The sequence below is a fragment of the Klebsiella sp. 141203 genome (assembly GCF_032601985.1).
Classification (GTDB): domain Bacteria; phylum Pseudomonadota; class Gammaproteobacteria; order Enterobacterales; family Enterobacteriaceae; genus Klebsiella; species Klebsiella aerogenes.
On record NZ_JAQIRL010000009.1, the window covers coordinates 1 to 56903 of the forward strand.

At 54.8% G+C, this 56903-nt stretch carries 54 protein-coding genes and 1 rRNA gene (1 of these 55 running past the window's edge); 26 read left to right on the forward strand and 29 right to left on the reverse strand.

Annotated features, from left to right (window positions below; translation table 11 throughout):
• A 5S ribosomal RNA gene (gene rrf, locus PGR29_RS25015) occupies positions 1 to 83 on the forward strand; the annotation flags it as partial.
• Between the two features lie 180 nt (positions 84 to 263).
• Here the strand turns inward: rrf and mobB are convergent.
• Both mobB and mobA read right to left on the reverse strand, forming a co-directional pair.
• The gene (mobB, locus tag PGR29_RS23380; RefSeq protein ID WP_271032444.1) at positions 264 to 770 is read right to left on the reverse strand and encodes a molybdopterin-guanine dinucleotide biosynthesis protein MobB; all 507 of its coding nucleotides are present in this window, start codon (positions 768 to 770) and stop codon (positions 264 to 266) included.
• A complete protein-coding gene (gene mobA / locus PGR29_RS23385; RefSeq protein WP_063414128.1) occupies positions 767 to 1348 on the reverse strand; it encodes a molybdenum cofactor guanylyltransferase MobA in 582 nt (193 codons plus the stop codon). Before mobA ends, mobB begins: the two co-directional genes overlap by 4 nt.
• A 71-nt stretch (positions 1349 to 1419) precedes the next feature.
• Here mobA and PGR29_RS23390 point away from each other — a divergent pair, with 71 nt between their 5' ends.
• The 3 genes from PGR29_RS23390 (at position 1420) to dsbA (ending at position 3401) form a co-directional block, all read left to right on the forward strand.
• Positions 1420 to 1689 carry a YihD family protein gene (locus tag PGR29_RS23390; protein WP_015368982.1) on the forward strand — a complete coding sequence of 90 codons (270 nt, stop codon included), beginning with the start codon at positions 1420 to 1422 and terminating at the stop codon, positions 1687 to 1689.
• A gap of 75 nt (positions 1690 to 1764) precedes the next feature.
• Entirely contained in the window at positions 1765 to 2751 is a 987-nt protein-coding gene (locus PGR29_RS23395; protein ID WP_316425447.1) for a serine/threonine protein kinase, read from the forward strand.
• Positions 2752 to 2777: 26 nt separating this feature from the next.
• The gene (dsbA, locus tag PGR29_RS23400) at positions 2778 to 3401 is read left to right on the forward strand and encodes a thiol:disulfide interchange protein DsbA (RefSeq protein ID WP_045395245.1); all 624 of its coding nucleotides are present in this window, start codon (positions 2778 to 2780) and stop codon (positions 3399 to 3401) included.
• 44 nt (positions 3402 to 3445) lie between these two features.
• On the opposite strand, the gene PGR29_RS23405 is transcribed toward dsbA, so the two are convergent.
• Complete coding sequence (locus PGR29_RS23405; RefSeq protein WP_316425448.1) at positions 3446 to 4348, reverse strand: acyltransferase; 903 nt, start codon at positions 4346 to 4348, stop codon at positions 3446 to 3448.
• Between the two features lie 396 nt (positions 4349 to 4744).
• Between PGR29_RS23405 and polA the strand changes: the two genes are divergently transcribed.
• On the forward strand, positions 4745 to 7525 hold the full coding sequence (polA, locus tag PGR29_RS23410) for a DNA polymerase I (protein ID WP_316425449.1): 2781 nt from the start codon (positions 4745 to 4747) through the stop codon (positions 7523 to 7525).
• A 347-nt stretch (positions 7526 to 7872) separates the two neighbouring features.
• Here polA and yihA read toward each other — a convergent pair whose 3' ends face one another.
• A complete protein-coding gene (yihA, locus tag PGR29_RS23415; protein ID WP_213794899.1) occupies positions 7873 to 8505 on the reverse strand; it encodes a ribosome biogenesis GTP-binding protein YihA/YsxC in 633 nt (210 codons plus the stop codon).
• A 581-nt stretch (positions 8506 to 9086) separates the two neighbouring features.
• Here yihA and yihI point away from each other — a divergent pair.
• Together yihI and hemN are read left to right on the forward strand one after the other, a co-directional pair.
• Positions 9087 to 9593, forward strand: coding sequence for a Der GTPase-activating protein YihI (gene yihI / locus PGR29_RS23420; protein WP_113374883.1), 507 nt, complete (start codon positions 9087 to 9089; stop codon positions 9591 to 9593).
• Positions 9594 to 9781: 188 nt separating this feature from the next.
• Positions 9782 to 11155 carry an oxygen-independent coproporphyrinogen III oxidase gene (hemN, locus tag PGR29_RS23425; RefSeq protein WP_087858754.1) on the forward strand — a complete coding sequence of 458 codons (1374 nt, stop codon included), beginning with the start codon at positions 9782 to 9784 and terminating at the stop codon, positions 11153 to 11155.
• A 54-nt stretch (positions 11156 to 11209) separates the two neighbouring features.
• On the opposite strand, the gene glnG is transcribed toward hemN, so the two are convergent.
• From glnG to glnA, 3 genes are all read right to left on the reverse strand, one after another.
• A complete protein-coding gene (gene glnG, locus PGR29_RS23430; protein WP_087858753.1) occupies positions 11210 to 12619 on the reverse strand; it encodes a nitrogen regulation protein NR(I) in 1410 nt (469 codons plus the stop codon).
• Positions 12620 to 12627: 8 nt separating this feature from the next.
• Positions 12628 to 13677 (reverse strand): nitrogen regulation protein NR(II), encoded by a 1050-nt coding sequence (gene glnL / locus PGR29_RS23435; RefSeq protein WP_015368972.1) that lies wholly within the window; start codon positions 13675 to 13677, stop codon positions 12628 to 12630.
• Between the two features lie 188 nt (positions 13678 to 13865).
• A complete protein-coding gene (gene glnA, locus PGR29_RS23440) occupies positions 13866 to 15275 on the reverse strand; it encodes a glutamate--ammonia ligase (RefSeq protein WP_015368971.1) in 1410 nt (469 codons plus the stop codon).
• Between the two features lie 376 nt (positions 15276 to 15651).
• Between glnA and typA the strand changes: the two genes are divergently transcribed.
• The 8 genes from typA to fabY all read left to right on the forward strand — a co-directional run bounded on the left by typA (position 15652) and on the right by fabY (position 23762).
• Entirely contained in the window at positions 15652 to 17475 is a 1824-nt protein-coding gene (typA, locus tag PGR29_RS23445) for a ribosome-dependent GTPase TypA (protein WP_015368970.1), read from the forward strand.
• 205 nt (positions 17476 to 17680) lie between these two features.
• On the forward strand, positions 17681 to 18391 hold the full coding sequence (locus PGR29_RS23450; protein WP_316425452.1) for a GntR family transcriptional regulator: 711 nt from the start codon (positions 17681 to 17683) through the stop codon (positions 18389 to 18391).
• Positions 18392 to 18398: 7 nt separating this feature from the next.
• Positions 18399 to 19379 (forward strand): sugar phosphate isomerase/epimerase family protein, encoded by a 981-nt coding sequence (locus tag PGR29_RS23455; protein ID WP_316425453.1) that lies wholly within the window; start codon positions 18399 to 18401, stop codon positions 19377 to 19379.
• A 97-nt stretch (positions 19380 to 19476) separates the two neighbouring features.
• Entirely contained in the window at positions 19477 to 20736 is a 1260-nt protein-coding gene (locus PGR29_RS23460) for an MFS transporter (RefSeq protein ID WP_316425454.1), read from the forward strand.
• A 152-nt stretch (positions 20737 to 20888) separates the two neighbouring features.
• Positions 20889 to 21488, forward strand: a complete 600-nt coding sequence (yihX, locus tag PGR29_RS23465; protein WP_316425455.1) for a glucose-1-phosphatase — start codon at positions 20889 to 20891, stop codon at positions 21486 to 21488.
• Positions 21482 to 22342 (forward strand): virulence factor BrkB family protein, encoded by an 861-nt coding sequence (locus PGR29_RS23470; protein ID WP_015368968.1) that lies wholly within the window; start codon positions 21482 to 21484, stop codon positions 22340 to 22342. Before yihX ends, PGR29_RS23470 begins: the two co-directional genes overlap by 7 nt.
• Positions 22339 to 22776 carry a D-aminoacyl-tRNA deacylase gene (gene dtd, locus PGR29_RS23475; RefSeq protein ID WP_015368967.1) on the forward strand — a complete coding sequence of 146 codons (438 nt, stop codon included), beginning with the start codon at positions 22339 to 22341 and terminating at the stop codon, positions 22774 to 22776. Before PGR29_RS23470 ends, dtd begins: the two co-directional genes overlap by 4 nt.
• A gap of 44 nt (positions 22777 to 22820) precedes the next feature.
• The gene (fabY, locus tag PGR29_RS23480; protein ID WP_015368966.1) at positions 22821 to 23762 is read left to right on the forward strand and encodes a fatty acid biosynthesis protein FabY; all 942 of its coding nucleotides are present in this window, start codon (positions 22821 to 22823) and stop codon (positions 23760 to 23762) included.
• 16 nt (positions 23763 to 23778) lie between these two features.
• Here fabY and PGR29_RS23485 read toward each other — a convergent pair whose 3' ends face one another.
• The 5 genes from PGR29_RS23485 to fdnG all read right to left on the reverse strand — a co-directional run bounded on the left by PGR29_RS23485 (position 23779) and on the right by fdnG (position 30469).
• Positions 23779 to 24696 carry an alpha/beta hydrolase gene (locus PGR29_RS23485; RefSeq protein ID WP_316425456.1) on the reverse strand — a complete coding sequence of 306 codons (918 nt, stop codon included), beginning with the start codon at positions 24694 to 24696 and terminating at the stop codon, positions 23779 to 23781.
• A gap of 249 nt (positions 24697 to 24945) precedes the next feature.
• Complete coding sequence (fdhE, locus tag PGR29_RS23490; protein ID WP_015368963.1) at positions 24946 to 25875, reverse strand: formate dehydrogenase accessory protein FdhE; 930 nt, start codon at positions 25873 to 25875, stop codon at positions 24946 to 24948.
• A 5-nt stretch (positions 25876 to 25880) separates the two neighbouring features.
• Entirely contained in the window at positions 25881 to 26507 is a 627-nt protein-coding gene (gene fdoI, locus PGR29_RS23495; RefSeq protein ID WP_015368962.1) for a formate dehydrogenase cytochrome b556 subunit, read from the reverse strand.
• A complete protein-coding gene (gene fdxH, locus PGR29_RS23500; protein WP_015368961.1) occupies positions 26504 to 27406 on the reverse strand; it encodes a formate dehydrogenase subunit beta in 903 nt (300 codons plus the stop codon). The genes fdoI and fdxH overlap by 4 nt, the downstream gene beginning before the upstream one ends.
• 12 nt (positions 27407 to 27418) lie before the next feature.
• Entirely contained in the window at positions 27419 to 30469 is a 3051-nt protein-coding gene (gene fdnG, locus PGR29_RS23505; protein ID WP_316425457.1) for a formate dehydrogenase-N subunit alpha, read from the reverse strand.
• 157 nt (positions 30470 to 30626) lie between these two features.
• On the opposite strand from fdnG, the gene fdhD reads away from it, so the two are divergent.
• On the forward strand, positions 30627 to 31463 hold the full coding sequence (gene fdhD / locus PGR29_RS23510) for a formate dehydrogenase accessory sulfurtransferase FdhD (protein ID WP_045395330.1): 837 nt from the start codon (positions 30627 to 30629) through the stop codon (positions 31461 to 31463).
• 128 nt (positions 31464 to 31591) lie between these two features.
• Positions 31592 to 31804: a YdgH/BhsA/McbA-like domain containing protein gene (locus PGR29_RS23515; protein ID WP_015368957.1), complete on the forward strand. Its 213-nt coding sequence runs from the start codon at positions 31592 to 31594 to the stop codon at positions 31802 to 31804.
• 44 nt (positions 31805 to 31848) lie between these two features.
• On the opposite strand, the gene PGR29_RS23520 is transcribed toward PGR29_RS23515, so the two are convergent.
• Positions 31849 to 32172, reverse strand: coding sequence for an AzlD domain-containing protein (locus PGR29_RS23520; protein ID WP_045395272.1), 324 nt, complete (start codon positions 32170 to 32172; stop codon positions 31849 to 31851).
• Positions 32172 to 32831, reverse strand: a complete 660-nt coding sequence (locus tag PGR29_RS23525; RefSeq protein WP_087858747.1) for an AzlC family ABC transporter permease — start codon at positions 32829 to 32831, stop codon at positions 32172 to 32174. The genes PGR29_RS23520 and PGR29_RS23525 overlap by 1 nt, the downstream gene beginning before the upstream one ends.
• Positions 32832 to 32931: 100 nt before the next feature.
• On the opposite strand from PGR29_RS23525, the gene PGR29_RS23530 reads away from it, so the two are divergent.
• Positions 32932 to 33480 carry a helix-turn-helix domain-containing protein gene (locus PGR29_RS23530; protein ID WP_087858746.1) on the forward strand — a complete coding sequence of 183 codons (549 nt, stop codon included), beginning with the start codon at positions 32932 to 32934 and terminating at the stop codon, positions 33478 to 33480.
• Positions 33481 to 33520: 40 nt separating this feature from the next.
• Here the strand turns inward: PGR29_RS23530 and rhaM are convergent, their stop codons facing one another.
• The 5 genes from rhaM to rhaB form a co-directional block, all read right to left on the reverse strand.
• The gene (rhaM, locus tag PGR29_RS23535; RefSeq protein WP_316425458.1) at positions 33521 to 33835 is read right to left on the reverse strand and encodes an L-rhamnose mutarotase; all 315 of its coding nucleotides are present in this window, start codon (positions 33833 to 33835) and stop codon (positions 33521 to 33523) included.
• Positions 33832 to 34980: a lactaldehyde reductase gene (gene fucO, locus PGR29_RS23540; RefSeq protein WP_087858744.1), complete on the reverse strand. Its 1149-nt coding sequence runs from the start codon at positions 34978 to 34980 to the stop codon at positions 33832 to 33834. The genes rhaM and fucO overlap by 4 nt, the downstream gene beginning before the upstream one ends.
• A 31-nt stretch (positions 34981 to 35011) precedes the next feature.
• Entirely contained in the window at positions 35012 to 35836 is an 825-nt protein-coding gene (gene rhaD, locus PGR29_RS23545; protein ID WP_113374891.1) for a rhamnulose-1-phosphate aldolase, read from the reverse strand.
• A gap of 80 nt (positions 35837 to 35916) precedes the next feature.
• Positions 35917 to 37176 (reverse strand): L-rhamnose isomerase, encoded by a 1260-nt coding sequence (gene rhaA, locus PGR29_RS23550; protein WP_113374892.1) that lies wholly within the window; start codon positions 37174 to 37176, stop codon positions 35917 to 35919.
• Positions 37173 to 38639 carry a rhamnulokinase gene (gene rhaB / locus PGR29_RS23555; protein WP_316425459.1) on the reverse strand — a complete coding sequence of 489 codons (1467 nt, stop codon included), beginning with the start codon at positions 38637 to 38639 and terminating at the stop codon, positions 37173 to 37175. The genes rhaA and rhaB overlap by 4 nt, the downstream gene beginning before the upstream one ends.
• 311 nt (positions 38640 to 38950) lie before the next feature.
• Between rhaB and rhaS the strand changes: the two genes are divergently transcribed.
• Together rhaS and rhaR are read left to right on the forward strand one after the other, a co-directional pair.
• On the forward strand, positions 38951 to 39787 hold the full coding sequence (gene rhaS, locus PGR29_RS23560; RefSeq protein WP_113374895.1) for an HTH-type transcriptional activator RhaS: 837 nt from the start codon (positions 38951 to 38953) through the stop codon (positions 39785 to 39787).
• Between the two features lie 72 nt (positions 39788 to 39859).
• Positions 39860 to 40708 (forward strand): HTH-type transcriptional activator RhaR, encoded by an 849-nt coding sequence (gene rhaR, locus PGR29_RS23565; protein ID WP_271032456.1) that lies wholly within the window; start codon positions 39860 to 39862, stop codon positions 40706 to 40708.
• An 8-nt stretch (positions 40709 to 40716) separates the two neighbouring features.
• On the opposite strand, the gene rhaT is transcribed toward rhaR, so the two are convergent.
• Positions 40717 to 41751 (reverse strand): L-rhamnose/proton symporter RhaT, encoded by a 1035-nt coding sequence (gene rhaT / locus PGR29_RS23570; RefSeq protein ID WP_316425461.1) that lies wholly within the window; start codon positions 41749 to 41751, stop codon positions 40717 to 40719.
• Positions 41752 to 42041: 290 nt separating this feature from the next.
• On the opposite strand from rhaT, the gene sodA reads away from it, so the two are divergent.
• Positions 42042 to 42662, forward strand: coding sequence for a superoxide dismutase [Mn] (gene sodA / locus PGR29_RS23575; RefSeq protein ID WP_015368940.1), 621 nt, complete (start codon positions 42042 to 42044; stop codon positions 42660 to 42662).
• A gap of 72 nt (positions 42663 to 42734) precedes the next feature.
• On the forward strand, positions 42735 to 43409 hold the full coding sequence (gene yiiM, locus PGR29_RS23580; protein WP_316425463.1) for a 6-hydroxyaminopurine reductase: 675 nt from the start codon (positions 42735 to 42737) through the stop codon (positions 43407 to 43409).
• Positions 43410 to 43471: 62 nt separating this feature from the next.
• Here the strand turns inward: yiiM and cpxA are convergent, their stop codons facing one another.
• Both cpxA and cpxR read right to left on the reverse strand, forming a co-directional pair.
• On the reverse strand, positions 43472 to 44845 hold the full coding sequence (cpxA, locus tag PGR29_RS23585; protein ID WP_015368938.1) for an envelope stress sensor histidine kinase CpxA: 1374 nt from the start codon (positions 44843 to 44845) through the stop codon (positions 43472 to 43474).
• Positions 44842 to 45540 carry an envelope stress response regulator transcription factor CpxR gene (cpxR, locus tag PGR29_RS23590; protein WP_015368937.1) on the reverse strand — a complete coding sequence of 233 codons (699 nt, stop codon included), beginning with the start codon at positions 45538 to 45540 and terminating at the stop codon, positions 44842 to 44844. The genes cpxA and cpxR overlap by 4 nt, the downstream gene beginning before the upstream one ends.
• Before the next feature lie 149 nt (positions 45541 to 45689).
• On the opposite strand from cpxR, the gene cpxP reads away from it, so the two are divergent.
• From cpxP to pfkA, 3 genes are all read left to right on the forward strand, one after another.
• Complete coding sequence (gene cpxP, locus PGR29_RS23595) at positions 45690 to 46193, forward strand: cell-envelope stress modulator CpxP (RefSeq protein WP_015368936.1); 504 nt, start codon at positions 45690 to 45692, stop codon at positions 46191 to 46193.
• 158 nt (positions 46194 to 46351) lie between these two features.
• Entirely contained in the window at positions 46352 to 47248 is an 897-nt protein-coding gene (gene fieF, locus PGR29_RS23600) for a CDF family cation-efflux transporter FieF (protein WP_015368935.1), read from the forward strand.
• Positions 47249 to 47451: 203 nt separating this feature from the next.
• Positions 47452 to 48414, forward strand: a complete 963-nt coding sequence (pfkA, locus tag PGR29_RS23605; RefSeq protein WP_015368934.1) for a 6-phosphofructokinase — start codon at positions 47452 to 47454, stop codon at positions 48412 to 48414.
• A gap of 67 nt (positions 48415 to 48481) precedes the next feature.
• On the opposite strand, the gene rraA is transcribed toward pfkA, so the two are convergent.
• The 7 genes from rraA to priA all read right to left on the reverse strand — a co-directional run bounded on the left by rraA (position 48482) and on the right by priA (position 56455).
• Positions 48482 to 48967 carry a ribonuclease E activity regulator RraA gene (gene rraA / locus PGR29_RS23610; RefSeq protein ID WP_015703948.1) on the reverse strand — a complete coding sequence of 162 codons (486 nt, stop codon included), beginning with the start codon at positions 48965 to 48967 and terminating at the stop codon, positions 48482 to 48484.
• Positions 48968 to 49059: 92 nt separating this feature from the next.
• Complete coding sequence (gene menA, locus PGR29_RS23615; RefSeq protein WP_087858760.1) at positions 49060 to 49986, reverse strand: 1,4-dihydroxy-2-naphthoate polyprenyltransferase; 927 nt, start codon at positions 49984 to 49986, stop codon at positions 49060 to 49062.
• A gap of 67 nt (positions 49987 to 50053) precedes the next feature.
• A complete protein-coding gene (hslU, locus tag PGR29_RS23620) occupies positions 50054 to 51388 on the reverse strand; it encodes an HslU--HslV peptidase ATPase subunit (protein WP_045395296.1) in 1335 nt (444 codons plus the stop codon).
• A gap of 9 nt (positions 51389 to 51397) precedes the next feature.
• Positions 51398 to 51928: an ATP-dependent protease subunit HslV gene (gene hslV, locus PGR29_RS23625; RefSeq protein WP_015368930.1), complete on the reverse strand. Its 531-nt coding sequence runs from the start codon at positions 51926 to 51928 to the stop codon at positions 51398 to 51400.
• 91 nt (positions 51929 to 52019) lie between these two features.
• On the reverse strand, positions 52020 to 52988 hold the full coding sequence (gene ftsN / locus PGR29_RS23630) for a cell division protein FtsN (RefSeq protein ID WP_113374899.1): 969 nt from the start codon (positions 52986 to 52988) through the stop codon (positions 52020 to 52022).
• A gap of 93 nt (positions 52989 to 53081) precedes the next feature.
• Positions 53082 to 54110, reverse strand: coding sequence for a DNA-binding transcriptional regulator CytR (gene cytR / locus PGR29_RS23635; RefSeq protein WP_015368928.1), 1029 nt, complete (start codon positions 54108 to 54110; stop codon positions 53082 to 53084).
• Positions 54111 to 54259: 149 nt separating this feature from the next.
• A complete protein-coding gene (gene priA / locus PGR29_RS23640) occupies positions 54260 to 56455 on the reverse strand; it encodes a primosomal protein N' (protein WP_087858737.1) in 2196 nt (731 codons plus the stop codon).
• A gap of 260 nt (positions 56456 to 56715) precedes the next feature.
• On the opposite strand from priA, the gene rpmE reads away from it, so the two are divergent.
• Positions 56716 to 56903, forward strand: partial view of a 50S ribosomal protein L31 gene (gene rpmE / locus PGR29_RS23645; protein WP_087858736.1) — the 5' portion only. The gene runs 25 nt beyond the window's last position; the window shows 188 of its 213 coding nt (coding positions 1–188); the start codon lies at positions 56716 to 56718; the stop codon falls past the right edge of the window.

Genomic DNA, 56903 nt, shown 5'->3' on the forward strand with positions numbered 1-56903 from the left:
CCCATGCCGAACTCAGAAGTGAAACGCCGTAGCGCCGATGGTAGTGTGGGGTCTCCCCATGTGAGAGTAGGGAACTGCCAGGCATCAAATAAAACAAAAGGCTCAGTCGGAAGACTGGGCCTTTTGTTTTTGTGTTTTGCGGCCAGACGCGCCGCCATTCCCCCGGTGGCGCTGCGCTTACCGGGGCTACAGACCGCGTAGCAACCCGTAGCCCGGGAAAGGCGCCTCGCACCGCCTCCGGGAAAATCCCACCTATATCACCGCTATTGCCTCTCTAACCAACTCTCAATAAACGTCGCGATCTGTGGAATATTATTTAAATCCAACAGCGGAAGTGACGTCGCGATGGGCACATCGCTGGCCACTGCTATCGTATGTTCATCAATCACTAACTCTTCTACACGATGTCCGCTGTTTTGCCGGAAAAGCAGGATCTTCGGTACAGGTTCATGCTTAAAACCCTCCACCAAAACGAAATCCAACTTTTCCGGATCCATTCTGCTTACCAGCCATTGAAGATCTAATTCGGGTTTATCAGGGGTTTCTGTCATCAGCGCCCAACGCTGCGCGCTTGCGACAATAGTTTGCGAAGCGCCAGCTTTGCGCAATTCGTAACTATCCTTGCCTGGCTTATCGACATCCATATCATGATGAGTGTGCTTAATCAGTCCCGGGCGTAATCCTTTGGCGCAGAGTTCAGGGATCAGGCGTTTTAATAGTGTTGTTTTCCCGGTACCGCTCCATGCGGCGATCGCCAGTAAGGGGATCATGATGGCTCCTGCATCTGCTGCAACTCATCCAACGTATTCACATTGATGAATGCTGATTTCACATCGCTGAAATTCACCGGGCGCCCACCCACCTGGCGCATAAAGACCATCACCCGGCGTTCTCCATGAGCAAGATAAGTCTCCAGTTCCGGTATGATTTGACGATGAACTAATGCAACGGCGGGATGATCGCGCTCGCCATCGTGTGCCCAAACCACCGGTGACGAGGCTTTCTGTTGTACAAAACGCTCGACCAGAAAAGAGGGGATGAACGGCGTGTCGCAGGGGCAAAAAACAAACCAGGGGCTATCTACCTGCTGCATAACGGCAAGCATTCCGGCCAGTGGACCTGGGTAATCATTCTGCGTATCGCGATATACCGGATATCCGCTGGCATGCCAGCGCTCAAGATGACGGTTAGCGCTAATCACTAACCTTGCTACCTGCGGCTCTAATGTATCCGCAACGTGACGCCAGAGAGGACGACCATTCAGCAGCTGCAATCCCTTATCAACACCGCCCATGCGCGTAGCTCTTCCACCCGCCAGCACGACGCCGGTTATTGCCTCGCTTTGCATATTAATATCGCCTCTTTCATTGTGGGATTGACCCTGTTAACTTGTCCCTATCAAGAGTAAGGAGCATGACTATGAAATGTAAACGCCTGAATGAAGTAATTGAGCTTCTCCAGCCTGCCTGGCAAAAAGAACCTGAGCTGAACCTGATGCAATTCTTGCAGAAACTGGCGGCTGAAGCAGGTTACAAAGGTGAACTGGCCGATCTTTCTGATGATATTCTGATTTATCACCTGAAGATGCGTGATTCATCGAAAGAGGCCGTCATCCCAGGTATACAGAAAGATTATGAAGAGGATTTCAAAACCGCACTACTACGTGCGCGCGGGGTTATTAAAGAGTAAAAGGTTGTAAGTGCTGCCGCGAAACCGGCTACGAGATGATATCCTGAAGCATTCGTACGATTATCGGATGTCAGGATGCACGATAAGGCTTTTACTTTTCAGACGCTTCACCCGGATACCATCATTGATGGATTATTCGATCTGGGAATGCGGGTCGACTCCGGTCTGACTCCGCTTAATAGCTATGAGAACCGTGTTTACCAGTTTCAGGACGAAGATCGCCGCCGCTACGTGGTGAAGTTCTATCGTCCTGAACGCTGGTCTGCAGAACAGATCCTCGAAGAACACCAGTTTGCGCTTCAGCTCGTAGAGGATGAAGTGCCCGTTGCCGCGCCGCTCTTATTTCACGACAGCACGCTACATCAACATCAGGGATTCTTCTTTGCCGTCTTCCCAAGCCTCGGCGGCCGCCAGTTCGAAGCAGATAATCTTGACCAAATAGAATGGGTCGGGCGCTATCTTGGCCGCCTGCACCAGACCGGTCGTAAGCAGCGTTTTAATGCGCGTCCGGAAATTGGCGTACAAGAATATCTGTTGGAACCACGCCAGGTATTTGAACAGGCGACGCTTATTCCATCTGGCCTGAAGGCTGATTTCCTGGGTGCGGCTGATAAACTCATCGATGCCGTCCGGTCGCAGTGGCACGGGCGTGCGGATACGCTTCGTCTGCATGGCGACTGCCACGCCGGCAATATCCTGTGGCGCGATGGGCCGCTGTTTGTTGATTTAGATGATGCCCGCACCGGCCCGGCAGTACAGGATCTCTGGATGCTGCTGAATGGCGGTAAAGCCGAACAGCGCATGCAGCTGGAGACCATCATTGAGGCCTATGAAGAATTCAGTCCCTTCAACACGGACGAAATCGCTCTCATCGAACCTTTACGCGCCATGCGTTTAGTTTATTATCTGGCGTGGCTGCTCAGGCGTTGGGACGATCCTGCTTTCCCTATAAATTTCCCATGGTTAACCGGGGAAGATTATTGGCGCGGGCAGACTGCAACATTTCTTGAGCAGGTGAAGGTTCTGCAGGAACCCCCTCTTCAGTTAACGCCAATGTATTAATGTGATATATCAGGAGAGAAATAATCATGAAAAAAATTTGGCTGGCGCTGGCTGGTATGATTCTGGCTTTCAGTGCATCCGCTGCCCAGATCACCGACGGCAAGCAGTACACCACCCTTGATAAGCCGGTTGCAGGCGAACCTCAGGTCCTTGAGTTCTTCTCATTCTACTGCCCGCACTGCTATCAGTTTGAAGAAGTGCTGCACGTTTCCGACAACGTACGTCAGAAACTGCCGGAAGGCACCAAAATGACCAAGTATCACGTTGAATTCCTGGGCCCGTTGGGTAAAGACCTGACCCAGGCGTGGGCTGTGGCGATCGCGCTGGGCGTTGAAGATAAAATTACCGCACCGATGTTTGAAGCGGTACAGAAAACTCAAACCGTTCAGTCCACTGCTGACATCCGTAAAGTCTTCGTTGATGCGGGCGTTAAAGGTGAAGATTACGACGCGGCATGGAACAGCTTTGTGGTGAAGTCTCTGGTCGCACAGCAAGAGAAAGCCGCAGCCGATTTACAGCTGCAGGGCGTTCCGGCGATGTTTGTTAATGGTAAATACCAGCTGAACCCGCAGGGTATGGATACCAGCAACATGGACGCGTTTGTTTCTCAGTACGCAGATACTGTGAAACAACTGGTTGAAAAGAAATAAAAAAAATGCCGGTCACTGACCGGCTTTTTTTATCGACTAAATAGTTACGACTTTTCGTTACCCTGCATAATGTCAGTGAGCTGACGATCTTTTTCTTCCCAAAGCCCATTCAGCCAGCGCTGGAAACCACGCTTAAAGTTTTTATCATTGACGTAATCACCGTGTAGTTCCTCGCCAATCGGCACCAGATTAATACGTACCACGATACGCGTCAGGCGACCGCTTAACATATCGTAAAACGGCCTGGTATTATTGTCCGGATAGCACAGCGTAACGTTCAGTAGCTTATCGAACTGTGCGCCGAGGACGTTTAACGCCATTGCTATGCCCGCAGCTTTAGGCGGCAGTAGGTTGTGGTAAGGCGAGCGCGTCTCGCGCTTCTTTTCTACGGTAAACCTTGAACCTTCAACGAAATTGACGATGGTTGTCGGATGAGAACGGAATTTTTCACATGAGCGGCGAGTCGTTTCGACGTCTTTACCGCGGCGTTCCGGGTGGCGCAGTAAGTAGCCGCGCGAATAGCGGCGCATAAAAGGCATATCAAGCGCCCAGCAGGCCAGGCCGATAAAGGGTACCCAGGCCAACTGCTGCTTGAGGAAGTATTTATTCATCGGGATATGCTTGCGAAACAGAACGCAGAGCACCACGATGTCCGCCCAGCTGTGATGGTTGCTGATAAGTAGATACCAGTTCTTTTTATTCAGCCCTTCCAGCCCCTGAATATCCCATTTCAACCATGGGTTGAGATGCAGCAGCAGCGCCAGCCCTTCGCACCAGCAATACATCATAAAATTGCAAAAAACGGAAATAGAACGCCAAACCGCCGGAATAGGTACCAGCAGTTTAATCAGTCCGGCGATGATAATCGGTACGGAACAGATAATGGTGACTAAGATGGTAAGGGCGATACTCAGCGGGAGTGTTATCGCAGCGAGTAATCTCGACATAGTTAGTTTATTCAGAAAGTTAGGCCGGCAAAGAACGTTCTTAAACCGCGCAAGGGGCTGATTTTACCAGAAAACGCGGCAAATAACGGGTCTTACCAGAACAGAAAAAAATGCGAATCTTATATCCACATGGAACATTGAGTCATCATGAAGCATATATAGACTTAGGTGTATGTTTAATACATTGATATATAATGATTTATAAGATTATTTGTCACATGGTTTAGGCTTTTTTGGCTGAGGCGATAAAACTATGCACAAAGTTATCCACAGATAATATTGTGCAGCGATTCACCTCTGCGATGAATCTTTTCGGCTAAATGCGGGAAAAATTCAGGATTTCATGCCCGTCTGTGGCATCCTTTACCCATAATCTGATAAACAGGCACGGAAATTATGGTTCAGATCCCAGAAAACCCTCTCATCCTCGTCGACGGCTCCTCTTACCTATACCGGGCTTACCACGCCTTCCCGCCGCTAACCAATAGCGCAGGGGAGCCTACCGGCGCAATGTACGGCGTGCTGAATATGCTGCGTAGCCTGATCCTGCAGTATCAGCCGACGCATGCCGTCGTGGTATTTGATGCCAAAGGGAAAACCTTCCGTGACGAATTGTTTGAGCACTACAAATCACATCGTCCGCCAATGCCGGACGATCTACGCGCGCAGATCGAACCGCTGCACAAGATGGTGAAGGCGATGGGCCTGCCGCTGATGGCGGTGCCTGGCGTTGAAGCGGATGACGTTATCGGCACGCTGGCCCGCGAAGCGGAAAAAGTGGGCCGTCCGGTACTGATTAGCACCGGTGATAAAGATATGGCGCAACTGGTGACGCCGGGCATTACCTTAATCAACACCATGACCAACACTATCCTCGGCCCGGAAGAGGTCGTGAATAAGTACGGTGTACCGCCGGAACTGATTATTGATTTCCTCGCGCTGATGGGCGACTCCTCAGATAACATACCTGGCGTTCCGGGCGTTGGGGAAAAAACGGCGCAGGCGCTACTGCAGGGATTGGGTGGTCTGGATACGCTCTATGCGGAACCAGAAAAAATCGCCGGGCTGACCTTCCGCGGCGCGAAAACGATGGCGGCGAAGCTGGAGCAGAACAAAGAGGTGGCCTACCTCTCTTATCAACTCGCCACAATAAAAACCGATGTGGAGCTGGATCTGGGTTGCGAAGAGCTGTTAGTTGCGCAGCCGGCGGCTGATGAACTGCTGGCGCTCTTTAAGCAATATGAATTCAAACGTTGGATCACCGATGTCGAATCCGGCAAATGGCTACAGGGGAAAGGCGCTAAACCAGCGGCGAAACCAGCTGAAGCCGCGGTGATTGTGGAAGAAGAGGTCGCCGCGACGCTCTCTGCTGAGCATTATGTGACAATCCTGGATGAAGCGACGTTGGTTGAATGGATTGCCAGATTGAAGAAAGCGCCGCTATTCGCTTTTGATACCGAAACGGATAGCCTCGATAACATTTCCGCCAATATGGTGGGTCTGTCATTCGCGATTGAGCCTGGCGTCGCGGCTTATGTGCCGGTGGCCCATGATTATCTCGACGCGCCGGACCAGATCCCACGTGAACGCGTGCTGGAGCTGCTCAAGCCGCTGCTGGAAGATGACAAGGTGCTAAAAGTAGGGCAAAACCTGAAGTACGATCGCGGCATCCTGGCCAACTATGACATTGAACTGCGTGGTATTGCCTTCGACACCATGCTGGAATCCTACACCCTCGATAGCGTCGCGGGTCGACATGATATGGATAGCCTGTCCGATCGCTGGTTGAAACACAAAACCATCACCTTTGAAGAGATTGCCGGTAAGGGGAAAAATCAGCTCACCTTTAATCAGATCGCGCTGGAAGAGGCCGGGCGTTACGCCGCGGAGGATGCTGACGTGACGCTGCAACTGCATCTGAAGATGTGGCCGCAACTGCAGCAGCATGAAGGTCCGCTGAATATCTTTAAAAATATCGAGATGCCGCTGGTGCCGGTGCTGTCGCGGGTTGAGCGCAACGGCGTGAAAATCGATCCGGCGGTGCTTCACGCGCATTCGCAGGAGATCGCTAAGCGTCTGGTTGAACTGGAACAACGCGCCCATGAAATTGCCGGTGAGGAGTTCAACCTCTCTTCTACCAAACAGTTGCAAACTATCCTGTTTGAAAAGCAGGGCATCAAGCCGCTGAAGAAAACGCCTGGCGGTGCGCCGTCGACTTCTGAAGAGGTGCTGGAGGAACTGGCGCTGGATTACCCGCTGCCGAAGGTGATCCTCGAGTATCGTGGGCTGGCGAAGCTTAAATCGACCTATACCGATAAGCTGCCGCTGATGATTAACCCGAAAACCGGTCGTGTTCATACTTCGTATCATCAGGCGGTGACGGCGACCGGGCGTCTCTCTTCGACCGATCCTAACCTGCAGAATATTCCGGTACGTAATGACGAAGGTCGTCGTATTCGTCAGGCGTTTATTGCGCCTCAGGACTATCTGATTGTGTCTGCCGACTATTCGCAGATTGAGCTGCGCATCATGGCGCACCTGTCGCGCGATGAGGGGCTGCTGAAGGCGTTTGCGGAAGGTAAGGATATTCACCGCGCCACCGCGGCAGAGGTATTTGGCTTACCGTTAGAAAGCGTCAGTAATGAACAGCGCCGTAGCGCGAAGGCGATTAACTTCGGCCTGATTTACGGTATGAGCGCATTTGGTCTGGCGCGTCAGCTGAATATCCCGCGTAAAGAAGCGCAGAAGTACATGGATCTCTATTTCGAGCGCTATCCGGGCGTACTGGACTATATGGAACGTACCCGCGCGCAGGCGAAAGAGCAGGGCTATGTTGAAACGCTGGAAGGGCGTCGTCTGTATCTGCCGGATATCAAATCCAGCAATGGCGCCCGCCGCGCGGGCGCGGAACGAGCGGCTATCAACGCCCCGATGCAGGGAACGGCGGCGGATATTATTAAGCGGGCGATGATTGCCGTTGATGACTGGCTGCTGAGCGAAAAACCGCGCGTGCGGATGATCATGCAGGTGCACGATGAACTGGTGTTTGAAGTGCACAAAGACGATCTGGACAGCGTATCGAAGAAGGTGCATGAGCTGATGGAAAACAGCACCACGCTGGCAGTGCCGTTATTGGTGGAAGTCGGTAGCGGTGAAAACTGGGATCAAGCGCACTAAGTGGGCAATCTGTAAGGCTCTTTTTTGTAAGTTAGCAACATAACTTATAGATTTTTGTGATGGTCATTTGAATTTGTTATGTAAATAGTGAAAAAAAACTACAAAAAGTGCTTTATCCATAACCGAAAGAAGAGTAAAGTTATTCGCGTAGGGTACAGAGGTAAGATGTTCTATCTTTCAGACCTTTTACTTCACGTAATCGGATTTGGCTGAATATTTTAGCCGCCCCGGTCATTTATGACCGGGGCGTTTTTTATTGCGCGAAAGAAAAGTTTTACGCGCTGACAACAGCGTAAAATGAACGTCCGGATAGGGCGCTGGGCGCCATTATCCGGAAAAAGCGGGGGTTACTCTACGTCTTCGGCGGCTTCTTGTGGCGGGATTTCGTTAAACCAGCTATCCAGCTTCTGACGCAATTTATCCACGCCAGTTTTTTTCAGCGAAGAGAAAGGCTCAACCTGGATATCGCCATTGAAGGCCAGTACCGCTTCACGCACCATATTGACCTGCGCTTTACGCGCGCCGCTGGCGAGCTTATCGGCTTTGGTTAGCAGGACCAGCACCTGAATATCGCTTTCTACCGCCCATTCGATCATTTGCTGATCGAGATCTTTCAGCGGATGACGGATATCCATCAATACCACCAGGCCTTTCAGGCACAGACGTTTTTCAAGATACTCACCCAGCGCCTTCTGCCATTTAATTTTCATCTCTTCCGGCACCTGCGCATAGCCATACCCCGGCAAGTCGACCAGGCGTTTACCTTCCGCGACTTCAAACAGGTTGATAAGCTGGGTACGACCCGGCGTTTTTGACGTACGCGCCAGGCTTTTCTGGTTAGTCAGCGTATTAAGGGCGCTGGATTTGCCCGCATTTGAGCGGCCAGCGAATGCCACTTCGATTCCGGTATCGGATGGAAGATGGCGGATATCAGGCGCGCTCGTGACAAAATGCGTCTGTTGATAATTCCAGTTGGTCAAGACTGTCGTCTCCGTAAAATCAGGCTATGGCGGGGATTATACCTGAAAGGGAGAAAAAGACTGTTTTTACCGCACGTCGGCGTTGTAAGTAAAAACCATGCGGTTTGTGAGACATTGTCCATAAGGACTATACGAAATTTGTGAGAAAAACCTGACGCCAAATTCATTGATTATCGTTAAATCATGCTGTTACAGGAAATTCTATATCCTTAAGCTGGCTTTTCATCCTACAGGTGGTTGTCGATTTTCGGCAAAGCGGTAAAGTAGTGGGCAAAGGCGAGGATGCCGGAGGATTACGACTCAGGACGAGGGGTCAGGAGCGCCAGGAGGCGAAGACCAGGATTGTCAGGATGACAAACGTCTGGAGACGTTTTAAAAGGGAAAGGGACAGAACAAGGACCGTTGGAAGCTAAGGGAAAGACAGGGTAAGTCGATAGCTGACATGGAAAGTGGAAACCCGTTAAGGGTTGTGAGTGCGGAAAAAGGCGACAGATTAATCTGTCGCCTTTTTTCTTTGCTTGCTTTCTGCTAGATTCCGCCTCAATTCTATACTGAAGAAAACTGTCTGAAGATCACACATCATGAAAAAACCGGCATCCGCATCGCGCGGTAAAGCACGTGGTAAGTCGCGTGAAGAGTTGAACCAGGAAGCACGCGACCGTAAACGTCAGAAAAAACACCGCGGCCATGCCGCAGGCAGCCGCGCCAGCGGCGGCGATGCTGCTTCAGCAGGCAAAGGCCGCAGCCAGCAGCTGGACCCACGCATTGGCAGCAAAAAACCGATCCCGCTGGGCGTGACTGAAAGCACCCCGGCCGTTAAGCAGCACAAACCAAAGAGCGAGAAACCTATGCTTTCACCGCAGGCTGAGCTGGATTTGCTGGAGAATGATGAGCGCCTGGACGCGCTGCTGGAACGTCTGGAAGAGGGCGGTACCCTGAATGCTGAAGAGCAGGCCTGGGTCGATGCTAAACTGGATCGTATTGACGCGCTGATGCAGCAGCTTGGCCTCTCCTATGATGACGACGAGGACGAGGAAGAAGAAGAGCGTCAGGAAGATATGATGCGTCTGCTGAAGGGTGGAAACTAACGTTTGCATCCCATCGGATTCCCGGTCCTGCTTATAACCCTTCTGGTTATATGTTATCTGCTGTGGTTATTCGTTAAACTAAGACGGTTGTCGCGGCGTCAAAAATGGCTGCGCAACCGGCTCATGACCCGAGGTGCGGTTGGGCCGGCACGGCGTACCCGTCGGCGGCATCATCGGAAGGAGTGAGCATGTCTGAGCAGTTAATCGACTGGGATCTGGCCCTTATCCAGAAATATAACTATTCCGGGCCGCGATATACCTCGTATCCCACCGCGCTGGAGTTTTCTCCGGCGTTCGGCGCTGCTGATTTTGCCGCCGCCGTCGCCCGTTACCCGCAGCGCCCGCTGTCGCTGTACGTCCATATCCCGTTCTGCCATAAGCTCTGCTATTTTTGCGGCTGTAATAAGATTGTCACCCGTCAGCAGCATAAGGCTGACCAGTATCTTGATGTCCTTGAGCAGGAAATTATTCACCGCGCGCCACTTTTTGCCGGCCGTCAGGTTAGCCAACTGCACTGGGGCGGCGGTACGCCGACCTATCTCAACAAAGCGCAAATCAGCCGCTTGATGAATCTGCTGCGTGGCCACTTCAGCTTTAACGCCGATGCGGAAATCTCCATCGAAGTCGATCCGCGTGAAATCGAACTGGATGTACTGGATCATTTACGATCCGCAGGGTTCAACCGTTTGAGCATGGGGGTGCAGGATTTCAATAAAGAAGTACAGCGCCTGGTGAACCGTGAACAAGATGAAGAATTCATCTTTGCGCTGCTGCGTCATGCGCGTGAGATTGGCTTCACATCGACCAACATCGATTTGATTTACGGTCTGCCGAAGCAAACGCCGGAAAGCTTTGCCTTCACGCTGCAGAAAGTCGCTGAACTGAATCCGGACCGTCTGAGCGTATTTAACTACGCGCATCTGCCCACGTTATTTGCTGCGCAGCGCAAAATTAAAGACGCGGATTTACCGAGCGCAGAGCAGAAACTGGATATCCTGCAGGAAACCATCGCTTCGCTTACCGACGCTGGCTATCAGTTTATCGGTATGGATCACTTTGCCCGGCCGGACGATGAACTCGCAATTGCCCAGCGCGAAGGCGTGCTGCACCGCAACTTCCAGGGGTACACCACCCAGGGCGATACCGACCTGCTCGGAATGGGCGTGTCGGCGATCAGTATGATTGGCGACTGCTATGCGCAGAACCAGAAAGAGCTGAAACAGTATTATCAGCAGGTCGATGAAAGCGGCACCGCGCTGTGGCGGGGTATTGCGTTAACCCGCGATGATTGTATCCGCCGGGATATCATTAAGGCCCTGATTTGCAACTTCCGTCTTGAGTTCTCGGCGGTTGAAACGCAGTGGGATCTTATCTTCAACGATTACTTTGCCGAAGATATGAAATTGCTGGCGCCGCTGGCGAAAGACGGGCTGGTGGATGTGGATGAAAAAGGAATACAGGTTACGGCAAAAGGCCGTCTGTTGATTCGTAATATCTGTATGTGCTTCGATGCCTATCTGCGGCAGAAAGCGCGCCTGCAGCAGTTCTCTCGCGTTATTTAAGCGAATCCCGGTGAGCCAGCTCACCGGGCGTTCATTTCACCGCTGAGTCCGGTGTTATTCCATTCCCAGCTCTTTTAGCTTCCGCGTTAACGTATTTCGCCCCCATCCTAGCAGACGAGCGGCTTCCTGCTTATGCCCTTGCGTATGGCGCAGCGCGGTGGTGAGCAGTGCACGCTCCATCTCCGGCTGCGCTTCTGATAGCAGGTTTTGATGACCGGAACGCAGGGCGCGGTCGGCCCATTGCCCCAGCAGCGTCGCCCAGCTATCCGGTTGGAGTTGCGTTGGGCTATCGGGAATCGACGTTTCGAACAGCTCGGACGGCAGATCCTGGGTCAGTACCTCCTGGCCTGCTGCCATCACCGTTAGCCAGCGACAGGTGTTCTCCAGCTGTCGCACGTTACCGGGCCAGGCCAGTCGCGTCAGCGCCGCTTCCGTTTCCGGATGCAATTGCTTGGCTTCGACGCCCAGTTCACGGGCGGCAATCTGCAGGAAGTGGCGCGCCAGGCGCGGAATATCTTCCCGGCGTTCGCGCAGCGGCGGCAAATGCACGCGAATCACGTTCAGGCGATGGAACAAATCTTCACGGAACTTTCCTTCCTGCACGCGTAGCTCAAGGTTCTGGTGAGTCGCGGCAATAATCCGCACATCGACTTTCACCGGCGCATAGCCGCCAACGCGATAAAATTGGCCGTCAGCCAGCACGCGCAGCAGTCGCGTCTGAACATCCAGCGGCATATCGCCAATTTCATCAAGGAATAGCGTACCGCCATCGGCCTGCTCAAAACGCCCCTGACGGACGGTATTGGCGCCGGTAAAAGCCCCTTTTTCATGGCCGAACAGTTCCGATTCAATTAAATCTTTCGGAATGGCCGCCATGTTAAGGGCGATAAACGGCGATTTGGCGCGTGGACTGTGGCGATGCAGCGCGTGGGCGACCAGCTCTTTACCGGTACCTGATTCGCCGTTGATCAGTACGCTGATTGAGGAGCGTGACAGGCGGCCAATGATGCGAAACACATCCTGCATCGCCGGCGCTTCGCCAATAATATCGGCCGTCGGGCTGCTGACCGGCGTATTACGCGGCTGCTGCTGCTCCTGATAATGGCTAATCGCACGGTCAACCAGCGCTACAGCCTCATCAATATCAAAAGGTTTCGGCAGGTAATCAAAGGCCCCCTGCTGATAGGCGCTGACGGCGGCATCGAGATCCGAGTGCGCGGTCATAATGATGACCGGAAGCATCGGATGGCGTTGTTTAATCTGCTTTAACAGCGCCAGGCCGTCCATCCCAGGCATGCGAATGTCGGAAAGTAAAACGTCCGGCGTTTTGGTAGTGAGGGCATCAAGCACCTCATTGCCGCTCTCAAACGTGGTGCAGCTTAAACCCGCTCCGGTGAGTGCGCGTTCAAGCACCCAACGGATGGAGCTATCGTCATCGACTACCCAGGCTATCCCTCGTTGCATAAACACCTCTATTTCCGAATAGGCAGGTATACCGAGAACTCGGTATGGCCAGGCCAACTGGTAAATTCAATTTTGCCGGAGTGCTGATCGATAAGACTGCGGGCGATGGAAAGCCCAAGACCGGTGCCGCCTTCGCGGCCGCTAACCATGGGGTAAAACAGCGTATCCTGCAGATGGGGCGGGATACCGGGCCCGTTATCTTCCACGTCGATACGCGCCGCCAGACGGTAACGTACGCCGTGGAGCGTGAGCTGAAAGGCGGTACGGGTGCGCAGGATGATTTCGCCGCCTTCGGGCCCCAGGGCCTGCAGCGCGTTGCGCACGATATTCAGCAACACTTGCTCGATTTGTTCCGGGTCGTGGGCCAGCTCAGGCAGGCTCGGGTCGTAATCACGGATCAGTTTGACGTTATCCGGCAACTCCATGGAGACCAGCGCCACCACGCGCTCCGCGACTTTATGAATGCTTTCTGTGATGTGCATACCGGGATGCTGCGGCCCCAGCAGGCGATCGACCAGGTTACGTAACCTGTCTGCCTGTTCAATAATCACCTGGGTATATTCCATCAGCGCGGGATCCGGTAGCGCTTTACTCAATAGCTGTGCCGCGCCGCGCAGGCCGCCGAGCGGGTTTTTAATCTCATGCGCCAGACCGCGCACTAAATCGCGCGCCGCCACCTGCTGAGCATGCTGCAGCTGTTCCTGGCTCAAACGTCGCTGATTATCCATCGGCGACATCTCAAGCAGGATATAGCCTTCAGGCAGGCGCTGAGCGGTGAGGGAGAGAATGTGCGAGCGGCCGTCAATCACCAGCGTCACTTCATTATCCGTGAAGCCCTGACCCGCCTGCAGGCTCTCCTGCATCAGGCCAATGTTTAACGAAAAGTAGCTCAGCAATTCTGGCAGCGGTGTACCGAATAATTTACGCGAACTTTGCGCCAGCAACTGCTGGGCAGCCGGGTTGGCATAATGCACCGCGAGGTCGTCATCGACTAATAAAATGCTGTGGATCAGCGAGTTGAGGATCTGCCCAGCATCGGGCTGTGTGCCTGTTGCCATCTGACAGTCTCCTGAAATGGTTGCACTATTTTAGTGCAGTATAGCTTTTTATTGGTAAAAAGCGCGAGAGATCAGCGTGTTGCTGGTGAAAAAAGCCCATCCTGAGATGGGCTGAAAGTTTCCACGGCAACAAAACATCCCTGGTGTCCCGTGCCACAACACGGGAACACCATGGATTTACAGCAAAATCAGACGCTGTAGTACAGTTCGAACTCAACCGGGTGCGGAGTCATACGTACGCGGTCGTTTTCTTCAATGCGCAGGGCGATGTAAGCATCGATAGCTTCGTCAGTGAAGACGCCGCCTGCGGTCAGGAACTCGCGGTCTGCGTCCAGAGCCTGCAGGGCTTCTTCCAGAGAACCTGCAACCTGCGGGATTTCTTTCGCTTCTTCCGGCGGCAGATCGTACAGGTTTTTGTCCATCGCATCGCCAGGGTGAATTTTGTTTTTAATACCGTCCAGGCCGGCCATCAGCAGCGCGGCGAAGCACAGGTATGGGTTAGCAGCCGGGTCCGGGAAGCGCACTTCGATACGACGCGCTTTCGGCGAGGCAACCACCGGAATACGGATGGAAGCAGAGCGGTTACGGGCGGAGTAAGCCAGCATGACCGGCGCTTCGTAACCCGGGACCAGACGCTTGTAGGAGTTAGTGGTCGGGTTCGCCAGGGCGTTGATCGCTTTAGCGTGCTTGATAACGCCGCCGATGTAGTGCAGCGCTTGCTCAGACAGGCCCGCGTATTTGTCGCCGGAGAACAGGTTTACGCCGTTCTTGGACAGGGACATGTGGCAGTGCATGCCGGAACCGTTATCGCCAAACATCGGTTTTGGCATGAAGGTCGCGGTTTTACCGAAACGGTGAGCGACGTTGTGTACAACATATTTGTAGATCTGAATTTCGTCCGCTTTTTTGGTCATGGTGTTGAAGCGGGTAGCGATTTCGTTCTGACCTGCAGTTGCCACTTCGTGGTGGTGAGCTTCAACAACCAGGCCCATCTCTTCCATGATCATACACATGGTAGAACGGATGTCCTGAGAGGAGTCTACCGGCGGAACCGGGAAGTAACCGCCTTTCACGCCCGGACGGTGGCCTTTGTTGCCGCCTTCGTATTTGGTAGAAGAGTTCCATGCGCCTTCGATATCGTCAATGGCCACGTGGGAACCAGAGATGGATGCGCCAAAGCGGATGTCGTCGAACAGGAAGAATTCTGGTTCCGGCCCGAACAGCACGGTGTCGGCGATGCCGGTGGCGCGCAGGTACTCTTCAGCGCGCTTGGCGATAGAGCGCGGGTCGCGGTCGTAACCCTGCAGGGTGCCTGGTTCCAGGATATCGCAGCGGATGATCAGCGTCGGTTCTTCATAGAACGGGTCGATCAGCGCCGTGGTGGCATCCGGCATCAGGACCATGTCGGATTCGTTAATACCTTTCCAACCGCCAATCGAGGAGCCATCAAACATTTTGCCTTCTTCAAAGAATTCGGCATTTACCTGATGGGAAGGAATCGTGACGTGCTGTTCTTTACCTTTGGTATCGGTGAAGCGCAGATCGACAAACTTCACTTCGTGCTCGTTCAGCATCGTCAAAACGTGTTCAGCGGACATACTTAAACTCTCCCGGATTGGTCATTGTCGTCGTGGTAACGAACTTCTTACTGCTTAAAAGTGGCGTTGTTGCCTTAAAAAATATAAAGCGAAATCTGTGCCAACTTTTAAAAGTACGGTAAAACGCTGTATCATGCGCACCATAGTGCAAAAGGACTGCACCATGATGGAGATAATGCACCAAAATAGTGCTTCAATGTGAACGTTGAGCACCATTTTGGTGCAATTTTTATTACGGTGCCCTTTTATCGCTCCGTGAAAGCGGTCACAAACAAACTCTGCAATACTTGTTTGCGGAGGATCTTTGTGATCCTGTTCAGTCCTTCGCTTAATACGTGTACAATAACGCGCTATTTCTAATGCCTGAGGCAAAGTTGTGATCGAAAATCTGCGTAATATCGCCATCATCGCGCACGTCGACCATGGTAAAACTACCCTGGTTGATAAGCTGCTACAGCAATCCGGTACGTTCGACGCACGTACTGAAGCACAAGAACGTGTGATGGACTCCAACGATTTGGAGAAAGAGCGTGGGATTACCATCCTCGCTAAAAACACTGCAATCAAATGGAATGATTACCGTATCAACATCGTTGATACCCCAGGGCACGCCGACTTCGGAGGTGAAGTTGAGCGTGTTATGTCCATGGTTGACTCTGTGCTGCTGGTGGTTGATGCCTTTGACGGCCCGATGCCGCAGACGCGCTTTGTTACCAAAAAAGCGTTTGCTCACGGTCTGAAGCCGATCGTGGTCATCAACAAAGTTGACCGCCCGGGCGCGCGTCCGGATTGGGTTGTCGACCAGGTATTCGACCTGTTCGTTAACCTCGACGCGACCGACGAACAGCTGGACTTCCCGATCGTTTACGCTTCCGCGCTGAACGGTATCGCGGGTCTGGACCACGAAGACATGGCTGAAGACATGACCCCGCTGTACCAGGCGATTGTTGACCGTGTACCGGCGCCGGACGTTGACCTTGACGGTCCGCTGCAGATGCAAATCTCCCAGCTCGACTACAACAACTACGTTGGCGTAATCGGCATTGGTCGCATCAAGCGCGGTAAAGTGAAGCCGAACCAGCAGATCACTATCATCGATAGCGAAGGGAAAACCCGCAACGGTAAAGTCGGTAAAGTACTGACTCACCTGGGTCTCGAGCGTATCGAGAGCGACGTAGCCGAAGCTGGCGACATCATCGCGATCACCGGTCTGGGCGAACTGAACATCTCCGACACCATCTGCGACCCGCAGAACGTCGAAGCGCTGCCGGCACTGTCTGTTGATGAGCCGACCGTATCTATGTTCTTCAACGTCAACACCTCTCCGTTCTGCGGTAAAGAAGGTAAGTTTGTTACCTCTCGCCAGATCCTGGACCGTCTGAACAAAGAGCTGGTGCACAACGTTGCGCTGCGCGTCGAAGAAACCGAAGACGCCGATGCGTTCCGCGTTTCTGGCCGTGGCGAACTGCACCTGTCCGTTCTGATTGAAAACATGCGTCGTGAAGGTTTCGAGATGGCGGTTTCCCGTCCGAAAGTTATCTTCCGCGAAATCGATGGCCGTAAACAAGAGCCATTCGAAAACGTAACGCTGGACGTCGAAGAGCAGCACCAGGGGTCTGTCATGCAGGCGCTGGGCGAGCGTAAAGGCGACCTGAAAAACATGAATCCAGACGGTAAAGGCCGCGTACGTCTCGACTACGTGATCCCAAGCCGTGGTCTGATCGGCTTCCGTTCAGAGTTCATGACCATGACTTCTGGTACCGGTCTGCTGTACTCCACCTTCAGCCACTACGACGACGTTCGTCCGGGCGAAGTGGGCCAGCGTAACAACGGCGTACTGATCTCTAACGGTCAGGGTAAAGCGGTTGCGTTCGCACTGTTCGGCCTGCAGGATCGCGGTAAGCTGTTCCTCGGCCACGGCGCTGAAGTTTACGAAGGTCAGATTATCGGTATTCACAGCCGTTCTAATGACCTGACGGTAAACTGCCTGACCGGTAAGAAACTGACCAACATGCGTGCGTCCGGTACTGACGAAGCAACGGTTCTGGTTCCGCCGGTTAAGATGACCCTGGAGCAGGCTCTGGAGTTCATCGATGACGACGAACTGGTAGAAGTTACTCCGACGTCTATCCGTATCCGTAAACGTCACCTGACCGAGAACGATCGTAAACGCGCTATGCGCGGTGCAAAAGAAGAGTAATTACCCTTCTTGCTACCCTTCAAACCTCGCCTCTCCGGCGGGGTTTTTTTATGCCTGTTCCTCATGCTTATCACCTGGGCGGCGCCAGTGTCGCTCCGGGAGAGAGCTCGGTCACAATTATTCTTAAAGCTTGCGACAGCAATTGCTTTCTTTTTTTGCTCAAGAGTAAGATGAGTTATCTGGTTTAAACCAAATGGATTAAACAATGACGAATAACCCATCCACTGTGGAAAATGCGAAAGAGAAACTGGACCTGTGGTTAAAGCAGGGGCTGACGGTATCGGGTGGAAAATTGCCGTCCGAGCGCGAGCTGGGCGAGTTGCTCGGTATCAAGCGTATGACCCTGCGCCAGGCGCTGCTCAGCCTGGAGGCGGAATCAAGAATATTTCGTAAAGACCGTAAAGGCTGGTTTGTCGCCCAGCCGCGTTTTAACTATAGCCCGGAGCTTTCCGCCAGCTTTCAGCGGGCAGCGATTGAACAGGGCAGAGAACCGTCGTGGGGTTTTATCGAAAAGGTACGGACGAAGGAGTATCCCGACGTCGCAGAAGCTCTTGTGGCCACCTGTCCTGCGCATGATTTATATCTGATAACCGGCTGGGGGGCATTAGAAGGACATAAAGTTTTTTATCATGAAACGTTTATCAACCCGAATGTTGCGCCAGAGTTTATTACCAGGCTAAAGAACCAATCTTTTTCTTCCGTTTGGGAGAAGAATTATCATAAAAATGTTGTTATTAAAAAATTAGCCTTCAGGCCAGTAAGAATGCCCGGCGATGTAAGTAAATTCATTGGCGGCTCTGCTGGTATGCCCGCTATTCTGATAGAAAAACATCGTGCCGATAGTGCAGGTAATATCGTGCAAATAGATCTCGAGTATTGGCGATTTGAGGCTGTGGATCTCTTTATTAACTTGTAGGTATTTTATGCTCACTAAAGATAACGCTGAGAAGATCCTTTCTCGCATTGATAATATTCCTCTTTATCTTCATGCTTATGCATATCACCTGAATATGCGGCTGGAGAGAATTTTACCGGCTGATTTACTGAAAATTGCGAATAGCCATCATTTAAAAGGTGTGAAAATTCATGTCCTCGATGGCGAGCGTTACTCTCTTAGCTGTATGGATAATATGCAATTGGCCGCTTTTGGCGAGCAGGCAAAAGCGTTACGGTTGGATATCCATATAGAAACCAGCGCCTCCGATAAAGAGACCATCGATCAAACCGTCGCTATCGCATTAAAGACCGGGGCAACCTCCGTTCGTTTTTATCCTCGTTACGAAGGGCCTTTACAAGAAGTTTTAGCAAGAATTACGGCTGATATTCAATATATTAAAGAGACATATAGTCAATCTGGACTCACTTTTACCATTGAACAACATGAAGATTTAAAAAGCGCCGAGTTGGTCAATCTGATTAAACAAAGCGAGATGCCGTCGCTATCGCTGCTTTTTGATTTTGCCAATATGATCAATGCCAATGAACGACCGCTTGAGGCGTTGGCAGTGATGTCACCCTATGTCACTCAGGTTCACATTAAAGATGCCTGTATCATTGCGGAAAACGGTGGGCTTGGGCACCGGGCCTGTAACTCAGGTCTGGGTGATATGCCGTTTAAGGCGCTGCTGACTGAGTTAATTTGTCTGGGCCAGGAGCAACCACAGGTGATGGCGTACGGACTGGAAGAAGAAGTTGATTATTACGCGCCACCTTTCCGCTTTGCGACTGAAGGCGATAACCCGTGGATCCCGTGGCGACAAATGAGCGAAACGCCTCTGCCTGACACAACGCAACTCGAAGCCCGGCTGGATAAAGAAAAACAGGATGCGATCGCCCAGTTAAATTTTGTCATGGACACTTTACGCGATATAAAAAATGATGCACTGAAAGTTCTTGCACGCTAACTTTTAATTACATTTGGTATTTATGATCGCTATTTTTTAGAATGGCGAAATGTTCCATGTCCTTAAATAAAATGATGTTAAGTCATCAGGGGATCTTATGCTCACAAGAAAGAAATGGGCTATATTTAGCCTGTTAACGCTTTGTGGTGGTACCATTTATAAACTGCCTTCATTAAAAGACGCATTTTATATACCGATGCAGGATTATTTTCATTTGACCAACGGTCAGATTGGTAATGCCATGTCGGTAAACTCAGTAGTGACAACCATCGGCTTTTTCTTGTCAATTTACTTTGCCGATAAACTACCGCGTCGCTATACCATGTCATTTTCATTGATAGCGACGGGATTATTAGGTATCTATCTGACGACGATGCCCGGCTATTGGGGCATTCTATTTGTCTGGGCATTATTTGGCGTGACCTGCGACATGATGAACTGGCCGGTATTGTTAAAATCGGTGAGTCGGTTGGGGAATAGCGAACAGCAGGGGCGTTTATTTGGCTTCTTCGAAACGGGGCGCGGAATTGTCGATACCGTTATCGCATTTTCCGCATTAGCTATTTTCACCTGGTTTGGCAGTGGCTTACTGGGTTTTAAAGCCGGGATTTGGTTCTATGCCATTATTGTCATTGTTGTAGGCGTCTTGCTGTTTTTCATGCTTAAGCAGAAGGATGAGCCGACACCCGCCGCTGATGAAGGCGCCACCAGGCAACAAACCAGCATCTCTTCGGTGCTGAAAGACAAAACTATCTGGCTGATTGCCTTCAATGTGTTTTTTGTTTACGCCGTTTACTGTGGACTCACCTTCTTTATCCCGTTCCTGAAGAACATCTACATGCTGCCGGTAGCCCTGGTTGGCGCCTACGGCATTATTAACCAGTACTGTTTAAAAATGATCGGTGGTCCAATTGGCGGTTTAATTGCCGATAAGATCCTCAAATCGCCAAGTAAATATCTCTTTTATACCTTCTGTATCAGTACGATGGCTTTAGTCGCGTTAATTCTGTTACCGCACGAAAGTATGCCGGTCTATCTGGGTATGGTGTGTACTCTCGGGTTCGGCGCAATTGTTTTTACGCAACGAGCCGTGTTTTTTGCCCCGATTGGGGAAGCGAAAATCGCTGAAAACCAGACGGGCGCGGCGATGGCGCTGGGGAGCTTCATTGGCTATGCACCGGCGATGTTTTGCTACAGCCTGTACGGCTACATTCTCGATCTCAATCCGGGTCTGGTGGGGTACAAGATAGTCTTTGGCATCATGGCCTGCTTCGCTTGCGCCGGCGCGTTCGTTTCGGTGATGCTGGTTAAACGCATCAACCGCAGAAAGAATATGTTGGAAACCGCATTGGTCTGATTTTAAGGGATCTGCCATTTCACCAAAGCCGCAGATATGCGGCTTTGGTCGTTTTTGCGCCTGAGATGTCTTGAATCGTTTCCGGTTTGTTCATAGTCAAACCTCTGCTTTCCCGCTACAGTTAATCTTCAACGGCGCGGAAGGAGACAAAAATGCTCTATATCTTTGATTTAGGTAATGTGATTGTCGACATTGACTTCAACCGGGTGCTCGGAACGTGGAGCGATTTGACCCGCATCCCGCTGGCGACGCTAAAGCAAGACTTTGTTATGGGCGATGTCTTCCACCAGCATGAACGCGGGGAGATCAGCGATGAAGAGTTTGCCGCCGCGATGTGCCACGAAATGAACATGCCGCTGAGCTATGAACAGTTTGCCCACGGTTGGCAGGCCGTTTTTGTCGCCTTGCGTCCAGAAGTCACCGACATTATGCAAAAACTTCGCGACCAGGGGCACCGCGTGGTCGTACTCTCGAACACCAACCGATTACATACCACTTTCTGGCCAAGCGAATATCCACAAGTACGTGCTGCCGCAGATCATGTGTATCTTTCGCAAGAAATGGGGATGCGCAAACCCGAAACGCGTATCTACCAAAGCGTGCTGCAGGCGGAAGGATTTTCGCCGCAAGACGCGGTCTTTTTCGACGATAACGCCGATAATATAGCTGGGGCTAACCAGTTGGGGATCACCAGTATTCTGGTCACGGATAAGGAGACCATCCCCAACTACTTTGCGAAGCAGCTATGCTAAAAAGCGTTCATCAAAAAACCAAATACCATACCAGGCCGCTGGTGGCCTGGCTTAAGCTGCTGTGGCGGCGAATTGAAGAAGACAACATGACGACGTTGGCGGGGAATCTGGCCTACGTGTCTTTACTTGCGCTGGTACCGCTGATCGCCGTGGTTTTTGCCCTGTTTGCCGCCTTTCCGATGTTCTCCGACGTCAGCGTGCAGATCCGCCATTTTATCTTTGCCAACTTCATTCCGGCGACCGGGGATGTCATTCAGGGATATATCGAACAGTTTGTGGCGAACTCCAGCAGGATGACGGCCGTCGGCGCCTTTGGGTTAATTGTCACCTCATTACTGCTGATGTATTCGATTGATAGCGCGCTGAACACCATCTGGCGCAGCAGTCGGACGCGGCCAAAAATCTATTCATTTGCGGTCTATTGGATGATCCTGACTCTCGGGCCGCTGTTGGCCGGCGCCAGTCTGGCAATCAGTTCCTATCTTCTCTCACTACGCTGGGCCAGCGATCTCAATAGCGTCATTGATGATGTACTCCGTATATTCCCGCTAATCTTATCGTGGGCGGCGTTCTGGATGCTTTATAGCATTGTGCCCACCACCCAGGTACGCAATCGCGATGCGGTAATCGGCTCGCTGGTGGCGGCACTGCTTTTTGAAGCCGGTAAAAAGGCTTTTGCTTTATATATCACCATGTTTCCGTCATACCAGCTGATTTATGGCGTGATTGCGGTAGTACCCATTTTGTTTGTCTGGGTTTACTGGACCTGGTGTATCGTCTTGCTTGGCGCTGAAATAACTGTCACTCTCGGTGAATACCGCAAACTCAAAAAAGAAGAAACAGAACAACCATGATTGCATTAATTCAACGCGTATCCCGTGCAAGCGTTACCGTGGAGGGTGAAGTGACGGGTGAAATCGGTCCGGGATTGCTGGTGCTGCTGGGCGTCGAGAAAGACGATGACGAACAGAAGGCCAATCGTCTGTGTGAACGGGTGCTCGGCTATCGCATTTTCAGCGACGCCGAAGGCAAAATGAATCTTAATGTCCAGCAGGCGGGCGGCAGCGTGCTGGTGGTTTCGCAATTTACGCTGGCGGCCGATACCGAGCGCGGCATGCGCCCGAGTTTTTCCAAAGGCGCGGCGCCGGACAGAGCGGAAGCGCTGTATGAATACTTTGTTGAGCGCTGCCGTCAGCAAGAGATGAATACTCAGACCGGGAGATTCGCTGCGGATATGCAGGTCTCGCTGGTAAACGATGGTCCCGTGACCTTTTGGTTGCAGGTATGAGTCAGCTTCCGGGCAGGCTGCGGGTAACAAAAGAGAGTACAGCTATGTATCACCTTCGTGTACCGCAAACAGAAGAAGAGTTAGAAAGCTATTATCAGTTCCGCTGGGAGATGCTGCGTAAGCCGCTGCATCAGCCTAAAGGGTCGGAACGCGACGCCTGGGATGCCATGGCGCATCACCAGATGGTCGTCGATGAAGAGGGCAATCTGGTTGCCGTCGGTCGGCTGTATATCAATGCGGAGAATGAAGCCTCGATCCGTTTTATGGCCGTTCATCCTTCCGTTCAGGATAAAGGTTTAGGCACCCTTATGGCGATGACCCTTGAGTCAGTCGCCCGTCAGGAAGGGGTGAAGCGGGTGACCTGTAGCGCCCGTGAAGACGCGATGGAGTTTTTCTCTAAGCTGGGCTTTGTGAACCAGGGAGAAATCACCACGCCGACAACCACGCCGATTCGCCACTTTTTGATGATTAAACCCATTGCTTCACTGGATGATATCCTGCACCGCGGTGACTGGTGCGGCCAGCTGCAGCAGGCCTGGTATCAGCACATTCCGCTGAGCGAAAAGATGGGCGTGCGCATTCAGCAGTACACCGGGCAAAAATTTATCACCACCATGCCCGAAGCGGGGAATCAGAATCCGCACCATACGTTGTTTGCCGGCAGCCTGTTTTCGCTCGCCACCTTAACCGGCTGGGGGCTTATTTGGTTAATGCTGCGCGAGCGGCACCTTGGCGGCACGATTATCCTTGCCGATGCGCATATCCGTTACAGCAAGCCTATTAGCGGACGCCCGAATGCGGTGGCCGATTTGGGCTCGCTAAGCGGCGATCTCGATCGCCTGGCGCGAGGGCGCAAGGCTCGCGTACAGCTTCAGGTCGAACTGTTCGGTAACGATAAGCTGGGCGCTGTTTTTGAGGGTACCTATATCGTATTGCCCGCGAAGCCGTTCGGTTCGTATGAAGAGGGCGGGAACGAGGAAGAGTAACCCGCCTCCGGCATTATTATTGGCCTGGCGTTTGCGTACGCCAGGCGATATCGCGCATCGCCTGTCTTGCCGCGAGGCTTATCCCGCCTAACTGAAAGAAACCGTGAATGACGCCCAGATAGCGCTGGCAGGTGCTTTCTACCCCCTGTGCTATTAGCCGCCGGTACAGCGCTTCTCCCTCATCGCGCAAAGGGTCAAATTCGGCCGTCAGGATATGAACCGGCGGCAGCCCGTTAAAATCTTCCCGCCACAGCGGACTGGCTTCCGGATGGGTAGCGGGTGTGGCCGCTAAATACATTTCGTAGCCGCTAAGCAGCGTACCCCGGGTAATGATGTAATCCTCGCCGTTGCTGGCGTAGCTTGTCATGCTGGCGGTAGCGTCGAGCATAGGGTAAATCAGGATAACCTGCGCAGGTTGCCATGCTCCCGCCGCTTTCAGGCGCAGAGCCGTGACCAGGGCGAGGTGGCCGCCGGCGCTGTCGCCGGCCAGCGTGATGCGCGCGGCGTCAACGCCAAGCCGCCGCGCATACCGATGGATAATGTTGGCGCCTCGTTCCGCATCATCGTGCGCCGTCGGAAAAGGGTACTCCGGGGCCAGGCGATACTGCACGGCGATCACCCGGCACCCACTGAACCAGGCAAGCTGGCGCAATTGGTTGTCATGGGTGGCAAAGCCGCCGCTCACAAAACAGCCGCCGTGGTAATACACCATGGTGGGTAGCAAGCCGTTGCTTTTTGGCGGCGAGACGACGCGAAAGGTTATGCCATCGAGCGTGATGTCTTCAACCTGCACACGCGTTTCCGTTTCCCCTGCGAGAACGGCGCTGGCGAGATAGCCGTTTCTCCGGTCATCAATACTCTGTTCTCGTGCTGATGGCCGCCCCGCAGCAATAAACTCCTCAACCAGCGAAGCAATACCTTTTTCCAACGTCATGGCAAGTCCCTTTTACTGGATTAATATCCAGTGTTATAGCCTGGTTTTTGCGAAAAAGATATACCGAATAAAGCCGCGATCGCATTGTGGAAAGCGGCTCGCAAAAGCGTATTTCTCAGCAAAGATCTGCTTCTTCTGTTGAACAATATCTGGAGACGCAGGATCGGGATAAGGAGAGCATTTCCGGCGTGGTCACGCCGTATGAATGATAACGAGCGACCTGAGTCGCCCGTTACAGGAGCGCAGAACTTACTCCCCTTCGCCGGGGAACATGAACGGGTTAATTGAGCTTCTGGCGAAGCCTTCCTGTTCCATGCGAGCATCGAGTACCAGCGAGGCTAAATCGTCGGCAACGGCTTCGACTTTCGGGTCTTTCTCCTGATACATAATCTTCAGGTAGCTCCCGCAGTCGCCGCAGCTTTCGGCTTTCACCGCCGCCTGCTCGTTATCCAGCGACCAGTAGTGCAGGTCGCGGCTCTGTTCGCAGTTGCTGCATTTTACGCGCACCACATGCCATTCGGTTTCACACAAGTTGCAGTGCAGATAGCGCAGCCCCTGAGTGGTGCCGATTTGCACGATGCTGGAGACCGGCATCGAGCCGCAAACCGGGCAGAACTGGCGATGCTCGCCGTATTCGGCGCGCGCTTTCCCCGGGATCAGGCTGGCCATTTGCGCCCAGTACAGCGACAGCGCGGCCCAGATAAACGGCGCTTTGTCGCTGCTGACCGAGGCGAAATCGGAAGCAAACAGCGCGCTGGCCATCTCTTCCAGTTCCGGCCCGGAAGCTTTTTCCAGATTCTCGATAACCGACAGCGCCGGGCCGCTCATCTCCGGTTTCAGCTCGGCGATCAGCGAATGCAGCAGTTTGTGCCAGTGTTTATCACGCGGCAATACGTGAATATCCAGCGGAGGCTTGCCCTGATCGTTGGCCTCTTTAATGCGGGCAGTCAGATCCATCTGCAACGGATGGTCGTACAGCACCACTTCCTGCGCATGAGCGATCAGCGCGGCAAAGCGCAGGTAATCGCCCAGCGGGTTATTGGCGGCCAGCTCGCGCAGGCGCTCCGCGCGGCGGTTATACAGATTCTTCAGTCTGGGGAACAGTAGCGGCGGAATTGCTTCCGCCGTGCGTTTCTCGCTCGAACCCAGCTCGTCTTGCGGGATTATGCGAATACTCATGCAGTCTATTTTTCCTGTTTCTGGCGGACTTCACGGTACCAGCGCGGGTGATGTTTCTTCGCCCACGTTTTGGTAACCCAGCCTTCCACCATCGCGGTAATGGTGCCTTTCACCCAGAGGGCGGCGTAGATATGCACCATGATAACCACAATTAACGCGACTGCGGCAAAAGAATGCAGCATCAGCGCGAATCGGATCACCGGGATTGAGAATGCAGGCGCAAAGTACGGACGCCAGATGATCACACCGCTTACCAGCAGCAGCACCAGGAAAATAATTGCCGCCCAGAATACGCATTTCTGGCCGAAGTTATAACGCCCGGTATCGCCTACCTCCTCGTTGACGACGATCTTACGAATATTCTTCGCCCAAAAGATATCATCCCGATTGATTAGGTTATGGTGCCAGTAACGGAAAAACATGATGATAAACGACGCGAACATCACCACCCCGACGAACGGGTGGAGAATACGCGCCAGCTGCGGCGTACCGAGAATATGCATCAGCCAGTTAAACGACGGGAAGAAAAAGCCTAACCCGCTTACCGCCGCCAGAATAAAGCAGAAGGCGGTTATCCAGTGGTTGATGCGTTCCGGCGCCGTGTAGCGCACGATGGTGTCACGTTTTCTCATTTGCGCACCTCGTCTTTCTCTTCATGCAGGTTGTCTTCTTCCTCATCTGCGCGGTTTGGACCGACGCCGACGTAGTGGAAGATGCTGGCTGCGAAGGTCGCAGCAAAGCCGACCGCCGCCAGCGGTTTCCAGATACCTTTCCAGAATTTCACCGTTTGGCTGATTTCCGGATTCTCTGGCAGACCGTGGTACAGATTCGGTTTATCGGCATGGTGCAGCACGTACATCACGTGGGTGCCGCCGACGCCAGCCGGATCGTACAGGCCCGCCTTGTCGTAACCGCGGGTTTTCAGCTCTGCGACGCGCTCGCCGGCCAGCGTTTTCATATCCTCTTTCGAACCAAAGTGGATAGCGCCGGTCGGACAGGTTTTCACGCAGGCCGGTTCCTGGCCGACGGTCACACGGTCTACGCACAGCGTACATTTGTAGACGCGGTTGTCTTCCGGGTTCAGACGCGGTACATCAAACGGGCAACCTGCGATGCAGTAGCCGCAGCCGATACACTGCTCAGACTGGAAGTCGACGATGCCGTTAGCGTACTGAATGATCGCGCCTTCTGACGGACAGGCCTTCAGGCAGCCCGGGTCAGCGCAGTGCATGCAGCCATCTTTACGAATAAGCCATTCCAGCTTGTCGTTTTGTTCCACTTCCGAGAAGCGCATGACCGTCCATGACTTGGCGGTCAGGTCCGCCGGGTTGTCATACACCCCGACGTTGTTACCCACTTCGTCACGAAGGTCGTTCCATTCGGAACAGGCCACCTGACAGGCTTTACAGCCGATACAGGTGGTCACGTCGATAAGCTTCGCCACTTCCTGCTGGTGGTCCCGCGCCTGAGGCGCGGGAGTGAAACCGTTAGTCGCGGAACGACGAATAATATCTTGCGATTGATAAGCCATAAGTCGTCTCCGTTACACCTTTTCCACGTTCACGAGGAAGGCCTTAAACTCCGGCGTCTGCGTGTTGGCGTCGCCGACGAACGGCGTCAGCGTATTGGCGATAAAGCCTTTTTTCGCCACGCCTTCGTAGCCCCAGTGAATAGGAATACCGATGGTATCCACCTCTTTACCGTGAACCTGCAGCGTACGAATACGCTTGGTCACCACCGCCTTGGCTTTGATATAGCCGCGGTTAGAGGAGACCTTCACGGTATCGCCGTGGCCGATGCCGAGCTTATTCGCCAGTTTTTCGCCGATCTCCACAAACTGTTCCGGCTGCGCGATGGCGTTAAGCAGCGCGTGTTTGGTCCAGTAGTGGAAGTGTTCGGTCAGGCGGTAAGTGGTGCCGACGTACGGGAACTTCTCGGCCTTGCCCATCTGCTCGAGATCGCCTTTAAAGACGCGAGCGGCCGGGTTAGAGACCACGTTTGGATGCAGCGGGTTAGTCCCCAGCGGCGTTTCAAACGGTTCGTAGTGTTCCGGGAACGGCCCTTCAGCCATCTTATCTATAGCGAACAGACGCCCCATCCCTTCAGGCTGCATGATAAACGGACCGACGTCGCTACCAGGGGCGGCGGCGCTGTAATCCGGAATATCCACACCGCCCCATTTCGCGCCGTCCCATTTCAGCAACTGACGCTTCGGATCCCACGGTTTACCCTGCGGATCCGCGGAGGCGCGGTTATACAGAATGCGGCGGTTTAGCGGCCATGCCCAGGCCCAGCCCAGCGTATTGCCGAGGCCTGACGGGTCGGCGTTATCGCGGCGCGCCATCTGGTTGCCTTCCGGCGTCCAGCTTCCGGCGAAGATCCAGCAGCCGCTGGAAGTCGTGCCGTCATCGCGTAGCTGTGCGAAGGAGCTCAACTGCTGCCCTTTCTTAACGATTACCGCGCCGGTTGCCGGATCGGTAATATCCGCCAGCGCTTTACCGTTGCTTTCCATCGCCACTTCTTCAGATGCTGGCTCGTGCGGCGTGGAGTAGTTCCACGTCATGTTGAGCACCGGCTCCGGCGTCGGGCCGCCTTCTTCGGCATACATCTTACGCAGACGCGAGAAGATACCGGCGAGGATTTCGCCATCGGTCACGGCGATCCCCGGGGCATCCGCGCCTTTCCAGTGCCACTGCAGCCAGCGGCCGGAGTTCACGATAGAACCGTTTTCTTCGGCGAAGCAGGTGGACGGCAGACGGAATACTTCGGTCTGGATTTTTGACGGGTCAACATCGTTGGACTCACCGTGGTTTTGCCAGAAGGTGGACGTTTCGGTGTTGAGCGGGTCGATGGTTACAAGGAACTTCAGCTTCGACAGGGAAGCCACTACCTTGTTTTTGTTCGGGAACGATGCGACCGGGTTAAAGCCCTGGCAAATATAGCCATTCACTTTGCCCTGATTCATCATCTCGAAATACTGCAGAACGTCGTAGCTCTTATCCCACTTCGGCAACCAGTCAAAGCCCCAGCTATTCTCGGCCGTAGCTTTATCGCCGAAGAAGGCTTTCATCATGGAGACGAAGAACTTCGGATAGTTGCCCCAGTAGTTCACCTGGTCTTTCAACAGCGGTTTCGGCGTGTTGGCGCTCAGGTAGGTTTGCAGGTCGACCTGTTTTTCATTAGGCAGCGACATGTATCCCGGCAGGCTGGTTGAGAGCAGGCCGAGGTCGGTCAGACCCTGGATGTTGGAGTGACCGCGCAGGGCATTGACGCCGCCGCCTGCCATCCCCATGTTGCCAAGCAGCAGCTGGATCATCGCCATGGTGCGAATGTTCTGCGCGCCGATGGAGTGCTGGGTCCAGCCGAGGGCATACAGGAACGACGCGGTTTTATCGTGCGCGCTGGTTTCTGCAATATATTCGCAAACTTTAAGGAAATCGGCCTTCGGCGTACCACAGATGTTTTCAACCACATCCGGCGTATAGCGGGAAACGTGCTGTTTTAGCAGATTCCAGACGCAGCGTGGATGCTGTAGCGTGGTATCGCGTTTGGCGAAGCCGTTTTCATCCAGCTCGTAGTTCCAGCTGGTTTTGTCATACTGGCGTTTTTCCGCATCGTAGCCGCTGAACAGACCATCATCAAAGCTGTAGTCCTCACGCACGATCAGGCTGGCGTTGGTGTAGGCTTCGGTGTATTCACGGTTGAATTTTTCGTTATTCAGCAGGTACAGGATGACGCCCGACAGGAAGGTTATGTCGGTACCGGAACGAATCGGGGTGTAGAAATCAGCCACCGACGCCGTACGCGTAAAGCGCGGATCGATAACGATGAGCTTGGCGCCGTTATGAATTTTGGCTTCCATCGCCCAGCGGAACCCCACCGGATGCGCTTCTGCGGCGTTACCGCCCATCACCACGATCAGGTTGGCGTTTTTAATATCAACCCAGTGGTTGGTCATCGCACCGCGACCAAATGTTGGAGCAAGACTTGCTACCGTTGGTCCGTGTCAGACACGCGCCTGGTTATCCACCGCCAGCATCCCGAGGGCGCGGGTGAATTTCTGTGTTAAATAGCCGGTTTCGTTACTGGAAGCGGAGGCGCACAGCATACCGGTGGTCAGCCAACGGTTAACGGTGGTGCCGGCGCTGTTTTGGGCGATAAAGTTGGCGTCACGGTCCTCTTTCATCAGCTTCGCGATGCGATCGAACGCTTCATCCCAGCTGATTTGTTGCCATTTATCAGAACCTGGCGCACGATATTCCGGGAATTTCAGGCGGCTTTCAGAATGGATAAAGTCCACCAGACCGGCCCCTTTCGGGCAGAGCGCACCACGGTTTACCGGATGGTCCGGATCGCCTTCGATATGAAAAATGGATGCTTTGGCGTTTTTCGCACCGTCGCCGAGGCTATACATCAATAGCCCGCAGCCAACGGAACAGTACGTACAGGTGTTGCGGGTTTCGCGAGTACGCAGCAGTTTGTACTGCCGTGTTTCCGCGAGCGCAGTAGCCGGGGCAAAGCCCAGCGCTGCTGCCGTCGTGCCTGCCATACCGCCAGCGCAGATCTTAAAGAACTGCCTTCTGCTGACCTGCATGGTTCGCTCCTTGTTTCGACATTGTCACATGTAGTTATTTACTTTGCGGTGAAGGCCGCAAAGGTTCAGAATTGAGTTAATTTCCCTCGGTCCTGGAGGGATATAAAAACAGAATACCACATTGTGTGTATGCCTGTTCCAATACGGTTAAATGAAAGTGAATAAGAACCTTCCTGAACAAATCAAAAATGTGACAGATGTCACAGGTTATCGCCAGATTACCCTCTGGAAACGCGAGGATTTACAACATCCTCAGCCAGACGAGGTAGCTGAAGAGGTACCCGTCGCTCTGGTCTATAACGGCATCTCGCACGTTGTCATGATGGCGACGCCACGTGACCTGGAACATTTCGCCGTCGGTTTTTCCCTGTCGGAAGGGATTATTCAAAGTCGACAAGAGATCTACGGGATGGACGTGGTGCAGGCCTGTAACGGGGTAGAAGTGCAAATCGAACTCTCCAGCCGCCGGTTTATGGGGCTGAAAGAGCGCCGCCGGGCGCTCGCCGGGCGTACCGGCTGTGGAGTATGTGGCGTCGAGCAGCTAAATGATATCGGTAAGCCCGTCGAGCCGCTGCCCTTTAGCCAGACCTTTGCGCTCTCTCATCTCGATCGCGCGCTCAAACAGTTAAATGAGGTTCAGCCTATCGGCCGTCTGACCGGCTGTACGCACGCCGCCGCGTGGGTGCGCCCTGATGGCGAACTGGCGGGCGGGCATGAAGATGTAGGTCGTCACGTTGCGCTGGATAAACTGCTGGGGCGCCGTAGTGAAGAAGGAGAGGGCTGGCAGCAGGGCGCGGCCTTAGTCTCCAGCCGCGCCAGTTATGAGATGGTACAGAAGGCCGCAATGTGTGGGGTGGAAATTCTGTTTGCCGTTTCCGCGGCGACGACCCTGGCGGTTGAAGTCGCCGAGCGTTGTAATCTGACGCTGGTGGGCTTCTGCAGGCCAGGCAGAGCGACGATTTATACTCATCCGCAGCGCCTGATTGCAGGTTAATTGTTGATCAGTTTTTTTGAAAGATGACAGCAAATCCTTCCGCTTTTAGTTACGGGATGTGAAGACTATTATTTATCACATCAAGGCACGGCGCCTTATCCAAACAACTAAATGAAAGGGTTTATATCATGAAAAGCATCAAAACTTTTGTCGCTGTTATCGCTCTGGCCGCTTCTTTCGGTTCTTTCGCCGCGCAATCCGTGACCGCCACCGCTTCCACCATGGACGCCGCGGAAGCGAAAATCGCCGCTCAGGCGCAGGCTGCCGGCGCGTCTTCTTACACCATTACCGAAGCATTTAACGGTAACCGCGTGCATATGACCGCTGAGCTGAATAAATAAGCTGGCAACCCACTACCGTCGAAAGAGCGCCTCAGGGCGCTTTTTTAGTTTATACCCGCCAGGCGCAGCAGCGCCGTCACCACCGCCGCGGCGATAATCACCACGATAAGCGGCATCTTGCGCCAGGCAAGGAACACGGCAAAACCGACGCCCAGTACCCGCGCCATGCCGGAAAAATGCTCGCTTTCATAAAAGGTGGTCGCCAGCGCCACGGAAAAAAGCAATACCGTCGCGGCATCAGAAAGCAGCGCCTGCGAGCGCTCGGAAAACGCTAAACGGCTGCCAAGCTTTGCCCCGCCCAAACGCATCAGATATGTGCCGATCGACAGAATCGCGATCCCGGCGATAAACAGCGTCATATTAGCCATTATTTTTTCCTCGCCAGTAAGCCAAACAATGAGAGCAGAACCGGTAATCCAACCGGCGCGAAGGGCACGGCGGCAAGCGAAATAACCGCGCCGCTGCAGGCACGAATCAGTGTGGTACGTTTTTTAAAAGCCGGTACCACCAGCGCCAGCAGAATAGCCGGGAATACCGCATCCAGGCCGATGGTTTCCGGTGCGGGTAATAATTTACCGACGCCGGCACCCAGCAGGGTACCGAGCGGCCAGATGAGCGCCACGCCTAGCCCGCAGAGCCAGTAGGCGGCTTTACGTTGCTCCTGGGTTTTCTGCGACAGGCCGAACACCACGCTCTCATCATTCATGATGTGGCAGCCGAGCAGGCTGGCGGCGCGGGCGCCGACCAGATCGCGCACGGTGACGCCAAAAGGAACGTGGCGGGCGTTCACCAGTAAACCTGCCGCCGCCGCGGCGAGCGGGTTACCGCCGCTGGCGACAATACCGATAAACATAAACTCAGAGGCACCGGCCAGCACCGTAATGGAAAGGACAAACGGCACCCACAGCGGAAAACCGTAGGCCATCGCTAATGAACCGTACGACATGCCAACCACGCCCACCGCCAGGCATACCAGAACGATTGCTTTAATGGTGTCTCCACTGAGACAGGAAAATTTGTAACGCATACGCTTTAGCCATATCGAACGAATTTCCATTATAATGAACGCAACAGAATAGTTTTTCAAGACGAACGATTCGTTCGATATAAAATACGAGGAGCGGTGTATGACACAGCCCATCAGCGTAATTGCTAAAAGCCTGGCGCGCGAGCGTTCGCGCACCGGGCTCTCACTGGCGGAGGTGGCGCGCCGCGCCGGGATAGCCAAATCGACCCTGTCACAGCTGGAGTCCGGCAATGGCAACCCTAGCCTGGAAACATTGTGGGCGCTGTGCGTGGCGCTGGACATTCCCTTCGCCCGCTTACTGGAGCCGCAGGCCAACCAGACCCAGGTGATTCGCCGCGGCGAAGGCACTAAAGTGGTTGCTGAGCAGGCCAACTATCAGGCCATTTTGCTGGCGGCTTGTCCCCCCGGCGCGCGTCGCGACATCTATCTGCTGTTGACGCAGCCCGGCGCCGATCGGATCTCGCACCCGCACCCGCCCGGGTCGGTCGAACATATTATTATCACTCAGGGGCGCGCGCGCGTTGGTCTTACCGAAGCGCCGGAAGAGCTGGGGGAAGGGGATTACATCTGCTACCCGGCCGATCGGGAACACCTCTTTCAGGCGCTGGAGCCGGATACCCAGGCGCTGCTGGTGGCAGAGCAAAACTAATAGTAGTAATTCAAGCGGCCTGATAAAACAGGCCGTTTTTTTACGCAAGATAAAACACTTCGCTCAGTTCAACGCTTAGCGGGCTGTTATCCGGATTCGTCGGCATCACCTCGCGCATATACCGCCACCAGCGTTGGCAGACCTCTGTTTCCGCCACCGCGTTCCAGCGGGCCTCCGATTCAATTTCCACCGTGGCGAATAGCAGATGGCGCTGTTTGTCGAGAAAGATCGCATAGTGATGCGCGCCATGCGCTTTCAGCGTGGCTTCCAGTTCAGGCCAGATGGGATTATGACGGCGCTGATACTCCTCGTGGGCGTAGGGATTAACCTGCATCACGAAGGCTTTGCGGATCATAACGCCTCCAGGTATAACTCGCGCACCTCGTCGCGGCTGGCGCTGCGCGGGTTACAGGGCGCGCAGGGGTCGGCCAGCGCTTTATCCAGCCAGCCTTCGATGTCGGCCTTACTGACGCCAAGCTGGCTAAAGCCTTCAGGAATACCGACTCGTTTGCTCAACGCGCGAATCGCATTAATCGCCGCCATGCTGGCGGTTTCGTCGCTCATGCCGCCCGTATCGACGCCCATCGCCTGGGCGATGCGGGCAAAACGCGCTACCGCGTTCGGGCGGTTAAAGTTTTCGATGATCGGCAGCAGGATGGCATTACAAACGCCGTGCGGCAGATTGTGGGTCGCGCCCGGCTGGTGCGCCAGCGCGTGTACCAGACCAAGACCTGCGCTGTTGAACGCCATTCCTGCCAGATACTGACCGTATGCCATCTGCTCGCGGGCCTGCAGATTGTGCCCGTCATCAACGGCCAGCGGCAGCCACTGGTGAATTAAGCGAATCGCTTCCAGCGCGTTGGCGTCGGTCAGCGGATGGGCGCCGACGGAGACAAACGCCTCAATAGCGTGGGTTAACGCATCCATACCGGTCGCGGCGGTAACCGACGGCGGAATATCGAGCATCACGCTGGCGTCGTCGACGGCAATATCCGGGATGATGTTCGGGTCGATGATGACCTCTTTCACCTGACGTTCGCTATCAATAATCACCGCGTTGCTGGTCATTTCAGCGGCGGTTCCGGCGGTGGTGTTTATTGCCACCAGCGGCACGCCGGCATTCTTCACTTTGCCCACGCCGGAATAGGCGGTCGATGGCGCCGGGTTAGCACTGAGAATTTTCACCGCCTTAGCGGTATCGATCGGGCTGCCGCCGCCGAAGGCGATAATATAGTCGCACTGCGCCGCACGGAATGCGGCGATACCTTGCTGAACCAGCGCTTCGGTTGGGTTCGGAAAGACGTTATCGAACAGATGATAAGACAGTTGATGCGCTTCCAGCGCCTGAAACAGGCTATCGAGCAGGCCCATTTCCACCAGATGGCCGTCGGTGACAATCAGCGCTTTTCCCCACTGCTTGTCCGCCACCAGGCTCACCATATCGCCGATCGCGCCCGCGCCATGCAGGCTGATTTTCGGCAGTGCCAACATAAAGCTCATGATTATTCTCCTTACAAAGCGACTCGCTTTCTTAGAGCGCCAGCGCGCTGGCCAGCGGCGTGACGCCAAAGCGTTGGCCTAACGCAATCAATTCTTCGCGGCTAATCGTCTGTTTCATGCCGCCCATCGAATAGACTTTCACCAGCACCTCGGCGGATTTCTCGGCGGTATCGATTAGGCCGAAAGTCTCATCCAGCGTCGGTCCGCTGCCGAAGACGCCGTGGAATGGCCACAGCACCAGAGAGTGTTTCTGCATTTCACCGGCGGTCGCCTGGCCAATCTCGTCGGTGCCCGGCACCATCCACGGCAGAATGCCGACGCCGTCCGGGAACACCACCAGGCATTCGGTGCTGCCTTCCCAAAGCTTGCGGGTGAACAGATCGCTGTTGTTCTCCAGCACGTAGGTCAGGGCGATCAGGTTGGTGGCATGGCAGTGCATGATCACGCGATCTTTGCCGCCGGTGGCTTTGATGCGCTCGCAGTGCGATAGGAAATGCGCCGGCAGTTCCGACGTCGGCACGGCTTCTTCCGTTAACCCCCACAGAATGAAGTAGCCCGCGCCGTCGTTGTCTATTTTCACCACTCCGAGATTGGCGGCGGGATCGAGCTGCACATTACGGAAGAATTTACCGGAACCGGTAACGATAAACGGCTGATTAGCCAGTTCCGGCATCGGCTGGCTTAAGGCGATATAGCGCGGCTGAGCGTGAAAATCGGCTTTGAATGGCGCGATATCCGCTTCATCCAGGCGCAGCGTCAAATTACCGCCGTTACGCTCGTCCCAGCCTTTAAGCCAGGCGTCGGAGGTGGCTTTGATCATGCCCTGAACGAACCATGAATTGATGATGTTGTGCATAGTCTTGTCTTTCCTGTTGATTCGTAATAGGTGTTTCCCCGGATAAACCCTGTACGGCGCAATCCGGGGAAAGTCAGGCATTAGCCGCGCTGGCTCAGCACGTCTTTTTCATAGGTCCGCACGTTTTCCAGCCACTGGCTGCCTGCCGGCGTATCGTGACGCTGACAGTACATCTCCCAGATGGCCTGCCACGGCAGAGATTTCTGCTCTTCGAGCAGCGCCAGACGGGCGGTGTAATCACCGTCGTTTTCCAGCTGGCGCAGCAGCGCCGTCGGCTCCAGCAGCGCGCGCAGCAGGGCTTTTTTCATGTTGCGGGTGCCGATAACCCACGCCGCGATGCGGTTGATGGAGGCATCAAAGAAGTCGAGGCCGATATGCACGCGGTCGAACAGGTTGTGGCGGATAATTTCGCTGGCGATGGCCTGGGTTTCGTCATCCAGCAGCACCACGTGATCGCTGTCCCAGCGTACCGGGCGGCTGACGTGCAGCAGCAGGCGCGGGATATAGAGCATGGCGGCGGAGATTTTGTCGGAGATGACTTCCGTCGGATGGAAGTGGCCGGCATCCAGGCACAACGCGGTTTGACGGCTGGCGGCGTAGCCCATGTAGAATTCATTGGAGCCCACGGTATAGCTTTCGGCGCCGATACCGAACAGCTTGCTCTCAACGGCGTCGATATGGTGCGCCGGATCGAGCTTTTCGCTGATGACCTCATCCAGCGCGTTCAGCAGCCGCTGGCGCGGGGCGAAGCGATCGACGGTAATATCTTTCATGCCGTCCGGCACCCAGATATTCATTACCGATGGCGTCCCAAGCTGCTCGCCGAAATAAGCGGAGATGCGGCGGCTGGCTTTACAGTGATCGATCCAGAACTGACGAATCTCCGGGTTGGCGTGCGACAGCGTAAAGCCGTCGGCGCTTAGCGGATGCGAGAAGCAGGAAGGGTTAAAATCGAGCCCCAACTGGTGGCGTTTCGCCCATTCCACCCAGTGCTTAAAGTGTTCCGGCTTGATTTCATTACGCGCGACCGGCGTGGCGGACTCAAGATAAATCGCGTGCAGATTAAGGCGCTTCGGCCCCGGTATCAGGCTTAGCGCCTGTTCGAGGTCGGCGCGTAGCTCCTGGGCATTGCGCGCTTTGCCGGGATAGTTGCCAGTGGCCTGAATGCCGCCGGTTAAGTTGCCTTCCGGGTTTTCAAAGCCCGCCACGTCATCGCCCTGCCAGCAGTGCATTGACACCGGCAGACGGTCCAGCTGACGCAGAGCTTCCTCGGCATCTACGCCGATGGCGGCATAGCGCTGCTTAGCAATTTCCCAGGCTTGTTCAAGTTGAGTGGTCATGCGCAAAGCTCCTTTGTAGGTTGTGGCTGAAATTGCGCGACGAAGCGGGCAATTTCGCTATCTGAATGTGGGGTGAACGTGGTGAGCGACGCGTTGTCGCGTACCACCTGACGGAATTCATCGACGTTGTGCATTTCATCCAGCGTCATCAGCTGGATGCCGATATTGCCAAGCGTGGAGGCTTCAATGGGGCCCGCCACCACCGGCAGGCCGCAGGCATCGGCGCACAGCTGGTTAAGCAACGCGTTCTGGCAGCCGCCGCCGACGATATGTAACTGGCTAAAAGGGTGGCCGCGGAGTGCTGCAAGCTCGCCCAATACCCGGGCATACAGCAGCGCCAGGCTGTCAAAAATGCAGCGCGCCAGTTCGGCGGGAGTGACCGGAATCGGCTGGGCGGTCTCCGCGCAGGCGGCCTGAATTTCGGCGCTCATATTGGCCGGGTTAATAAAGCGATCGTTATTGCAATCAATCAGGTAACGGCAGGCTGGCAGCATCGCCGTGTCGACAATCAGCGCCTGCAGATCGCTAATGTTCTGCTCTTGCAGTACCCGCTGCAGCAGCCATAGGCCCATGATGTTTTTCAGTACCCGATAGCGTCCCTCAGCGCCGCCTTCATTAGTGATATTCGCCTTCAGTGCTTGCTGGCTGGTGTAAGGCGTTTTACTTTCAAAGCCCATCAGCGACCAGGTGCCTGATGAGAGATAGGCGGCATTTTTATCCGCCAGCGGCGAGGCGATCACGGCGCTGGCCGTATCGTGGCTGGCGACGGCGACCACCGGGATGCGGTTACCCTGCGGGCAGATCCAGTGGCCGATAACATTGCCCGGATGCGTCGGCGTACCGAACCAGTCCGGCTGCGCGCCGCTCCAGCGGAGCAGCTCGTCATCCCAGTTATCGCTATTGATATTAACCAGTTGCGTGGTGGTGGCGTTGGTGTATTCCCAGTTCATCGCGCCGGTCAGGCGGTAGCTGAAGTAGTCTGGGATCAGCAGCGCATGGGCGACCTGTTCCACCAGCGTCGGCTGCTGGCTGACCAGCGCCCGCAGCTGATAAAGGGTGTTGAACGGCAGAAACTGGATGCCGCTGCGGCAGTAGATATTGGCGCGGCCGAGGTGTTCGATTGCCTGCGCCATCAGGCCGTGAGTGCGGCTATCGCGATAGGAAACCGGCAGGCCGACGCGCTGGCCGCGTTTATCCAGCAAGACGAAATCAACGCCCCATGTGTCGATACCGATGCTGTCGATCAGGATCCCCTGTTCGCATACTTTCACCAGCCCACAACGAATTTCCGCTTCCAGGCTATCGATATCCCAGCAATCGTAGCCATCCACTTTCTGCAGGCGGTTAGTGAAACGATGAACCTCGCGCAGCGTCAGCGATCGCGTCGCGGTTGCATAATTCGCGAGCATGACCCGACCGCTGGATGCGCCTAAATCAACGGCGACACAATGACGAATACTCATGGCACGACCCTTCTTAAAATCATTACAGGCAGTCTAAAAAAGGCGTCTCTGCGTCACCTTCTCGCTACTGACAGAGAAAACGGACGGCTGGCAACACAGCAAAGGTGACCGTGAGAAGCGTCACAGTTTCGTTTTATGGGCGGCGCGAGGTGCGGTGTGATGTTGGCCGCAGTTCCGGAAATTTCCGGCTGGTTCTTGAAAAAACGGCAGGTTTTACGCGGTTCACGGTCAAAAATTGAAGGCCGGATTGCCGGCCCTTAATTACTATTTGCGGCGACGGTTGATAATTTTTCTCATTCGTGGAGGCTGCTATGACCGTGTTGCACAGTACGGATTTTTTTAAGGCCGGCGTCTCGGCGGTGGCGATTGAACCGCGCCTTCCTCAAGCGGCCTTTCCAGAACATCACCATGATTTTCATGAGATTGTCATCGTTGAACAGGGTACGGGCATTCACGTTTTCAACGGCCAGCCCTATACCATCAGCGGCGGTTCGGTTTGCTTTATTCGCGATCACGATCGCCATCTTTACGAACACACTAATAACCTGTGTCTGACCAACGTGCTCTACCGCGCGCCGGATGCTTTTCGTTTTCTGACCGGCGTGAACCAGCTGCTGCCGCAGGAGCAGGACGGCAACTATCTGTCACACTGGCGGGTCAACCAGACGGTACTGCAGCAGGTGCGGCAAATCGTCGGTCAGATGGAAAAGGTCGGGCAGGGCATCGAACCCCATACCATCGCCAGCCGTGAAATCCTGTTTATGCAGCTACTGGTGCTACTGCACAGCAACAGCCTGGCGGAAGGCGCCGGCAACCACGAGGCGCGGCTGAATCAGCTGATGGCCTGGTTGGAAGACCATTTTGCCGAAGAGATATGTTGGGAGGAGGTGGCGGCGCAGTTTTCGCTCTCTTTACGCACCCTGCATCGCCAGTTAAAGCTGCAAACCGGGCTGACGCCCCAGCGCTATCTCAACCGGGTGCGCCTGATGAAGGCGCGGCACCTGCTGCGCCACAGCGATGATAGCGTGACAGAAATCGCTTATCGCTGCGGTTTTGGCGACAGTAACCATTTTTCGACGCTATTTCGCCGTGAATTCGACTGGTCGCCGCGCGATATTCGCCAGGGGCGCGACGCTATTCTTCAGTAACGCGAGAAGAGTCAACGTATTGCCTGACCAAAATGCGAATAATGGTTGGTTTCCGCGTCGGGAGTAAAAGTTGTGGCAGGTCAGCTGGTGCTTCGCAAAGATGAGTTTTTTGCTTCCCCCTCGCAGGCGGTCGCGGTGGCTGACCGCTACCCGCAAAACGTCTTCGCCGAGCATACCCATGAATTTTGCGAGCTGGTGCTGGTGTGGCGCGGCAACGGCCTGCATATCCTCAACGATCGCCCGTGGCGGATTACCCGCGGCGATCTCTTTTATATCCGCGCGGAAGATAAACACTCTTATGCTTCGGTCAACGACCTGGTGCTGCAGAATATTATTTATTGCCCGGATCGACTGCGGCTCAATTTTGACTGGGCGGCGCATATTCCGGGATTATTCGGCACGACCTGGCAGCCGCACTGGCGGATCGGCAGCAGCGGCATGGCGCAGGTCAGGCAGGTGATTAACCAGCTGGAACACGAAAGCGCGCGGCAGGATGCGCAGGCGGATAGCATGGCGGAACTGCTGTTTGCCCAACTGGCGCTAACGCTCCAGCGCTATCGCTACGCCACTGATAACCTGGCGGCGACGCAAAGCGAAACTCTGCTCGACAAACTGCTGACCGAACTGGCCGGTAGTCTTAATCGTCCCTTTAATCTGGATAGCTTCTGTCTGCGTGAAGGCTGCAGCGAACGCGCGCTACGCCAGCAGTTTCGCCAGCAAACGGGAATGACGATAACTCACTATTTGCGCCAACTGCGGATCTGCCATGCGCAGTATTTACTGCAGCATACCGAGCGGCTAATCGGCGAGATCGCCATGCAGTGCGGGTTTGAGGACAGTAACTACTTTTCGGTGGTGTTTAATCGGGAAATTGGCATGACGCCGGGACAGTGGCGGCAGCGCAGTCGCGCCGCCGCGTGAAGGGGAAATCAGTTAGCCATTCCCAGGCCGACGATATTCGCGGCGATGATAATCACCACGCAGCCGAGGCTGAGCACGCTGACCGGGCGGCGTCCGGCGTTGTTCCACTCTTTCAGCACCAGCCCAACCAGCCCGCCGCACAGTACGTAGAAGCTCATATGCAGCATCCAGCTCATGTAGTCATACTGCGCCGGGATACTGGCGTGGCCCCAGGCATAGAAGAAGAACTGCAGATACCACATTAGCCCGCCCAATGCGGAAAGCAGAATGTTGCTGATGATAAGCGGTTTTGCCAGTGAGAAGTCGGTTTTTAGCGACAAATCCTTCACTTTGGCGAGGCGAATAAAGCAGAAGCCGAGGTTAACCAGCGCGCCGCCGCCCATGATCACCACGTAGCTTGGCAGCGCGGTATACAGCGGGTCGACGCCCAGCGCCGCGGCGGCTTCATGCATTGGTTTAGCGGCGTTCATCGCAAATGACATGCCGGCGGAGAAAATACCGCACATTACCGCCAGCATCAGCCCTTTTTTCAGGTTGAACTCTTCCGCTTTGATGCCCATTTTGCGCTCTTTAAGCTGGCCGGCGCGGGTGACGATACCCACACCAATCACCGCTACCAGAACGCCGAGTAGGGTCATTTGTCCGCCTTTGGTGTGAATCAACACATCAAAGTGGCCGTTGAGGATCGGCGTCATTAAGGTACCGACGATAAGCGTAATGCCGATAGCGATACCGATACCCATCGACATACCCAGATAGCGCATGGTCAGGCCATAGTTGATGTTACCGATGCCCCACATCGCGCCGAACAAAAACACCGGCAGCAGCGTGGAGGCGCTAAACGAGCGGTAGTAGGCCCAGAAATCGGGCAGCAGCATGGCGCTTATCGCCCACGGCAGAATCAGCCAGGAGACAATCCCGCCGATCGACCACATGGTTTCCCACGACCAGTGTTTCACCTTCTTGAAAGGAGCATAAAAACAGGCGGCACTGGCGGCGCCGATTAAATGCCAAAAAATTCCCATCGTAATCGCATGATTCATTGCCTTTACCCTCATCTGTGTTGGGTTGGATAGACTCTCTCCGATGCGATGAGTGTAAAAATTGCGCAGTTTTTACGCCTTTGAGCTGTTGCCACCTCAGACGAAACTCTGGCAATCAGGGGCTTAATGGGTTGTTTTGGCTCACAAACCGGCGTGTATCTATTTTGGGTATAACCTTAGTAAAACTACGGCATTGATAATCATTTTCAATATCATTTAATTAACTATAATGAACCGACTGCTTACGCGGCGTTAACACCCTCTGCCGCCCGATAATAATGGAGATGATTATGAGTTATACACTGCCATCCCTGCCGTACGCTTACGATGCTCTGGAACCGCATTTCGACAAGCAGACGATGGAGATCCATCATACTAAGCATCACCAGACCTACGTTAACAACGCTAACGCAGCGCTGGAAAGCCTGCCGGAATTCGCTAACCTGTCCGCGGAAGAGCTGATCACCAAACTGGATCAACTGCCGGCTGACAAAAAAACCGTACTGCGTAACAACGCGGGCGGCCACGCTAACCATAGCCTGTTCTGGAAAGGCCTGAAAACCGGCACTACCCTGCAGGGCGACCTGAAAGCCGCTATCGAGCGTGATTTCGGTTCCGTGGACAACTTCAAAGCTGAATTCGAAAAAGCGGCAGCAACCCGCTTTGGTTCCGGCTGGGCGTGGCTGGTGCTGAAAGGCGACAAACTGGCCGTCGTTTCTACCGCAAACCAGGATTCCCCGCTGATGGGCGAAGCCATTTCCGGCGCTTCCGGCTTCCCGATTATCGGCCTGGATGTGTGGGAACACGCTTACTACCTGAAATTCCAGAACCGCCGTCCGGACTACATCAAAGCCTTCTGGGACGTGGTTAACTGGGACGAAGCAGCAGCGCGTTTTGCCGCCAAAAAATAAGGTTGCATTGTGCTAAGAGAGAAGCGAGTCTGATGACTCGCTTTTTTTATATCCGTAGCAAGGAGAGCAGCAATGCATTACCCGGTGAATGTCTTTGTCGGCAAAATCAGGGACTACGACGGTAGCCGCCCCAGCGCAATTGGCAAAATCCAGGTCGATGGCGAGCTGCAGCTCGGCGATCTCGGGCTGGAAGGGGACGAGCAGGCGGAAAAGAAAATTCACGGCGGGCCGGATCGCGCGCTGTGCCACTATCCCCGCGAGCATTACCTCGACTGGATCCGCGAATTCCCGCAGCAGGCCGATCTGTTCTGCGCCCCCGCATTCGGTGAAAACCTTTCTTCCGAAGGACTAACGGAAAAAAATGTCTATATCGGCGATATCTTTCGTTGGGGCGAGGCGCTGATTCAGGTCACTCAGCCGCGCTCTCCCTGCTTCAAACTGAATTACCATTTCGGCATTAGCGATATGGCGCAACTGATGCAGAACAGCGGCAAGGTTGGCTGGCTCTACCGCATTATCGCCGGCGGCCGGGTTTCCAGCGATGCGCCGCTGGAGCTGGTATCGCGTCTGAGCGACGTGAGCGTGCATGAGGCTGGTGCGATTGCCTGGCATATGCCGTTTGATGACGACCAGTATCACCGTCTGCTATCGGCGGCGGGCCTGTCGGTAAGCTGGAGCAGAACCATGCAGAAACGGCGTTTAAGCGGGCAGATCGAGGATAATTCGCGCAGATTATGGGGGAAATAATTCCCCCATATTGAACGTTGCAACCCGTAGCCCGGCTCAGCGTAGCGCAAGCCGGGACAGGGTTAAGTACGCTTATACAGCGGCAGCCAGATTGTTAAACGCAGCCCACCCAGCGGGCTATCGTCGGCTTTAACCCAGCCGCGATGTTGCTGAATCGCCGTTTCGACAATCGCCAGCCCCAGACCGGTGCCGCCGGACTCGCGATCGCGAGCCTCGTCGGTACGATAGAACGGACGGAAAATCTGTTCGCGATCCTCCGGGCTGACGCCCGGGCCGTCATCATCGACGTTGACCGTAATCCCGTCTTTATCCACCGAGAAGCTGACGGAAATTTTCGTGTGCGAGTAGCGCAGCGCGTTGCGCACGATATTTTCCAGCGCGCTTTCCAGCGCATTGGGGTTACCGTACAGCGGCCAGGGGCCCGGCGGATACTCAACGGTAAATGATTTCCCCATCTGTTCGGCTTCAAATGCCGCGTTGTCCAGCACTTCGCCCCACAGCTGATTCGCTTTCACCGTCTCGCTGACCAGCGCGTTTTTCGCCTGATTACGCGACATCACCAGCAGGTCGTTGATCATGCTGTCCAGCCGATGTGCTTCGGTTTCGATACGCTCCAGCTCTTTGCTTTCACCGCTGCGGCGGCGCAGCAACGCGGTGCCTAGCTGCAGGCGGGTTAACGGCGTGCGTAGCTCGTGCGAGATATCCGACAGCAGCCGCTGCTGGCTGGTCATCATTCGCTCAAGCGCGGTCACCATCTGGTTGAAGCTGGCCCCGGCGGCCAGAAACTCCTGCGGACCGGCTTCCAGCTCCGGATGCTGCCGCAGGTTACCCTGGGCAACTTCGTCGGCGGCGTTTTTCAACTTGCGCGCCGGCTTCGCCAGGCTCCACGCCAGCCAGAGCAGCAGCGGGGCGCTGACCAGCATCGTCACGATAAGCAGTAATAGCGGACGGTCAAACAGCAGGTTGATGAAGTCGGATTGTGAAGTGCTGGCAGGGCGGATGAGATAAAGTTGATAATTATCTTCACCATCCCTGACGGAAAACGGGCCGACCATCTCCAGGCGTCCGTAACGCTTCTTCTGCGGATGATCGGCATTATCGGCCTGGCCGATAAAGTTACGAATGATCTGCATTTCGTTGCGTTCTGCGCCGATCACGCGGCCTTCGCTGGTGACCAGCAGCAGTCGCTGCCCCGGCGGTGCCCACTTATCGATGGCGCGAAACAGACGTCGCCACCACATTAAGTCGTTCGGCGGATCGTTCGCCAGTTCGGCCTCGACGTGTTGCTCAATCATGATGCCCTGACGTTGCTCGCTTTCCAGCAGCTCGGTCATCTGGCGCGAGTCCAGCTTGGGCAACATCAGTACCAGCATCAACACCAGCGCCAGCGTGAGCCAGAAGATAGCGAAGATGCGTGCGGTTAAACTTCCAATCATGAAGCAGAAACCATCAGATAGCCGCGTCCGCGCAATGTTTTAAACCACGGATGGCCGTCTTTGCGCTCCGGCAGCTTACGCCGCAGGTTGGAAATATGCATATCGATAGCGCGGTCGAACGGCGTCAGCCGCTTGCCCAACACTTCCTGGCTTAAGTGTTCACGTGACACCACCTGACCAAGATGCTGCGCCAGCAGATACAGCAGGGTGAACTCGGTGCCGGTCAGCTCCAGCGTTTGCCCATCAAAATTGGCTTCCTGACGGCCCGGATTGAGGCTTAACGCATCCACTTCCAGGGTCGGAGAACCGGATTCGGTAGTCTGCTGCTGCTCGCTCCAGTGGGAGCGACGCAGAATCGCGCGTATACGCGCCACCAGCTCGCGATCGTTAAACGGCTTAGGCAAATAGTCATCCGCCCCGAGTTCGAGGCCGAGAACGCGATCCAGCTCGCTTCCGCGCGCCGTTAGCATGATAACCGGGGTCTGGTGTGTCTGACGTAATTCTTTAAGCGTGTCGATACCGTTTTTCTTCGGCATCATCACATCAAGCAAAAGGAGATCAATGCTGTCGTCAAGAAGCGCCAGCGCCTGTTCACCGTCATGGGCAACGAGCACATTAAAACCTTCCATATCGAGCAGCTCTTTTAACAGGGAGGTGAGCTCCCGGTCATCATCAACTAACAGGATTTTATTCATTGTTTAAATACCTCCGAGGCAGAAATTACGTCATCAAGGCTCGCTAATCCATGACTTTACGTTGTTTTACACCCCCTGACGCATGTTTGCAGCCTGAATCGTAAACTGTCTCTCGTTGAATCGCGACACAAACGTTTTGGGAGTATGTGATGCGCAATGTTATCGCTGCCGTCATGGCCTCAACGCTGGCGCTAAGTGCTACTAGCCAAGCCGCTGAAGTCGTTACCGGCGTTAACTGGCTCCACGGTGAAGAGGGAGCCCAGCGCAGCGGCCAGAGCCATATGTTTGACGGCATAAGTCTAACCGAACAGCAACGACAGCAGTTACGGGATCTTATGCAACGGGCGCGCCATGACCGGCTCCCTGTTAATGTTAGCGAACTGGAGACAATGCATAGCCTTGTCACCGCAGATAAATTTGATGAAAGCGCTGTGCGCGCTCAGGCAGAAAAGATGGCGCAGGAACAGGTTGCCCGCCAGGTAGAAATGGCGAAAGTCCGCAACCAGATGTATCACCTGCTAACCCCTGAGCAGCAAGCGGTTTTAAATGCTAAGCACCAGCAGCGTATGGATCAGTTGCGTGAGGTTGCAAGGATGCAGAAAGGCTCAGCCATGATGCTTTCCAGTAGTAGCAGTACCGTGCAACCCAAGTAACAAACCCTGTTTTCCTTGCCATAGACACCATCCCTGTCTTCCCCCACATGATGTGGGGGTTTTTTTTGTCTTTTTTTCGCCTCAGCCGCCGCATGCCCGTTCATCTTCCGGGTAAAAGTTCAGGTTATACTAAGCGCATCGCCGGAAAAGGAGCGTTTATGAATCAATCTTATGGGCGGCTGGTAAGTCGCGCGGCTATTGCCGCGACGGCGATGGCCTCCGTGTTACTTTTGATCAAAATTTTTGCGTGGTGGTATACCGGTTCGGTGAGTATTCTGGCGGCGCTGGTGGATTCGCTGGTGGATATTGCCGCCTCGCTGACCAACCTGCTGGTGGTGCGTTACTCGCTACAACCTGCTGATGAAGAACATACTTTTGGCCATGGGAAAGCGGAATCGCTGGCGGCGTTGGCGCAGAGCATGTTTATTTCCGGTTCGGCGTTGTTTCTGTTCCTGACCGGGATCCAGCATCTGATTCGCCCTGAACCGATGCAGGCGGCGGGCGTCGGGATGGTGGTGACGCTGATCGCCTTGATAAGCACCCTGATGCTGGTGACCTTTCAGCGCTGGGTGGTCAGAAAAACCCAGAGCCAGGCCGTGCGTGCGGATATGCTTCATTATCAGTCTGATGTTATGATGAACGGCGCTATTCTTATCGCCCTCGGCCTCTCCTGGTACGGCTGGCACCGTGCCGATGCGCTGTTTGCATTAGGGATTGGCATCTATATTTTATATAGCGCCCTGCGTATGGGTTACGACGCGGTGCAATCGTTATTAGACCGCGCGCTTCCGGATGAGGAACGTCAGGAAATCATCAGTATCGTGAATAGCTGGCCCGGCGTCAGCGGCGCGCACGATCTACGAACGCGGCAGTCAGGGCCGACTCGCTTTATTCAAATACATTTGGAAATGGAAGATAACCTCCCTCTGGTACAGGCGCACGTGATTGCCGACCAGGTGGAGCAGGCTATTTTGCGCCGTTTCCCGGGATCGGATGTCATCATCCATCAGGATCCCTGTTCTGTGGTGCCGCCGGCGCGGCAGGGCGTTTTTTGAGCTTTCGGTTATAGTCTGTAAACTCGATGTAAAAATGTGGGGCGGGTAGGCATTTTTTGTATAAATTACCGCCATTTGGTCTGACCTGAATCAATTCAGCCAGAAGCGTTTGATATACTATTGCAATTATCGTCGTGCACTCCTGGTATGGGAGCGCTTCAGGCAACAGGATTATTTTTTGCTTCCTAAGTTCAGAGGTAGTCATGATTAAGAAAATCGGTGTGTTGACAAGTGGCGGTGATGCGCCGGGCATGAACGCAGCAATTCGCGGCGTTGTGCGCGCGGCATTAACGGAAGGTCTGGAAGTTTTTGGAATCTATGACGGTTACCTCGGCCTGTATGAAGATCGTATGGTTCAGCTTGACCGTTACAGCGTGTCCGACATGATCAACCGTGGCGGTACCTTCCTCGGCTCCGCTCGCTTCCCGGAATTCCGTGAAGAGCATATTCGCGCTGTCGCCATTGAAAATATGAAAAAGCGCGGCCTGGACGCGCTGGTTGTTATCGGCGGCGACGGTTCCTATATGGGTGCGATGCGTCTGACCGAGATGGGTTTCCCTTGCATCGGCCTGCCGGGCACCATCGATAACGACATCAAAGGTACTGACTACACTATCGGTTTCTTTACCGCGCTGAGCACCGTTGTTGAAGCGATTGACCGCCTGCGTGACACCTCCTCTTCGCACCAGCGTATCTCTGTGGTGGAAGTGATGGGCCGCTACTGTGGCGATCTGACTCTGGCGGCGGCGATTGCCGGCGGCTGTGAGTTCATCATGGTGCCGGAAGTAGAATATACCCGCGACGATCTGGTGGCCGAAATCAAAGCTGGCATCGCGAAAGGTAAGAAACACGCGATCGTGGCCATCACCGAGCACATGTGCGACGTTGACGAACTGGCGAGCTTCATTGAGAAAGAAACGGGCCGTGAAACTCGTGCGACCGTGCTGGGTCACATTCAGCGCGGCGGCTCTCCGGTTCCTTACGACCGTATTCTGGCCTCCCGTATGGGCGCATATGCCATTGAACTGCTGCTGCAGGGCTTTGGCGGCCGCTGTGTTGGTATCCAGAATGAGAAGCTGGTTCACCACGACATCATCGATGCTATCGAAAATATGAAGCGTCCGTTCAAGTCTGACTGGATGGATTGCGCGAAGAAACTGTACTAAGTTTCTCGGCATAACAAAAAGGCCTTCTCACTGAGAAGGCCTTTTTTATTACGGCGTAGCCGGAGCGTTATTCGATATCCAGCGCATCCTCGGAAAGGATGATACCGGTATTGTCAGCATACAGATGATCGCCGGAGAAGAAGGTAACGCCGCCGAAGTTGACGCGCACGTCGCTTTCGCCGATACCTTCCCCAGCAGCGGCCACAGGAATGGCGGCTAACGCCTGGATACCGATATCTAAATCTTCCAGGTCGTCAACCTGGCGCACCGCGCCATAGACCACCAGCCCTTCCCATTCGTTCTGTACCGCCAGACGCGCCAGGTCTGCGTCAATTAACGCGCGTCGTACGGAACCGCCGCCGTCGATAAGGAGAATATGACCACGGCCATTCTGCTCGAGCAGATCGTAGAGCAACCCGTTATCCTCGAAACATTTTACCGTAATGATCTGTCCACCAAACGACGACCGCCCTCCAAAGTTGGAAAACAGCGGTTCCACGACATTGACATCTTCCTGGTAGATGTCGCAAAGCTCGGAAGTATCGTATTTCATAGGCTTAACGTTCAGTTGCTGCGAGAATTTTTAGTATATCCCGTGAACTGCATTGTTTGCAAAATCATCAATTGTTAATTGATATTTGTCAGTTATGCCGCCAGCTTACTGCCGATAATCCCGATGACAAACAGCAGGTTGGTTAATAATGCCGCTTTGACCGTGCGTTCGAGCATCGGACGCATCGCCACCGGTTCGCGCTCACGCATGACGAAACGCGCCTGTTTCACCAGTAGCGGAATGGCGAGAATAAACAGCCAGCCCCACAGGCTGCGCAGCGCCAGCAGGTTAAACAGCGCCAGGCACAGCGGAGCGCCGAGCAGCAGGACGCTGTGATAACGGCGGGCGTTCACCGGCCCCAGACGGACCGCCAGCGTATTTTTACCGTTCTGACGGTCGCTATCGATATCGCGCAGGTTATTGATATTCAGCACCGCGGCGGCCAGCAGACCACAGGCGGTAGCGGGCAGGAAAATAACCGCGTCGATGCTGTGCGCCTGTAGATACCAACTGCCGACGACGCTCAGCCAGCCGAAGAAAACCAGCACCGAGATATCGCCAAGGCCAATATAGCCGTAAGGACGCGTGCCGACGGTATAAGTGATAGCCGCGATAATCGACAACCCACCGAGCACCATAAAGCCGATGAAGTCCGCCATTGTCTGCCAGGCGGAGAACAGCAACGCCAGGCCGGAAAGGCAAATCAGCGCTACCGTTACGATCAGCGCGCGTTTCATCTGCGATTGGGTGATGGCGCCTTTTTGCATTCCGCGCAGCGGCCCGATACGGTCAGGTTTATCGCTGCCTTTAACGGCGTCGCCATAATCATTGGCGAGATTAGATAAAATTTGCAGCAAACCAGCGGTAATAAGCGCCAGCAGCGCGACCAGCGGATCGAAGTGGCCTTGCTGCCACGCCAACGCGGTGCCGACGACGATAGCGGCGAACGCCAGAGGTAATGTTTTGGGACGCAGGCTTTCAAGCCAGGCCCTGGTGCGTGTTATCGGTTGTTCAGTCATTTCTTTCAGCCAAAAAAATGGGGCTATCATAGCCCCATCGTGTGTGATGAAAATGCATTGAACCGGATTATAGGATAAAACGGCTCAGATCTTCATCTGCCACCAGAACATCCAGGTGTTTACCGACATAATCACCGTCGATGGTCACCGTCTGGCCGTTCATTTCGCTGGCATCATAAGAGATGTCTTCGATCAGACGTTCCAGCACCGTGTGCAGGCGACGCGCGCCGATATTTTCGGTGGTTTCGTTAACCTGCCATGCCGCCTGAGCGATACGCTTGATACCATCTTCAGTGAATTCGATATTCACGCCTTCGGTGGCCATCAGCGCTTTGTACTGCACGGTGATGGAAGCATTCGGCTCGGTCAGAATACGTTCGAAATCATGGGTGGTCAGCGCTTTCAGCTCAACGCGGATCGGCAGACGGCCCTGCAGTTCCGGGATCAAATCTGATGGGCTGGCGACCTGGAATGCGCCGGAGGCGATAAACAGAATGTGATCGGTTTTCACCATCCCGTGTTTAGTGGAGACGGTGCAGCCTTCCACCAGCGGCAGCAGGTCGCGCTGAACGCCTTCACGAGACACATCCGGGCCGGAGGAGTTGCCGCCGCGCTTACAGATTTTGTCGATTTCGTCGATAAACACGATCCCGTGCTGTTCAACGGCGTCGATAGCTTCTTGCTTCAGCTCTTCCGGGTTAACCAGCTTCGCCGCTTCTTCTTCGATAAGCAGCTTCATCGCGTCTTTGATTTTCAGCTTACGCGGTTTTTGTTTCTGGCCGCCCAGGTTCTGGAACATGGACTGCAGCTGGCTGGTCATCTCTTCCATGCCCGGAGGGGACATGATTTCAACGCCCATCGGCGCCGCGGCGAGGTCGATTTCGATCTCTTTGTCGTCAAGCTGGCCTTCGCGCAGTTTCTTGCGGAATGCCTGGCGCGCAGCGGAAGGTTCCTGCGGCTGTTCAGCCTGGCCCCAGTTGTTTTTCGCCGGCGGGATCAGTACGTCGAGGATACGCTCTTCGGCCATTTCTTCGGCGCGATAGCGGTTTTTATCGATGGACTGCATGCGGACCATTTTGATCGCGGCGTCGGTCAGATCACGGATGATGGAGTCCACTTCTTTACCAACATAGCCCACTTCGGTGAACTTGGTCGCTTCAACTTTGATGAACGGCGCGTTGGCCAGTTTCGCCAGACGACGGGCGATTTCGGTTTTACCAACGCCGGTCGGGCCAATCATCAGAATGTTTTTCGGCGTGACTTCATGACGCAGCTCTTCATTAAGCTGCATACGGCGCCAGCGGTTACGCAGGGCGATAGCAACAGAACGCTTGGCTGCGTCCTGGCCGATAATATGTTTGTCCAGTTCGCTGACAATTTCGCGTGGGGTCATTTCAGACATGGGAGATCCTTACGCTTTAGAAGGTAATTCTTCGATGGTGTGGAAGTGGTTGGTATAGATGCAGATATCCCCTGCAATATCCAACGCTTTCTCGGCGATGTCGCGAGCGCCCATTTCGGTGTTTTCCAGCAGCGCGCGAGCGGCGGCCTGGGCATATGGCCCGCCGGAGCCAATCGCAATCAAATCGTTTTCTGGCTGAACCACGTCGCCGTTACCGGTGATGATAAGCGACGCGTTTTCGTCAGCGACGGCGAGCAACGCTTCCAGTTTGCGCAGCATGCGGTCGGTACGCCAGTCTTTCGCCAGCTCAACGGCGGCTTTCACCAGATGGCCCTGATGCATCTCGAGCTTACGTTCGAAAAGTTCGAACAGGGTGAAGGCGTCAGCGGTGCCGCCAGCGAAACCAGCGATCACTTTGTCGTTGTACAGACGACGCACTTTCTTCACGTTGCCTTTCATCACGGTGTTGCCCAGCGTGGCCTGGCCATCACCGGCGATAACGACATGGCCGTTACGGCGAACACTAACTATTGTTGTCACGAGCAGACCCCTTGGTTGCAAAAGCGGAATAGGGGCCCCGCGCGTTACGCGGGGCAGAATGCAATTATAGATGGGGGGGATTTTTGGGGTTTCAACCCCTGGCGGCGAGACGAATGCAGTTTGCGTGCCCGGCCATCTTGAGACGGTTGATCATATCGTTGGCGTTCTCTTTGCCTTTCAGCGGCCCAATCACCACCCGGTTCCAGCCGTTGTTGGTGGTGATATGCGAAGCAAAGCCCTCAAAGGCCAACTGAGCGCGTACGGTTTCGGCCTGCTCAGCGCCTTTAAAGGAACCACACTGAACCATCCAGCTGCGATCGTCTTTCTTTTCGGCGGCTGCGGCTTTCGGCGCTTCCTCCACGCGGGCGACCGGCGCGGCGGCCTGGCTTTTCGGTTGCGCGGTGGTGTTATGCGCCGGCGTCTGCAGCAGATCCTGGTACGGCTGCTGGTTGGACGCGGTTTGCTTCGGCTGCTGTTGCTGCACCGGCTTCGGCTGCTGGACGCGCGGCTGTTGCTGCACAGTTTGCTGCTGAGTCTGCGCCCACTGTTGCTGCTGCGCCTGCTGCTGTTGCTGTGCCAGACGTTGACGCTGCAGCGTCTGCTGACGCTGCGCCGGCGTTTGTTCGTTCCACGGCACTTCGGTCAGCTGCGTGGGCTGCTGACGCATATCCGCCTGCATTTGCGCCAGCAACTGGCGCTGCTCGTCGGTAAGCTGCTCGGGTTTCATCACTTCGCCGCCGGCGGTTGGCTCAGTCGGCGCGCGAACGCCCGGCTGGCGGCTTTCCAGCTCTTTAATATAGCGCCAACGCTCTTCCGGCTTCGGCGGGAGACCATTGCCTGCCGCCTGACGGTTCTGCAGCGCTTCCGCTTCTTCTTTCTTGTGATGGGTAATGAAATACAGACCACCGATAAAGGCCACCAGCACGGCCGCTGCGATCGCAACCATAGTCGGTGAAATCGCCGGAAGGCTGCTTTGCTTGTTCCTTGAGCTTCGGGAGCTGCTCTTTTTGCGCCGCGAAGGAGCCGGTTGGCTGCGGCGTACATAATCTCGTTGTGCCACTATCGTTTCGCTGTCTTATATTCGTTCGTCAGCCCGCCATGTTACTTAAGCGGCGGGCCTTTGACCAGAAGAGCAGGCCCGAAAGCCTGATGGTTATCGTCTGATTTTTTGCGTACTGCCGCGAACGATCAGTTCGCAATCGAGCAGACGCGAGCCGCTGTTGACGTTACGGCCCTGCATTTGCTCGAGTAAAAGCAGCATTCCTTCACGGCCGATATCAAAACGCGGCTGTGAAACGGTGGTTAACGGCGGATCGCAAAATTCAGACAACGCGATGTTATCAAACCCAACAATCGATAAATCTTCCGGCACCCTCAGGCCGCGACGTTTGGCCAGCGACAACGCGCCCAGCGCCATAACGTCGCTATGGCAAAAGACCGCCGTCGGCGGCACCGGCTGCGCCAGCAGTTGCTCCAGCGCGTTGGCCCCGGCTTCAAAGGTAAAGTTGCCGCGGGCGATGTAGTGCGGATCGACGGTGATACCGCTGCGGCGCAGCGCCTGAACGTATCCCTGCAGCCGGTAATGGCACAGCGGCATATCCTCCGGCCCGGCGATACAGCCGATACGTTGATGCCCCAGTTCGTGGAGATAATTAACGGCATTAAACGCGGCGGTCAGGTTATCGATATGCACGGTAGGGAGCTCCAGCTCCGGCGCAAACTCGTTCGACATGACCATCGGCGGCAAATTACGCTGCTCTTCGACGCTGGCGTCGAACGGCAGGCGCGAGCTCAGCAGCACCATACCGTCAATTTGTTTGGTGATAATGAGATCAATAAAGGTTTTTTCTTTCTGATTCTGATGGGCGCAATCGCCGATCAGCACCAGATAGCCTTCGTCGGCGGCGGTCACTTCAATGCCGCGAATCACCTCACTGAAGAAGGGATCGCAAATATCCGGCACGATCACAAGGATCGTCCGCGACTCATTGCGTTTCATGTTACGCCCGAGCGATTGCGGTAAATAGCCGACTTCCTGCGCCGCCTGCTCCACCCGACTGCGGGTTGCCTGCGACACTTTGTCGGGATTCATTAGCGCACGGGATACGGTTGCCGTTGAAACGTTTGCCTTCAGGGCGACGTCTTTCATGGTGGCGGCAACCATTTGTTTTTTGGGCTTCACCTGGTTTCTCCTCGCTGACTGCGCAGACACATCCCTTGCGTGCTGACATCAGCAACATTTTTAACAGATAGTACAGCCTGAGAGTTACAGAATTTTCATGAAAAACGTGACGGTTGTTGAATTTTTCGATCCGCCTCGCAAGAGAAGACTTAGCCTTCAATAGGATCGACATCCAGTACCCACTTCACCTTACGCGCTTCCGGCAGGGTGTTTATCAACGCCAGCGTACCGCTGACGATATGCTGTAGCCGTATGCGGGAAGGGTGCTGGAGTAGAATTTGCCAGCGCCAGCGCCCGCCGCGCTTCGGCGCCAGCGCGGGAACCGGGCCGAGTACCCACAGTTTATCATCGGCTAGCGGGCTGGCCTGCAGCAGGTTACGTAGCTGCTGTAAAAACAGCGGCGCCTGCTGGTTATTATGGTCTTCGGCGCGGATCAGCACGTGGCTGGTCCACGGCGGTAGCTGCATGGTTTGCCGCTCCGCCAGCGCCTGCTCGGCAAACGCATCGTAGCCTTTATACAGCAGGGTCTGCAGCAGCGGGTGTTCCGGATGGTGGGTTTGCAGGATTACTTCACCCTGTTTGCCCGCGCGCCCGGCGCGGCCGGAGACCTGGGTATAGAGCTGGGCAAAACGCTCCGCCGAGCGGAAATCGGCGGAAAACAGCGCGCCATCGACATCCAGCAGCGACACCAGGGTGACGTCCGGGAAATGATGTCCCTTAGCCAGCATTTGGGTGCCAATCAGAATGCGCGCGCCGCCGCGATGGACGTCGGCAAGATATTGCTCCAGCGCCCCTTTACGGCTGGTGGTATCGCGGTCGATACGTGAGATTGGCACATCAGGGAACATCGGCGCCAGCGCCTGCTCCAGCTGTTCGGTCCCGAGACCCACTGGCACCAGGTGTGTCGATCCGCAGGAAGGACATTGGCGTGGAATGGGGCGCTGGCTGTCGCAGTGGTGGCAGCGCAGATGGTGCTGCGCCTGATGCAGGGTGTAGTAACTATCGCAGCGCGGGCACTCCGCTATCCAGCCGCAGTCGTGGCACAGTAGCGCCGGGGCGAAACCGCGGCGGTTCAAAAACAGGATCACCTGATTGTCGGCCTGCAGATGCTGTCGCATGCGGTTAATCAGCGCAGGCGATAGGCCCGCCTGCAACTGCTGGCCTTTTAAATCCAGCACGTGCTGCTGTGCCGGACGGGCATTGCCCGCGCGTTTCGTCAGCTTTAACTCACGGTACTTACGCTGGCGTACGTTATAGAGCGTCTCCAGCGCCGGGGTTGCCGAGCCGAGGATAATCGGGATCTGTTCGCTATGGGCGCGCCATACCGCCAGGTCGCGAGCGTGATAACGCCAGCCTTCCTGTTGTTTATAGGAGCTATCGTGTTCTTCGTCGATGACAATAACGCCGAGGTCTTTAAACGGTGTAAACAGCGACGAGCGGGTGCCGATGACGATCGCCGCTTCGCCATTTTTCGCCTTTAACCATGATGCGAGGCGCTCGCTGTCGTTGAGACCCGAATGCAGGACCTCCACCGGGGCGTTAAAACGCTGGCGGAAGCGGGCGATAGTCTGCGGCGTCAGGCCGATTTCCGGCACCATTACCAGCGCCTGCCGACCCTGCGCCAGCACGTTCTCCAGTACGCTAAGATAGACTTCCGTTTTCCCTGAGCCGGTAATACCCGCCAGCAGCCAGGCGGAAAAACGGTCCGAGGCGCTATGAATTGCCCCGACGGCGGTCGCCTGCTCGGTATTCAGACGCAGCCGTTCGCCGGGCACAGCGAAGCTGGTCCGCCAATCGCTAATGGCTGGGGATTCGCTGGCCAATTCCGCCAGCCCTTTGCCGCGCAGCGCCTGTAGCGCCGCGTCATTGAATTCAAGCTCTGCGACCTGATAGCGCCAGATTTTGCCCTGGCGCAGCGCCGCCAGCGCCTGCTGCTGCTTCGGCGAGCGTTTAAGGCTGTTGATATCCAGCGCTTGTCCCTGTTCCGTCGCAAACCAGTACCACATTGGCGCGGCGCTGGCCGGTTTGCCCTGGCGCAGCATAATCGGCAGCGCGTGGAACAGCACGTCGCCGATGGGATGATGATAGTAATCCGCGGCCCATAGCAACATGCGCCAGACGGTAGAGGAAAAAACCGGTTCGCTATCCAGCGCTTCGGCGACCGGTTTGAGTTCGGCGAGCGGGAGTTCGCTACGCTCGCTGACCGACACCACGATACCGATTCGCTCCTGTTTGCCGAACGGCACGCGTACGCGACAGCCTGCTTTGACCAGGATGCCTTCAGGCAACAAATAGTCAAAGGTGCGGGGCAGCGGAACGGGCAGGGCGACATGAGCGACGGACATGGAATCTTCCTGACTTGAAATCTGGCGGGATAGTATACACATTACCGAAGGCGACGCGGATAAGTTTGCATCTGCTGGTCAAATTCTGTATGATTCGCCGCCTTTGGTGCGCTTTATGCCGCATCAAACATCCCAAAACCCGGGAAATTCGTTAAGCTGGTATGCGCCAGCTGTGCGAAGGTCGTCGGGAAATTATTAATATCGCGTGGTGTCTGGCGTTAGGGCTGGAAGAGCGACGCGGCCTTAACTGAGGTTCTCCCATGAAAAAAGGTATTCACCCAAATTACGAAGAAATTACTGCTACCTGTTCTTGCGGTAATGTCATGAAAATCCGTTCCACCGTTGGTCACGACCTGAACCTCGACGTGTGCGGTAAATGCCACCCGTTCTACACCGGCAAACAGCGTGATGTTGCTACCGGTGGCCGTGTTGACCGCTTCAACAAGCG

Bases quoted from the DNA above. Each gene is read 5' to 3' on its own strand.
- yiiM (WP_316425463.1), top strand. From the start codon at position 42,735: ATGCATTACCCGGTGAATGTCTTTGTCGGCAAAATCAGGGACTACGAC.
- dtd (WP_015368967.1), top strand. From the start codon at position 22,339: ATGATTGCATTAATTCAACGCGTATCCCGTGCAAGCGTTACCGTGGAG.
- fdhE (WP_015368963.1), bottom strand. From the start codon at position 25,875: ATGAGTATTCGCATAATCCCGCAAGACGAGCTGGGTTCGAGCGAGAAA.
- hslU (WP_045395296.1), bottom strand. From the start codon at position 51,388: ATGTCTGAAATGACCCCACGCGAAATTGTCAGCGAACTGGACAAACAT.
- rhaT (WP_316425461.1), bottom strand. From the start codon at position 41,751: ATGAATCATGCGATTACGATGGGAATTTTTTGGCATTTAATCGGCGCC.
- menA (WP_087858760.1), bottom strand. From the start codon at position 49,986: ATGACTGAACAACCGATAACACGCACCAGGGCCTGGCTTGAAAGCCTG.
- glnG (WP_087858753.1), bottom strand. From the start codon at position 12,619: ATGCAACGAGGGATAGCCTGGGTAGTCGATGACGATAGCTCCATCCGT.
- mobA (WP_063414128.1), bottom strand. From the start codon at position 1,348: ATGCAAAGCGAGGCAATAACCGGCGTCGTGCTGGCGGGTGGAAGAGCT.
- PGR29_RS23390 (WP_015368982.1), top strand. From the start codon at position 1,420: ATGAAATGTAAACGCCTGAATGAAGTAATTGAGCTTCTCCAGCCTGCC.
- fieF (WP_015368935.1), top strand. From the start codon at position 46,352: ATGAATCAATCTTATGGGCGGCTGGTAAGTCGCGCGGCTATTGCCGCG.
- cpxA (WP_015368938.1), bottom strand. From the start codon at position 44,845: ATGATTGGAAGTTTAACCGCACGCATCTTCGCTATCTTCTGGCTCACG.
- rraA (WP_015703948.1), bottom strand. From the start codon at position 48,967: ATGAAATACGATACTTCCGAGCTTTGCGACATCTACCAGGAAGATGTC.
- yihI (WP_113374883.1), top strand. From the start codon at position 9,087: ATGAAAAAACCGGCATCCGCATCGCGCGGTAAAGCACGTGGTAAGTCG.
- pfkA (WP_015368934.1), top strand. From the start codon at position 47,452: ATGATTAAGAAAATCGGTGTGTTGACAAGTGGCGGTGATGCGCCGGGC.
- sodA (WP_015368940.1), top strand. From the start codon at position 42,042: ATGAGTTATACACTGCCATCCCTGCCGTACGCTTACGATGCTCTGGAA.
- glnL (WP_015368972.1), bottom strand. From the start codon at position 13,677: ATGGCAACAGGCACACAGCCCGATGCTGGGCAGATCCTCAACTCGCTG.
- PGR29_RS23485 (WP_316425456.1), bottom strand. From the start codon at position 24,696: ATGACGTTGGAAAAAGGTATTGCTTCGCTGGTTGAGGAGTTTATTGCT.
- cpxP (WP_015368936.1), top strand. From the start codon at position 45,690: ATGCGCAATGTTATCGCTGCCGTCATGGCCTCAACGCTGGCGCTAAGT.
- cpxR (WP_015368937.1), bottom strand. From the start codon at position 45,540: ATGAATAAAATCCTGTTAGTTGATGATGACCGGGAGCTCACCTCCCTG.
- rhaS (WP_113374895.1), top strand. From the start codon at position 38,951: ATGACCGTGTTGCACAGTACGGATTTTTTTAAGGCCGGCGTCTCGGCG.
- PGR29_RS23450 (WP_316425452.1), top strand. From the start codon at position 17,681: ATGACGAATAACCCATCCACTGTGGAAAATGCGAAAGAGAAACTGGAC.
- dsbA (WP_045395245.1), top strand. From the start codon at position 2,778: ATGAAAAAAATTTGGCTGGCGCTGGCTGGTATGATTCTGGCTTTCAGT.
- PGR29_RS23405 (WP_316425448.1), bottom strand. From the start codon at position 4,348: ATGTCGAGATTACTCGCTGCGATAACACTCCCGCTGAGTATCGCCCTT.
- rhaB (WP_316425459.1), bottom strand. From the start codon at position 38,639: ATGAGTATTCGTCATTGTGTCGCCGTTGATTTAGGCGCATCCAGCGGT.
- fdoI (WP_015368962.1), bottom strand. From the start codon at position 26,507: ATGAGAAAACGTGACACCATCGTGCGCTACACGGCGCCGGAACGCATC.
- PGR29_RS23515 (WP_015368957.1), top strand. From the start codon at position 31,592: ATGAAAAGCATCAAAACTTTTGTCGCTGTTATCGCTCTGGCCGCTTCT.
- PGR29_RS23525 (WP_087858747.1), bottom strand. From the start codon at position 32,831: ATGCGTTACAAATTTTCCTGTCTCAGTGGAGACACCATTAAAGCAATC.
- PGR29_RS23520 (WP_045395272.1), bottom strand. From the start codon at position 32,172: ATGGCTAATATGACGCTGTTTATCGCCGGGATCGCGATTCTGTCGATC.
- rhaD (WP_113374891.1), bottom strand. From the start codon at position 35,836: ATGCACAACATCATCAATTCATGGTTCGTTCAGGGCATGATCAAAGCC.
- fabY (WP_015368966.1), top strand. From the start codon at position 22,821: ATGTATCACCTTCGTGTACCGCAAACAGAAGAAGAGTTAGAAAGCTAT.
- yihX (WP_316425455.1), top strand. From the start codon at position 20,889: ATGCTCTATATCTTTGATTTAGGTAATGTGATTGTCGACATTGACTTC.
- fucO (WP_087858744.1), bottom strand. From the start codon at position 34,980: ATGAGCTTTATGTTGGCACTGCCGAAAATCAGCCTGCATGGCGCGGGC.
- PGR29_RS23470 (WP_015368968.1), top strand. From the start codon at position 21,482: ATGCTAAAAAGCGTTCATCAAAAAACCAAATACCATACCAGGCCGCTG.
- glnA (WP_015368971.1), bottom strand. From the start codon at position 15,275: ATGTCCGCTGAACACGTTTTGACGATGCTGAACGAGCACGAAGTGAAG.
- rhaM (WP_316425458.1), bottom strand. From the start codon at position 33,835: ATGATCCGCAAAGCCTTCGTGATGCAGGTTAATCCCTACGCCCACGAG.
- PGR29_RS23460 (WP_316425454.1), top strand. From the start codon at position 19,477: ATGCTCACAAGAAAGAAATGGGCTATATTTAGCCTGTTAACGCTTTGT.
- rhaA (WP_113374892.1), bottom strand. From the start codon at position 37,176: ATGACCACTCAACTTGAACAAGCCTGGGAAATTGCTAAGCAGCGCTAT.
- PGR29_RS23530 (WP_087858746.1), top strand. From the start codon at position 32,932: ATGACACAGCCCATCAGCGTAATTGCTAAAAGCCTGGCGCGCGAGCGT.
- priA (WP_087858737.1), bottom strand. From the start codon at position 56,455: ATGTCCGTCGCTCATGTCGCCCTGCCCGTTCCGCTGCCCCGCACCTTT.
- PGR29_RS23395 (WP_316425447.1), top strand. From the start codon at position 1,765: ATGCACGATAAGGCTTTTACTTTTCAGACGCTTCACCCGGATACCATC.
- polA (WP_316425449.1), top strand. From the start codon at position 4,745: ATGGTTCAGATCCCAGAAAACCCTCTCATCCTCGTCGACGGCTCCTCT.
- mobB (WP_271032444.1), bottom strand. From the start codon at position 770: ATGATCCCCTTACTGGCGATCGCCGCATGGAGCGGTACCGGGAAAACA.
- hemN (WP_087858754.1), top strand. From the start codon at position 9,782: ATGTCTGAGCAGTTAATCGACTGGGATCTGGCCCTTATCCAGAAATAT.
- PGR29_RS23455 (WP_316425453.1), top strand. From the start codon at position 18,399: ATGCTCACTAAAGATAACGCTGAGAAGATCCTTTCTCGCATTGATAAT.
- fdxH (WP_015368961.1), bottom strand. From the start codon at position 27,406: ATGGCTTATCAATCGCAAGATATTATTCGTCGTTCCGCGACTAACGGT.